The organism is Rhodococcus sp. 06-235-1A (assembly GCF_002258785.1).
Lineage (GTDB): Bacteria > Actinomycetota > Actinomycetes > Mycobacteriales > Mycobacteriaceae > Rhodococcoides.
In genome coordinates this window covers 1-57,671 of sequence record NZ_NOYI01000025.1, presented here as the reverse complement: position 1 = coordinate 57,671, position 57,671 = coordinate 1, and the positions used below count along the sequence as shown (strand labels likewise).

The window sequence follows — 57,671 nt, the reverse complement described above, 5'->3', positions numbered from 1 at the left end:
CAGCGTCGGGGTGATCATCACCGGGTTGCCGACGATCTTCCACTGCGTCGGCGACGACACGATGCCGTCGGTGAGCCACTGCATCTGCTCGGCACCGGTGATGGTCCGGTTCGGCGAATCGACCTCGGGACCGTTGAACGGCAACACCTGCTGCGAACGGTAGGTCCGCAGGTCCAGCATCGAGAGTTCGAGCAAGTTGCCGAACCGGAGCCTGCGGTACAGGTGACGGTTGGTCACGGTGCCTGCCGCGCGCACCGGCATCCACTCGTAGTAGGCCTGCTCCGAATTGGCCTTGCGCGTGTACCAATCGCCCTCGGTGGCCGGCGTGTGGTTCTCGGCGCCGCCGTCGTACGCGTCGTTGGCCGACTCGTGGTCGTCCCACGTGCAGATCCACGGGACGTCGACGTGCGCGGCCTGCAGATCGGGATCGGACTTGTACTGGCCGTGTCGCTGACGGTAATCGGCGAGCGTGACGATCTCGTGGGTGGGCGAATGCTGCCGAACGACACCGTCGCGCCCCGGGAAGCCGCCCGTCTCGTACTCGTAGATGTAGTCGCCGAGGTGCACGATGGCGTCCAAGTCCGTCCTGGCGGCCAGATGCCGGTAGGCACCGAAGTAGCCCGACTCCCAGTTGGAGCACGAGACGACGCCGAAGCGCATTGCATCTATGTCGGCGTCGTTGGCCGGAGCGGTGTGCGTGGTCCCGACGGCCGATGCCGCGTCGCTCGTCCGGAAGTCGTAGAAGTACGTGGTGTCTGCACTGAGCCCGTCGACGTCGACCTTGACGGTGTGGTCGGTCTCGGGGCCGGTCGAGACGGTTCCAGATGAGACGACGTCGCTCATGTCCGCACTACGGGAAATCCGCCACGTCACCGATACCTGCGAGCCGACGCCGGAGCCCGGGGTGGCGTCGGGCACGGGGGTGATGCGGGTCCAGAGAACGATCGCGTCGGGTAACGGATCTCCCGACGCCACCCCGTGCAGAAAGCCTCGATCGCTGCCCTGCGCGTGTGCGGTCGCAGGCAGTGTCGAGGCGACTCCGGCCACCGCGACGGCCACCGACGACGAGCGAAGAAACGTCCTTCTGGAAAGCGCAGACTCAGCGTGCATCGGGTCAGTCCATGCGATGGATCGTCGGTGGTCAAGTAAGGCGCGCCTGGGTCGGCCACAGTGTTCACCGGACGGTCATGCGCCGGATGCTGGTTTGCCTTCGGCGGTGCGGGAGAACACTCCGGGAATGGACGCTCTGTGGTTGTTCGGTGATCAGCTCGGTCCGCACTTTCACTCGGTCGACGAGCATGCCGAGCGAGACGTGGTGATGATCGAGTCTCGGCGCGTGTTCCGACGTCGGCGATACCACCGGCAGAAGCTCCACCTGGTGCTCTCCGGGATGCGGCACCTGGCCGACGAGCTGGGCGATCGGATCACCTACCTGCAGACCGAGACATATCGGGAAGGGTTGGCCGAGTACGGCAAGCCCGTGGTGGTGTTCGAGCCGACGTCACACGCGGCGGAGAAGTTCGTCGCCGCATTGCACGAGGAGGGCCTGGTCTCGGAGATTCTGCCGACGCCGATGTTCGCACTTCCCCGCGCCGATTTCGCCGACTGGGCAGCCGAGCGCGGCACCTTTCGGATGGAGACGTTCTACCGGGAGCAGCGCAAGAGATTCGATGTCCTGATGGACGGAGCCGACCCGGTGTCGGGTAAGTGGAACCTCGATGCCGAAAACCAGTCGCCACCGCCGAAGGGTCGTCTGACCCTGGGCGCGGAGGAACCGTGGTGGCCGACCGAGGATGCCATCGACGAGCAGGTACGCGCCGACCTCGACGACTGGGACCTCGACACAGTCGGAGTCGACGGGCCCCGCGTGTTCGCGGTGACCGCGGCCGAGGCGTCGGACGCGTTGGCGCACTTCGTGAACTATCGCCTGGACGACTTCGGCAAGTACGAGGACGCGGTGATGGCGGACGACTGGACGATGTCTCACTCATTGTTGTCGGTCCCGCTGAACCTCGGTCTGCTGCAACCGTTGGATGTGGCACACGCAGCCGAGGATGCCCACCGAGACGGCACCCCGTTGGCGAGCGTGGAGGGTTTCGTTCGGCAGATACTCGGCTGGCGCGAATACGTATGGCACCTGTACTGGCATCTGGGACCGGAGTACCTCGAGCGCAACAAGCTCGAAGCGCATGAGCCACTGCCGGATTGGCTGCTCGAGTTGGACGGCGACGCTGTGGTCGCGAAATGCCTGTCGTCGACGGTGGACGGCGTGCGCGACCGCGGCTGGGTACACCACATCCCCCGACTGATGATCCTGGGAAACTTCGCGCTGCAACATGCTTGGGATCCACGAGCGCTGACCGACTGGTTCGCAACGGCTTTCGTCGATGGGTTCGCCTGGGTGATGCCGGTGAACGTGATCGGCATGAGTCAGCACGCGGACGGCGGCGTGATCGCCACCAAGCCCTACGCCTCGGGCGGGGCATACCTGAACCGCATGACCGACTACTGCAAGCCGTGCGAATTCAACCCGAAGAAGCGACTGGGCGACGATGCGTGCCCCTTCACCGCCGGCTACTGGGCCTTCGTGCACCGGCACCGCGAGATGTTGGCACTCAATCACCGCACCGCGCGACAGGTGTCGTCGATGAACCGATTGAGCGACCTGGAGCAGGTATTGGAACAAGAACGACAGCGCGAGGTGTACTGACACGCTGGATCCTTGAACCGCAAATCTTCGATTCGCTCAGTGAGCTCGGCGAAACCGAGTGCAGTCGGATCCTGTCGAGTGTCTCGTTGGTATCAACCACGCAACGCCCACTGCGCCGGCGGCGACGCAGAGACGCCGAGATCGGAACCGGCCGCCTTCAAGGTTCCTGCCGCAGCCGCCCAGCCGACCCAGCCCATCGCACCCAATCGTCGCTGCAGAATGACACTGCCGCAGAACTCGGCGTCTCGCCCAAACCCGCATGCGGACGACCTTCAGGATCGGCGGTCCAGAGGAACGCACCAAAGTTCGGGTGTGCACTTTTCGCCCACAATGGCCGAGACATCCGATCTTCGGGTGCCGACGGTCCCTTACCACGACGCACCGACAGGTTCAGGATCGCGAATAGTTAAGCGGGGCAATAGTTTCCGATTGCACTATGGTTGTCAGTCGAACGCGCGTTCGATACACTTGGTCCATGACGACGGAGATCTGGCAACTGAGCGAGGCAGAACTCCTCGCCGACGCCGCCGCGGTCTCCCACCGGATTCAGTTGTTGGAGGCCCGGCGGATCGCTCTCGTCGCCGAGATCGACACCCGCGTGAGCCGGGAGAAGCTCGGTTTCCCCGGCCCCGCCGGCTGGCTGACATCCACCACCCTGCTCACCCCCAGCAAAGCCAACAAGATCGTCGCCCTCGCCCGCGGACTGAAGAACTTCCCCGACATCGCCGAGGCCATCGACACCGGCAGCATCACCGTCGACCACGCCGCCTTGATCCTTACCTTCGCCGAAACCCCACCCAAGAACCTCCCCCAAGCCGGGCAGGACATGGCCAGGAAGGCGATGATCACCGCTGCCACCGGACCCGAAAGCACGCACCGACCGGATCCGCGAAGCCATCACCAACCTCAACGACAGATTCGGCGGCAAAAAGCCACCTCCCGAGGACACCGACCGCAACGAACTCTTCGCCTCCAAGACCTTGAACGGGCGGCTGGTACTCAAAGGAGACTTCGATGCGATCACCGGCGAGAAGCTGCTCACCGCACTCTCACCGTTGACCGAACCACGACCCGCCGCCGACGGCACCCAAGACGATCGCAGCCCCGCGAGGCGCAGAGCCGACGCCTTCGGACACATCCTCGACCAATACCTCGCCTCGAGTGATCGACCCATCGAAGGCGGTGAACGCCCGCACCTGAACCTGCACATCAGCCTGCGCGATCTCACCGACCTCCGCGACAGTGCTGACGTCGATGACATCGCCGACGACGAGAACACCCGCGCTGCAGACGAATCCGATGACGACGGCCACCCTGCCACGGATCGCGGCGCATACAGGGACCTGTTCGGCGACGGCACCACCGTCGGGTGGCTGCCCTGGATGGGACCACTGTCCCGCAACACCTCCCGGCAACTCGCCTGCGACTGTGTCCTGACCGCCATCGTCATGGACGAGCACGGATCCCCGATCAACCTCGCTCGCACCGCCCGCACTGTCACCGCCAAACAGCGCAAAGCCCTCATTGCGAGAGATCACACCTGCGCTTTCCCCGGCTGCGGAAAACCCGCCGCCTGGACAGAGGCGCATCATATTTGGCATTGGGCCGATGGCGGCCCCACCGACATGAACAACCTCGTTCTACTCTGCGGATTCCACCACCGACTCCTCCACCACAGTGACTGGGAAGTGTTCATCGGCACCGACAACCACCCCTGGTTCGTGCCACCGGCCACCGTCGACCCGTACCGACAACCCCGACCATCCCACGCCCGAGCAGGCCCCCACATCGCCTGAGCCTGCCCATACGAACCGCAGAAACAATCCAGCCCCGCACCGAGAACACGGTGCGGGGCTGGAAGAGACTGCTCGACAGTCTGATTCGGGTGAAGTGCCAAGCCATCACCGCAGTGATGCGGCACCACCTCGGGCACAGCCCGAACCTCCAACGAAGGCCAGCGTGAAGGGAGGGCGATAGAGAGCAGCCCGCGGACGCCATCTTCCGGGCTACGGCCGCCCATCTCTCGAACACGAGCTGCCAGATCGACCGTGGACTTCGGCGTTGTGCACGAGTCGCGTGGTTGCTCCGCTCCGCTCGATCAAGCTATGACGTGCCGGCGTCGAGCTTCGCGACAGCCTCGTCGATCATCGGCACGTAGCGCTCGAGTGACCACGGCACAGTCAGTGGATTGATGATGGACGACCCGGTGACGAAGGACTGATCCGTCGGCGCAACGACCGACCCGCGGGACACGGCTGGAATCTGCTTGTACGCAGGCTGATTCTCGGTGTCGGTACGGTTCTGCGGATCCGAGTAGAACGTGAAGATCAGGTCGGAGTCGTTCAGCAGATTCGCATTCTCCAAGCCGATGACCGACGAGTCGGTGCCCTCGGTCTCGTCGAGCGTGTTCACCACCGGGTCCACCTGCAACCCGAGACCGCGCACCATCGCGACGCGCTGCTCGTCGGCGAGGAACACTCCGAGCGTCCCGGGGCCTGTGTTGTAGATGTACGAAAAGCTCACGCCCGAGTACTCGGGGTGCTGGGCGGCGGCGTCGGCGAAGCGCGCCTTGATCTTGTCGATCTCCTCGGCTGCCTTCTGTTCCTCACCCATGGCCTTGCCGATCACGGTGATCTGATCTTCCCAGGTGATCGTCCACGGCTGCTCCTCGTAGGCCACCACCGGAGCGAAGGCACTGAGCTTGTCGAACTGGTCCTGGGTGATGCCGGACCACGGAGCCAGAACGAGATCCGGCTCCAGGGCGGCAATGGCCTCGATGTTCAGTTCGGTTCCGCCGGTGAATTGTTCGGGAAGCTCGGCCCCCAATTCGGTGACCGCGTCGTGTACCCACGGCAGGTAACCGGTGTCGTCGGCACCCCACGAATACTCCTCGACGCCGACCGGGACCGTACCCAGCGCGATCGCCGTCTCCGCCGAGCCCTGACCGAGCGTCACGATGCGCTCGGGCTTCTCGGTGATGACAGCCTCGCCCAGAGCCGAATCGATCGTGACGGCCGCGAAATCGCCGCCTCCTGACTGCTCGGGGTCCGCAGTGTCGGAGGACGAGCACGCACCGACCACCAGGGCCGACACAGCAAACGCGGACAGCAGGGACGCACGGCGGACAGTCTGTCGACCGGCCGATGAAGCAGACAACATGGTTACCTCTCGACAAGCAAAGGGACGTTAAAGTAAGACTAGGCTAACCTCTCAACGAGACTCAAATGCGCTGCACACGACACATTCGCTACGGTGGGGCACATGAGCCTTCCTCGTCCCGCACTCGATCGGACTGCCGTCGTGACCGGAGCGTCCTCGGGCATCGGAGCTGCTATCGCCCGCCAGCTCGCCTCCCGTGGCCACGGTGTCACCCTCGTCGCCCGACGCGCCGACAAGCTCGAAGAGTTGGCTCAGGAGATCCGAGCACGGGGAGTCCGAGCCGAAGTGCTCGCCGCAGACCTCTCCGACCGCACTGCTCGCGCCGAACTGCTCGGCCGCATCACCGATCTCGGCCTGATCCCGGACATCCTGATCAACAACGCCGGACTCTCCACTCTCGGACCTGTCGCAGAATCCGACCCCGACGCCGAAATGCACATGATCGAGGTCGACGTGGTCGCCGTCGCAGACCTCTGCACCCGGTTCCTCCCCGGCATGATCGAACGCCGACGCGGCGCACTGCTCAACGTCGCCTCGACCGCCGCGTTCCAACCGTTGCCCGGGCAAGCCGGATACGGTGCCTGCAAAGCGTTTGTGCTCTCCTACACCCAGTCTCTGACCGGTGAACTTCGCGGAACCGGCGTGACCGCCACCGCACTGTGCCCCGGACCGGTGCAGACCGGATTCGGGGAGGCCGCGGGCTTCGCGAAAGACGATGCAGAGAAGGCACTTCCATCGATCATGTGGGTGTCGGCAGAAACGGTGGCCAAGACTGCCGTCGACGACATGACCAAGGGACGCATGGTATCGATTCCCGGGCCCGCCAACCGCATCGGATCGATCTTCGCCCAGATCACTCCACGAACACTGTTGGTTCCCATGCTCACTCGTATTCACCCCGGCCTGAAGAACGGAACAACGTCGTGAAACGCGAACTCGTGGTCTCCGACAGCATCGTCGTGAACGCCGACGCAGACACCCTCTACGCTGCGATCAGCGACCCAACAAAAATGGGTCAGTGGAGCCCCGAGAACACCGGTGCAACAGTCCACGAACCCCGCGAGAGCGCCTACGTGGGAATGGTATTCGACGGTACCAACAAGCGCGGCCGGGCGAAGTGGATCACTCGCTGCACCGTCACGGCGGCCGACCCGGGCAAGACCTTCGAGTTCCGCGTCCACGCTATCGGCAAGAGCGCTCCGAAGATCAAGGGCGCGAACGCAACCTGGCGATACGACTTCGAGCAGGTCGCGGGCGGTACGAAAATCACCGAGACCTGGACCGACGACCGGACGAAGTGGCCCGACGCCCTGGCCCTCGTGTTCGACAAGATCGTCACCAGTGGCAAGACGTTCCCGCAGTTCCAGCGTCGAAACATCCGCAAGACGCTGGAGAACCTGCAGAAGCGTTACGCCTGACGGCTAAGCCTGCCGGGTGTACAGGCCGAGAACGTACGAGGCCTGCCCGGCATGCTGAAGGTCGTCGGACACCACGGACACCAGCCGCGCACCCAATGTGACCGGCGGTTCCCAGTTCTCGTCGACGATCCGGTCCAGATCGTCGGTCGAGATACTGCTCAGGTACGCAACGGTTTTCGAGTGCACGGCGTCGTGGTACTCGCGCAGCAACTCGGCACCCGAGGTGACCTGAGCGACATCGGAGGACGACTGGCCGTACCCGATGTCGGACTTGTCGAACGGTAGTCCGAAGCGCTCGAACCACGAGTCCGACGTCCAGACCTGTTCGCTCCCGGCCACACCCGCGATGTGGTCGTCCTGCACCCTCGTCAGGTGCCACAGCAACCACGCGATGCTGTTGGCGTCGGCGTCGGGTCGATACGTCAACGCGGCAGTGGGAATATCGTCCAGTACCGCGTGGACGAGTTCCTTGATCCGGCCGAACGCGTCGGTGAGCAGGTCGTTGTGATTCATGAAAGATCCATCTCTTCTCTGACAGCACTGATGACCACTCATGCATACCCCGATGAGGCCTTAGGGAACATCGGGGCGGGCCGAGCGCGTTGGAACCGATATGACTGCTCCAGCAATTGTGTACACCCGCACCGGCGATTCGTCCGTCCTCGAACTGAAGGATCGCGAGGTGACCGACCCTGCCGCAGGCGAAGTTCGCGTGCGCATCGTGGTCTCCGGCGTCAATCCGACGGACTGGAAGAACCGAACCGGCTCCGGGCCGGGTGAGAAGTTGGCATTCGACGAGGTGGTACCGAACCAGGACGGTGCCGGAGTGGTCGACGCGGTCGGCCCCGACGTCGACGGCGTCTCCGTCGGAGATCGCGTCTGGGTATACCTGGCCCAGCATCAGCGCCCGACCGGAACAGCGCAGTCCTTTGCAATCCTGCCCGCCTCACGGGTGGTGCCTCTGCCCGACGGTGTCGGGTTCGATGTGGGCGCAAGCCTCGGAGTGCCTGCGATGACGGCGCACCGCGCGTTGACCGTCTCCGAGGACGGACCCACGCGGCTGCACCCGGGCGCACTGGACGGCAAGTCGGTACTCGTCGCCGGTGGCGCAGGTGCCGTCGGACATGCCGCGATCCAATTGGCCCGCTGGGCAGGCGCGACCGTGGTGACGACGGTCAGCGGTCCGGAGAAGGGCGCACTGGCGACCGCTGCCGGCGCGCACCACGTCGTGAACTACAAGACCGGCGACGCCGCCGCCGAGATCCGCGAATTGGTGCCTGCCGGAATCGATCTCGTCGTCGAGGTCGCTCCCGCACAGAACGCCGCACTCAACGCTGCAGTAGGAGCGAACCGCGCATCGATCGCTGTGTACGCCAACAACGGCGGCGACACTGTGACATTGGACGTCCGGCCGAACATGGTGCTCAACACTCGCTACCAGTTCGTACTCCTCTACACCGTGGGAGACGAGGCTCTGCGTAACGCCGAGGCGGACGTCAGCGCCGCGGCGGCCGCAGGTGTGTTGGAGGTGGGTGAGGCCACCGGTCTACCACTGCACCGCTTCCCGCTGAGCGAGACCGCTGCCGCGCATGACGCCGTCGAGAACGGAACCGTCGGCAAGGTGCTGATCGACGTCTCCAGCGAATAATTCAGGTGATGACCGGCAACGTGGACCATGGGAAATTGATCCACTTGTCGGTCTCACGTCTCGAATGACTCTGCAGCGCGACAAATTCGGTGCCGCATCAGGTTCGATCGAGCGCACAGCGAACCGCGCCCGAAGTGATGCCCCAATCCGAAGTTCGGAGTCTAGGGCATCACTTCTTCGAAAAATGCGCAGAGACCTCAGGGACGACGGCGCAGTGCCGACCTGTTCTATGGAGCTGTGGACTGGGTCGAGAAGGAACTGAGGGTGGCCGGCTGGCACCGGTGCATGCAGCGGTGTGGGTGTGATGAGCCCTTGGGCGCTCGAGGGACCCATGTCCTCTTGGGCGCTCCTGTTGTTTCCTGCGTTCTGCGGTGCCGTGGTCGGGCTGCTGGTCGGTGTGGTCGCGGTCGGTGGGGGCCGCTACGCACTGTGGTCGAATCGCGTGTGGCCCGCGCGATCACACCAGACGTGGCGACACCGATTCGCAGTGTGCACTGCAGCAGCAGTCACGCTGGTGACCGCTCTTGCCTTGTGCTGGCTGTTCGTCGCTGCCGGCGATATCTCGACCGACGAGGACGGCTTCTCGCCCTGGTGGATCGCACTGGCAGCAATAACGGCGTCGAGTTACCTTTTCTCGTACCATCTCGCTCCTGCGCCAGACCGCACCGTCCGAACACAGGACCGTCTCGGGGAGGTCTAGTTTCCGTCCCCGCCCGAGCTCACCCTTTGGGGTGTCAGCGCGCGGGTTCTGCGATGTCGGCACGGAAGACGACGTCTACTGACCCTGTGGGCACGCTGTTGAACACATCGACCAAGATCGCGGCGGCCTGATTGGCCAACTCGACTGCCTCGGCGTCATCACCGGCCTTAGCGGTGACGGCCAAATGCGCGTTGCCGTCGTCGATGGGAGTGATCGACACCGTGTCCGAGTAATCCGCTGCGGATCCCCCGCGTTGTTCCGCGAGTTTGTCACTTACTTGCGGGAGAGGGTCGTAACCGCTTAGGTCGAGGCCAACCCCCCTGAGTGCTGGGGTATCTGCATTGGGGTCGTCGGCTTCGTCGGTGGGGTACGTCGCCGTGATGACAACGGTCGCGGTACGTGTGTACGTCACAGCGAAGGCCCACCACGCTGCAGCGACGATGCCGATACAGACGACCGCGATGGTCACCAGGCGGCGTTTCCGGGTTCCGTCCACCGGCCCACTCTAAGTGCTCGCACCCGCGGAAGCGCTGGGACAGAAGCCCCTACCGCAAGCGGCGTGAGATCGGAAAGCCCTCACACAGACCTGCGGGCACTGGCGGATCGCGAAACTCCCTGTAGAGCAGACGAACACAGATGGCCTCCGCCCTGGGAATTACGACTTCCAGGTCCACGCTCCGCCGATGAACTTGGGTCGATCATCATCGAGAGCAGAAGGAGGCTCTTTCGCAGCCCCGGCTCGGCGTACGGAGAGTGCGGCGGACCGGAACAGCTCTTCTTCAACTCCCGCGGGCAGCGGTTCCCACTCGAAGTCGACTTCGTCACCAGCGTCGAGGGTTCCGGAAGGCGTCTGGATTATGGAGGGCCTGAATGAGGCATCCGCCGGGTGTGTCGTCCGAGTCGATGATTCCCCAGCCTTCTTCGACCGCGTATCGACGCACTCGTCCCCTACTGGTGGTCATAGCTCGAACACCTTCCGTGATGAAAAAATTGGACGTGGCCGGCAACAAAGCCAGAACCGTCAGGACCGGCAGCTCAGGTGATGACCGGCAACGTGGACCATGGGAAATTGATCCACTTGTCGGTTTCTCTCCACGAATAATCCGGCTGCACAATGGTTCTCGGCTTGGTATAGATCACGGCCGACCGCACCTCGGGCGTATGCGCCTTCAGCAGGTCGATCACCAGCGCCAGGGTGCGGCCGGAATCAGCGACGTCGTCGACGACGAGCAACTTCTTGCCGACTATCGCATCGGTGTCGAGAAGCGGTTCGAGGACAACGGGATCGGGCAAGGTCTCCTCGATGTCGGAGTAGAACTCGACATTGAGGGTGCCGGCAGCCTTGACGCCCATCGCGTACGCGATCGCACCCGCGGGAATGAGTCCGCCACGGGCGATCGCGATGACGATGTCCGGAACGAACCCGTCGTCGACGATCCTTTTGGTCAGGTCGCGCGAGGCGTCTCCGAACGTCGCCCACGTCAGTACTTCACGTTCCTGTTCGGTCATGACGGACCACTCTACTCAGAATGAAATTTGCCGATCGAGCAAATTTGTTTGCGCCCGTGGACGTGAGCGGGCAGTCTCGAACCATGGCCGACCACACGCACGCTCACACTCATGCCGCCGACCGGACCCCCGCAGAACCGGACTTCGAGAACGGAGCCTTCGACGAAGCATTCTGGGACGACCTCTACAACCAACGCACCACCATCTGGAGCGGAAATCCCAACGCCGTGCTGGTTCAGGAAGCGTCCGAGCTGACTCCGGGCCGCGCCCTGGACATCGGCTGCGGGGAAGGTGCCGACTCCCTGTGGTTGGCAGGTGAAGGCTGGCGCGTGACGGGCGTCGACATCTCCGATGTTGCCCTCGGCCGCGCTCGCGCAGCACAGCAGGCCCTCGAGCCGCGGACACTCGCGGTGAACTGGCAACAGGAAGACGTTCTGGACTGGACTCCCCCGGCTGCCGCGTTCGAGCTGGTGTCGGTGCACTTCCTGCAGGTGCCACCGGACGAACTCGAACTGACCACCCGTAGGTTCGCCGCAGCCGTCGCACCGAAGGGGCGTCTGCTGATCGTCGGCCACAGTCCTAGTGACAGCCACGCCTCGCAGCATCCGGCCAAGCACCGGCTGTTCGCGCCGGAACCGGTCGTCGCGGCCGCGGGCGACGGGTTCGAGACGATCCACGCCGAACACCGCACCCGTACGACGCCGGAAGGCGATGAGCGAATCGACACGGTCGTCGTGCTGCAGCGCCGGTAGGCTCGGGCGGTGTTCTCGCCGTCGACGTATCGAATTCCCCTGGCAGCCACCTTCGTCGTCGCGCTGATCGTGCTCTTCACCCCCGCGTCCGGGGTGCCGTCGGGATTTCAGCACAGCGACAAGATCATCCACTTCGTACTGTTCGCGGCCCTCGCATACACCTCCCGTCTGGCCGGAATCGACTGGATCAGGACCGCACTGTGGGTGCTGGCGTTCGCGGTGATCTCGGAGGTCCTGCAGGCGATCCTGCCTCTGGGACGCTCCGGATCGATCGCCGACGCTCTCGCCGACACAGCCGGAGCGGCAGTGGGCCTGGTCGCGGCGAGCCGAGTTCTACCGCAGCGCGTCGGACAAGGCCCGGACCTGCACTAGACTGACGGAGTACCGGGGTCCCTCGGCCCGCGCACACTCCGGAAGGAACGCCATCACCTCGTCTTCTGCCCCGCACGATATCTACCTCGTTCCACCGGAGCACGAGACCAACGATGCCGTCACCCGAGAATCTGCCGCATCCGCAGCGCGACTGAGCGAACGCTCCGACGTCGTCAGCCACGACGGCCGCTACGCACTGACCATCACCTCCACCACCCCGCACCAGGCGATGGTCGAGGATTTGCTGTTCGTGCGCGCCGTGCTCGACGCCGCACGCATCAAGTACCTGCTCGTTCGCGGCAACGACGAACGACCCGTCATCGCCATCGAACTGGCGGCCCGCGACGCACTCACCACCGCGCTCGCGGACGCCTGCCGCGCCGAGCCGTTCTACTCCAAGACCGTCGACGCCCGCGGAAAAGCGGTGCTGGTCGCCGACGGTTCGCTCTCGCCGTCCGCGAACGCGCGAATCGTGCGCCTGTACCGTCCGCGAATCGAACCCTTCAGCGGTCTGTACTACGGCGCATCGACGGCCGTGCAGATCGAACTGTGGTCGTTCTCCCCGTCCGAGATCGTCCTACCGATCGAGAACTCGCTGACCCGACGCAACATCCGGCCCGACGAGGCCGTCCGCGGCACCGTCGAACGCTTCGGTAGAACGTGGCCGACCATCGAGAACATGTTCGCCGACCACGCGTCGGACATCAATTTCGAGATCGACATCGTCTTCTCCTGGGTCGACGGCTCCTCGGCGGAATTCCAGGCGCAGCGTGCGCGGCGGATGGCGAACTACGTCGTCGGCGAGGGCGACGATTCGGCGGCGCGCTACCGGCAGATCGACGAACTGAAGTACGCCCTGCGGTCGGTCCACATGTACGCGCCGTGGATCAGGCGCATCTTCGTGGCCACGGACTCCCCGAGGCCGGCGTGGCTCGCCGACCATCCCAAAGTGACGTTCGTGCCGAGCGAGGCGTTCTTCGTCGACACCTCCGTTCTGCCGACGCACAATTCGCAGGCCGTCGAAAGCCAGCTGCACCATATCCCCGGCTTGTCCGAGCACTTCCTGTACTCGAACGACGACATGTTCTTCGGCCGGCCGGTCAGTCCGTCGATGTTCTTCTCCCCCGGCGGAATCAGCATGTTCATCGAGGCGACGACGCGAATCGGGTTGGGCTACAGCGACGCCGATCGCAGCGGCTTCGAGAACGCAGCGCGGGTGAACCGTCGAATCCTGCAGGACAGATTCGGCATGACCACGACCCGACATCTCGAACATGCGGCAACCCCGTTGCGCCGCAGCGTGATGCAGGAAATGGAGAACGAGTTCCCGGACGAGTTCGCCTCCACCGCTGCAAGCGCGTTCCGCGCCAGTACCAACATCTCGGTGACCAACTCGCTGTACCACTACTACGCACTGATGAGCGGACGCGCGGTGGTCCAGAAAGACGCGAAGGTTCGGTACATCGACACCACGTCCGTTGCGGGCCTCGAACTGATGGAGAAGCTGCTCCCCAAGCGATCTGTCGACTTCTTCTGCCTCAACGACGGCAGCTTTCCGGAGGTCGACCTGGATCTGCGCACCCGGACCGTGACGCAGTTCCTGGACAAGTATTTCCCCATTGTCGCGCCGTGGGAACGCGAACAGCGCTAAGCGTCGCTGAACGTCTTTCGCCTCGCACTGTCAGCGATGGTGACACCGGCTGCGCTCAGCCTGCGCGCGGTCTCCTGAGCCGAGACCGGTTCTCCCACAGTGTCGTACGAGCCCGTCGGCACCACCGAGTGCACGACGGTGTCCTCGTAGACGTGGACCAGGTTGTAGCCCTGGGCACCGTCGCGACCGCGCAATCCACCGGCGGGCACGTTCAGATCCTGGGTGTAGCACGTGGCCGACGCCACCGAGACCGGGATACCCGCGAAGGTCGCGGTTGTCGAATAGTGCAGGTGCCCAGCCAGAATGGAGCGCACATCGGTCCCGCGCAACACGTCGGCCAGCCGCGGTTGATCGATCAGCTCGACCAGCACTGCGAGATCCAGCACGGTCGGCACCGGCGGATGATGCATCGCCAGGATCGTGCCGAATTCGGCAGGCGTGGCGAGAGTGTCGGCCAGCCAGGCCAATTGGTCGTCGCCGAGCTCGCCGTGATGGCGGCCGGGAACCGTCGTGTCGAGGGTGACGACGCGCAAGCCGTCGACGTCGTGCACCCGATCGATGGACTGCACGGTCGGTTCGGCGTCGAGAAGCTTCTGACGGAACGTCGCGCGGTCGTCGTGATTGCCCATCGCCCAGACGATCTGTGCGCCGAGTTCCTCGGCCACCGGTTCGACCAACGCCCGCAGCTTCTCGTACGCACCGGGCTCGCCCTTGTCGGTGAGGTCTCCGGTGAACACCAACGCGTCGGGCCGCACACCGGAGTTTCGTACGTCGGTCATCACCTGCTCGAGCCGCAACTCACTGTCCACCCCGCCGTACAACCGACCGCCACCGTCGACGAGATGCGTGTCGCTGACGTGCAACAAGCAGTGATGGGGACGTGGGTACTCGGCCATCCGAGACTTCATCGAACTCTCGCTCACGATCGGACCTACCGTTTTGCGAACGCCCGGGTCGGACGAACGCCACTGCTGCAAGCCAAGCATACGAGCGTTCACTGAGAAAAAGCTGGTCGAATCTCCGCGGTGAACACCGCACGAACTTCTGGCGTGTGACAGGTTGAGACCATGAGGAAATCGACGTGGACCGCGCTTGTCGCGACAACCGGACTGACAGTGGGCACGATGCTCGGCATCGGCGTCGCACCTGCGGCAGCGCAAGGGATGCCGACCGTGGTGCTGGTGCACGGCGCCTTCGCGGACAGCACCAGCTGGGACGGCGTTGCCGAGAACCTACGCGGCCGCGGCTACCCGGTGGTGACCGCAGAGAACTCGCTGCGAGGACCGGCCGTGGACGCGGCCTCGGTCACCGATGTGGTCGAGAGCATCGACGGGCCCGTCATCCTGGTGGGCCACTCGTACGGCGGCACGGTGATCAGTAACGTGCACGCCGACAACGTGGAGGCTCTGGTCTACGTCGCCGCGTTCATGCCCGTCGAGGGCGAACCCGTTGCCCTCGAACTCGACCCCATCCGATTCCCGGTGACCGCGCTGGTACCGCCGGTGATCGGGCTGTCGATCGTCGACGACGCGTCGAACATCATCGGTAAGAACGTCGACTCGTACATCACCCCCGCCCTGTTCCGGCCGTTCTTCGCCCCGGATGTCAGCGAGGCGCAGGCCGCTCGCATGGCCGCGCACCAGAAGACGATCGCCGCAGGCGCCCTGCTCGAGCCCAGCGGCCCACCGTCCTGGGCGCACACGCCGTCGTGGGCTCTGATCCCCCAGCAGGATCAGATCATCCCCACCTCCGCCGAACGGTTCATGGCGCAGCGGGCCGGCGCTCAGGTGACCGAAGTGCCGGGCTCGCACGCGATCCTGGTCTCCAACCCCGGTGCCGTGGCCGACCTTGTCGCCGCGGCGGATGCAGGCAGCTGACGCCCTCCCCCACGACGACCTCGGGCCCGGTCACCTTTCGAAGGTGGCCGGGCCCGAGGCGTCTTCCGACGAGAGTCAGATCCCGATCAGGTCGTGATCGGCGACCTTCGACGCCAAGATGCGCAGGTGCTCGTCGGCACCACCGAGAGTGTGCTCGATGGCCACGAGCCGACTGGTGTAGTGCCCGACCGGATATTCGGCCGTGACGCCGATTCCGCCGTGCAACTGAATCGCCTCCTGGCCGATCTTGCGACCGGAACGGGAGATCTGCAGCTTGGCGCGCGAGGCGATGGTCGGGTCGACGTTGCCGTCCGCCAACGACATCGTCGCGTACAGACTCATGCTGCGGGCGAGCTCGAGCAGCACGTACATGTCGGCGGCACGGAACGTGAGCGCCTGGAACTTGGCCAGCGGAACCCCGAACTGCTTGCGCGCCTTGAGATAATCGGTGGTCAGCCGCAGCGCCTCCTCCATCGCACCGATCGCCTCGGCACACAACGCGGCCTGAGCCCGCACCTCGGCACCGGTGATCGCCGCTGCCGCGTTCTCGGCGGTGCCGAGCGGTTCGGCTGCGACATCGACGAATTCGATCTGTGCCGCGCGCTGGCCGTCGTGGGTGGCGTAGGACTTACGCGTGAGACCGGTCGCGTCGGCGTCGACGACGAACAGCCCGGTTCCTCCGGCAGGAAGCGTGGCACTGACGACGATCACGTCCGCGCTTCCGCCGTGCGGAACCGGATTCTTGACGCCGTTGATCGACCACGATCCACCGTCCTCGGTGGCGGTGGTGGCGACCTCGATGTTGGGCCAGCGACTGCCGGATTCGTTGTGCGCGAACGCCAACATCGATGATCCCTCCGCCACCGGCGGCAGGAGCCGCGCGCGCTGCTCGGTGCTGCCGAGCTCGGAGATCAACCCGCCCGGGACGAGCACGGCGTCGAGAATCGGCTCGGGCGCGAGGCGTCGTCCGACCTCGGTCATCACGGCCATGATCTCCACGGGACCGGCGTCCATCCCTCCGTCTTCCTCACTGAACGTCAGACCCAGCAGGCCGACCTCGGCCAACTGCTTCCAGACGTCGGTGCTCCAGCCCAGTTCACCGGCAACGATCTTGTTGCGCTTCTCGGTGTCGTAGGCCCGCGTGAGCACCTCACGAGTGGTGTCGCGCAGCAGCTTCTGCTCTTCGTTGAGTTCGAAATCCATGTCTTCAGATGCTCCCTTACAGTCCGAGAATCGCCGAGGCGATGATGGTGCGCTGAACCTCGTTCGAGCCGCCGTAGATGGACACCTTGCGGTAGTTGAGGTACCCCGGTACCGAGCGCTGCGCCCAACCCTCGCTCTCGATGTCCTCGCCCGCCTCGTAGGGCAGTGAGTCCGGGCCGGCGACGTCCATCAGCAATTCGGTTGTGGCCTGCTGCAATTCCGATCCCCGCAGCTTGAGAATGGACGACGCCGGATTCGGCTTGCCGTCGTCCGAGCTGGACACCAAGCGCAGCTGCGTCAGCTCGAGGGCGAGAAGTTCGTTCTCGACCTCGGCCATCTTGGCCGCGAACAACGGGTCCTCCAGCAGCGTGCCGCTGCCGACCTTCGTCTGCGCTGCGTGCTTCTTCGCCTGTCCCAGATGCACTTTGGTGTGTCCGGCACGGGCGACGCCGGTGCGCTCGTTGCCGAGCAGGAACTTGGCGTAGCTCCAACCCTGGTTCTCCTCGCCGACGAGGTTCTCGGCCGGCACCCGAACGTTGTCGAAGAAGACCTCGTTGACCTCGACGCTGCCGTCGATCAGCTTGATGGGGCGCATCTCGATGCCGGGGGTGTTCAGATCGATGAGCAGGAAGGAGATTCCGGCCTGCTTCTTCGGCGCGTCCGGGTTGGTCCGTACGAGCGCGAAGATCCAGTCGGCGTACTGGCCGAGCGTGGTCCACGTCTTCTGTCCGTTGACGATGTAGTCGTCACCGTCGCGGATGGCGGTGGTGCGCAACGACGCCAGGTCCGATCCGGCCTCGGGCTCGGAGAAGCCCTGGCACCACCAGATGTCGAGGTTCGCCGTCTTGGGCAGGAATTTCTCCTTGAGCTCCTGGGAGCCGAACGTCGCGATGACCGGGCCGACCATCGAGGCGTTGAACGCCAGCGGCTCGGGCACCGACGCCAGCTGCATCTCGTCGAGCCAGATGTGACGCTGCACAGCGGTCCAGTCGCGGCCACCGAACTCGGCGGGCCAATGCGGCACCGCCAAGCCGTTCTCGTTGAGGATTCGCATGGTCGTGACCACCTCGTCCTTGCTCAACTCCTGACCCGTCGCACTCTTCTCGCGAATCTCGGCGGGGACCTTCGTGGTGAAGAACGTCCGCATCTCGTCACGGAACGCGGCCTCTTCTTCTGTGAGGGCAAGATTCATCGACAATCCTCCAAGCTCGTTCGCGTATCTTCGTATCGACCGTACTCCCTGGTAACTCTGGGATATTCTCCGCTCACTATGACTTTTCTGGCACTGGTTCGGCACGGTGAAACGAACTGGAATCTGCACGGGCGTCTGCAGGGCTCTTCGGACATTCCTCTCAACGACACCGGCCGTGCTCAGGCCCGCGAGGCCGGCTACGAACTCGAGTACCGCCCGTGGGACCACCTGGTCAGTTCACCGTTGATCCGAGCAGCCGAAACCGCCGACATCATCGGAGCACATCTCGGCCTGACCCGCACCGCCGAGTTCCCTGATCTGGCCGAACGGCACTTCGGCGAGGCCGAGGGATTCACCGACTGGGACGCCTATTCGCACTGGCCGAACGGCATGTACCCGGGCTTGGAGCCCCGCTCCGACCTGATCGTGCGAGGCGTGCGCGCCGTCGACGACATCGCCTCGCGCTACCCGGACTCGGCGGTGATCGCGGTGGCGCACGGTGGCGTCATCCGAGCGATCTTCGACGCGATCCGGCGCCGCCACTCCCCGCGCATCCTCAACGCGGGCGTCTCCACACTCGAACACGACGGTTCTCGCTGGACCGTTCGCACCATCAACGGTGTGGCGGTCTGACAGGATTTTCGTTCATGGAGATCGAACGCCGCATCACCGAGCTCGGCTTCACGCTGCCCGGGGAACCGACCGCGCCGCCCGGCTTCGAGTTCTCGTTCGAGTGGGTGCGGGTGCGCGGCAACCGGGTGTTCGCCTCCGGTCATTCACCACTGGCACCCGACGGAACACTGGCAGGACCGTTCGGTGCGGTTCCGTCCCAGGTGAGTCTGGACGCCGCCACCGACGCCGCGCGTGACACCGCATTGGCCCTGCTCGGTAGCGTCGCCCGCGCCGTCGGCGATCTCGACCGAATCAGCGCCTGGCTTACCGTCACCGGGTCGGTCAATGCCGATCACGGCTTCACCCAGACCACGACGGTCGTCAACGGCTTCTCCGATTTGGTGCTGGCGATTTTCGGTCCCGAGATCGGTGCGCACGCGCGCACCGCACTCGGGGTGGCAGCACTGCCGATGAACAACACCGTGGTGGTGTCAGCGGAACTGGAGATCGACGGGTAGGTTTTGCTGCACTCGTAGTTACGGCGAAAGCAGGCGCGGATGGTGCGCAGATCGACTCTTGCTCTGGTCGCGATCCTGATCGCCATACTGGGGCTGTCCGGGTGCAGTTCGTCCTCACAGTCACTGCTGGACCGTGTGAAGGACGAGGGCGTACTGGTCGTCGGTACCGAGGGCACCTACAGCCCGTTCAGCTATCAGGGCGCGGACGGCCAGCTCACCGGATACGACATCGACGTCATCAACGCGGTCGGTGCCGAACTGGGGGTGCGGGTCGACTTCGTGCAGACCCCGTTCGACTCGATCTTCGCCGGCCTGCAATCCCAACGCTTCGACCTCATCGCCAATCAGGTCTCGATCACCCCGGCCCGGCAATCGACCTACGACCTCTCGACGCCCTACACGGTGTCGGAGGGCCAGATCCTCACGGCCGCAGACGACTCCACCATCACGTCTCTGGCCGACCTGGCCGGCAAGACCACCGCCCAATCCTCGACGAGCAACTGGGCCGAGGTCGCGGCGAACGCAGGCGCGAACGTCGAAGCCGTGGAGGGATTCGTCCAGGCGGTCACGCTCGTCAAGGACGGCCGCGTCGACGCCACCGTCAACGACTCCCTCGCCATCGCCGAATACCTGCAGCAGACCGGCGACACCGGCGTGAAGATCGCAGGCGAGACCGGCGACACCACTCTGCAATCGTTCGTGGCTCGCAAGAACAGCGGGCTGATGGACGAGGTGGACACAGCCATCGACACGCTGCGCGAGAACGGCACCATCGCCGAGATCTCGAAGAAGTACTTCGGTAGCGACGTCGCTGCACCGACAGCGGACACCGTGGTTCCGGTGAGCGAGGACGCATCGTCGACGGCCCCGTCGAAGATGCAGTTGGTGCTCGACAACCTGTGGCCGATGCTCAAAGCCACTGTCACCATGACCATTCCGCTGACCGCCATCAGCTTCGTGGTGGGACTCGTCATCGCCCTCGCGGTCGCGTTGGCTCGAATCTCGTCGATCACGCCGCTCGCCGCGGTAGCCCGGTTCTACGTCTCGATCATTCGCGGCACCCCTCTGCTGCTGCAGCTGTTCATCATCTTCTACGGCCTACCGCAGTTCGGCATCGTGATCTCGCCCTTCCCGGCGGCGGTCGTCGCGTTCTCGCTCAACGTCGGTGGCTATGCCGCCGAAGTCATCCGCGCAGCAATCCTGAGTGTCCCCAAGGGCCAATGGGAGGCCGCGCAGACCATCGGCATGGGGTACCGAACCACGTTGCAGCGCATCGTGCTTCCGCAGGCACTGCGCACCGCGGTACCGCCGTTGTCGAACACGCTGATCTCGCTGGTCAAGGACACCTCGCTGGCGTCGACCATCCTGGTGACCGAGCTGTTGCGCGTCGCACAGCTCGCGGCAGCACCGACCTTCGACTTCTTCACCCTCTACACCGTTGCAGCGCTGTACTACTGGGTGATCTGCATCGTTCTCTCCTTCTTCCAAGGCAAGCTCGAAGTCCGACTCGACAGGTACGTGGCGAAATGACAGACCTGCTGGAAGTATCCGCACTGAAGAAATCGTTCGGGCCGCTCGAGGTGTTGAAGGACATCTCGTTCACCGTGCCGTCCGGCACAGTCACCGTCATCATCGGCCCGTCCGGATCCGGCAAGACCACGGTGCTCCGCACGTTGAACGCACTCGACCGAGCCGACGCAGGCATCATCCGAATCGGCGAGGTGTCGGTGGATTTCGCTCAGCCCGTCGGCGCGCCGCAACTGCGTCACTTCCGCGCCCAGAGTGGCATGGTGTTCCAGAGCCACAACCTGTTTCCGCACAAGACGGTGCTGCAGAACATCATCGAGGGACCGGTGATCGTGCAGAAGCGCGCCAAGGACGACGCCGTTCGCGACGCGCACGCAATCCTCGACCAGATCGGTCTCGACGCCAAGTCCGACCAGTACCCGTTCCAGCTCTCCGGTGGCCAGCAACAACGCGTCGGAATTGCCCGAGCTCTGGCGCTACGCCCCAAGCTGATGCTGTTCGACGAGCCCACCTCGGCACTCGATCCCGAACTGGTCGGCGAAGTACTGGGCGTCATCAAAAACCTTGCCGCCGAGGGCTGGACGATGGTGATCGTCACCCACGAAATCCGCTTCGCCCAACAAGTCGCCGATCAGGTGCTGTTCATCGAGAACGGCGTCGTCCTCGAACGCGGCACGCCGGAGCAGGTGCTCGTGAACCCGACCGAGCCCCGCACCCGACAGTTCCTGCAGCGAATTCTGGCGTAGAGCGCTGCGCGCATGTGAGTGGAACTTCGTAGCAGGGGTCGAGTTTCCACTCACATGCGGCGGAGCCGCTCTAGAGGTGTGGCAGCACCTTGTCCAGGGTGATCGGCAGGTCGCGGACTCGGACGCCGGTGGCGTTGTAGACCGCGTTACCGATGGCCGCCGAGGAACCGACCGCGCCGATCTCACCGATTCCCTTGCCGCCCATCGGCGCGAGTTCGGTATCGACCTCCTCGATCCACACGGCCTCGAGATCGGTGACGTCCGCACATGCCGGAATGTGGTATTCGGCGAGATCATGATTGGCGAACCCGCCGAACTCGTGATCGACGACGCCACTTTCCATCAGCGCCATCCCGAGCCCGAACGTCATACCGCCGATGAGCTGAGACCTGGCCAACCGCGGATTCATCACCGCGCCGATGCCGAACACACCCAGCATCCTGCGTACCCGCACTTCACCGGTGTCGATGTCGACGGCCACCTCGGCGAACTGGGCACCGAAGGCCATGCGAGCCAATTCTTTCTGACCCTCGACGTCGTCGGTGGTGTCGGCCTCGGCCGAGTTTCCCGGTTCGTACGAACCCTGTGATTTCAGCGCATGGCAGACCTTGGTGACGGCCCAGCCCCACGACGAGGTGCCCGAGGAGCCGCCGGCTCCGGGAGCTTTGGGCAGAGCACTGTCGCCGAGCTCGACGGTGACGGTGTCCGCATCGACGTCGAGGGCATCGGCTGCGATCTGGCGCAGCACGGTCCGCGCGCCGGTACCGATGTCCGACGCGGCGACGGACACCGTGATCGTGCCGTCCTGCTCCACTCGCGCCGACGCGGTACTCGGCGAGATCAACACCGGGTAGCTGGCCGTCGCGACTCCCATGCCGACCAGGGCGTTGCCTTCTCTGCGCTGACCGGGCGTGGAATCGCGGCGGTCCCAGCCGAACTTCTCGGCTCCTTCACGGAGGCACTGCACCACACTGCGTGAACTGAACGGGTTCCCGCTTGCGGGGTCGACGTCCGGCTCGTTGCGAATGCGCAACTCGATCGGGTCGATGCCGGTGGCCGCGGCCAGTTCGTCGATGGCCGTTTCGACGGCGAACATGCCCGGTGCTTCGCCGGGTGCCCGCATCCACCGCGGCGTTCCGACGTCCAGCTTCGCGAGTCGGTGGGTGGTGCGGCGATTGGGGGCCGCGTAGATGTGCCGAGTCGATTCGGAGGTCTGCTCGCAGAACTCGAAGATCGTACTGGTCTGCTGAAACGAATCGTGCGCGATCGCCGTCAGTGCGCCGCTCGAATCAGCACCCAGGCGAACATGATTGAGCGTCGGCGTGCGATAGCCGACCACGTCGAACAGCGCCTGCCGCGGCAAGACCAGCTTGACGGTGCGGCCGGTCGCCCGCGCCGCCATCGCCGCGAGGATCACGTTGGGCCGCGTACTGCCCTTGGCTCCGAAACCGCCGCCGACGTTCTCCGCGATCACTCGAACGTTCTCGGGCTCGAGGTCGAAGGCCGTGGCGAGGTCGCCCTGAACACCCGACGGTGCCTGCGTCGAATCCCAGACCGTCAGCACGCCGTCGGACCACGTCGCTGTGGTGGCATGCGGCTCCATAGGACTGTTGTGCATCGGCGCGGTCGAGTACCAGTTGTCGACGACGTGCTCGGCCGCTGCCAGCGCCGCGTCGGGATCGCCGATCGTGACATCGGTGGGAAACCCTGCGTTGACGGACTCGGGTGCGTACAGCGAGCTGTGCTCGGCCGTCAGCGTGTTGTCGGGAGCGCGCACGTGGCCGTACCGCACCTGCACGCGGGCTGCAGCGGCGCGGGCATCCTGGAGGGTGTCGGCCACAACGACGGCCACGATCTGACCGCGATAGGCAACGGTGTTCGACTGCAGCACATGCAGTTCGGCGTCCTCGACCTCGCCGAGCTTCTCGGCGTTGCCGTGCCAAAGAACGGCGTGCACCGAAGAGTCGGTGCCGAGTTCGACGTGTTCGACCGTCCCGGCCGGAACCGTCGCGGGCACGTACCAGGCGTACAACTGGCCGGTGATCGGCGGCTGCTCGGCGGCGTACCGAGCACGACCGGTGACCTTCGCAATCGATTCGGTGCGCTGAATCGATTGTCCGATCGATGCTGTCATGCCCGAGCTCCCGATTCTGTGAGTGCGACCAAGGTTCGAGCGACCAGATTGGTCACCAGCGGCACCTTGAATGCGTTGTCACGCAACGGCTCTGCCGCATCCATCTCCTGGGTCATCGCCCGGCGGAACGACGCCTCGTCGGCGGCTCCACCCAGCAGGACCTGCTCAGCGGTACGAGCGCGCCACGGCTTGTGCGCGACGCCGCCCAACGCGATCGACACCCCGCGCACGATTCCGTCCTCCACGTCGAGTACAGCAGCAACGGACGCAACCGCGAAGGCGTAGGACTGCCGATCCCGCACCTTCCGATAGGTGGACACGGCGGTGTCGTCCGGCTTCGGAATCTCGATGGCCGTGACGATCTCGTCTCGTGTGACCGTGTTGTCGCGCTCGGGCTCGTCACCGGGCAATCGGTAGAAGTCGTCGATCGAAAGGACGCGCTCACCGTCGACTCCGCGAACGACCACGCGCGCATCGAGGGCCGACAGTGCGACCGCCATGTCCGAGGGATGCGTCGCCACGCATTCCTGCGAGGCCCCGAGGATGGCAAGGTTTCGGTGCTCGCCCGTCCGCGCCGGGCAGCCCGAGCCCGGTTCGCGCTTGTTGCACGGCTTGGATGCGTCCATGAAGTACACACACCGAGTGCGCTGGAACAGGTTTCCGCCTGTGGTCGCCATGTTGCGCAGTTGACCCGAGGCACCGGAGAGTACGGCGCGTGAGAGCACCGGGTAGCGCTGACGCACCACCGGATGCACGGCAAGATCACTGTTGGTCACCCCGGCACCGATACGAAGCGAACCGTCCTCCGCCACGTCGATGTCGTGCAACGGCAAACGCGTCACATCGATCAGCGTCGTCGGGCCCACGACACCGAGCTTCATCAGATCGACGAGGTTGGTACCTCCACCGAGCAGCATCGCGTTCTCGTCGTCGGCGAGACGGGCCACGGCGTCGTCGATTGCGGTGGCCGCGCCGTACTCGAAGGTCCTCACGATGCGTCCTGAACGGCCGGAACGATGTTGGCGTAGGCACCGCACCGACAAAGGTTGCCGCTCATACGTTCTCGCACTTCACCGGAGTCGAGATCGACATCCGTGGCCTCGAGGTCCTCGGTGACCGCGCTCGGCCAGCCCTGCTTGGCCTCGTCGATCACAGCGACCGCCGAGCAGATCTGCCCGGACGTGCAGTAGCCGCACTGGAACGCGTCACGATCGACGAATGCCTGCTGCACCGGGTGCAGCGTGTCGCCGTCGGACAGTCCCTCGACCGTGGTGATCTCGCGATCCTGCTGCGCGACAGCGAACGTCAGGCAACTGTTGATCCGGCGACCGTCGACCAGAACGGTGCAGGCACCGCACTGCCCGTGATCGCACCCCTTCTTGGCCCCGATGAGGTCGAGGTTCTCTCGTAAAGCGTCGAGCAGGGTGGTTCGGGTGTCGCAGTCGATCTCACGATCGGTGCCGTTGACACGCAGAGTGACATTGGTCATGCACCAGCGGATACCCGAGGCCGGATCCGCCAAACGCTCGCGCTGGGGTCGTGAGCGGAACTTCGTAGCCCACTACGAGTTGCCGTGCACGTGCGGCGAAGCCGCTCTAACGCCTGCCCTTGAACTTTCCGCCACCGCGCGGCCCACCGCTGCGTCCGGGAGGGCCGGAATCGGGCTGCAGCTGAATGAGCACGCCGCTGATCCGGGTGCGGCGCAACGCCTCGACCGTCTCGTCGGCGAGATCTGCCGGCAGTTCCACCAGCGAGTGGTCGGGACGAATACTGATGTGCCCGAAGTCGCTTCGACGCAGCCCGCCCTCGTTGGCAATGGCACCGACGATGGCACCGGGCGCGACGTGATGACGCTTCCCGACGCTGATGCGGTACGTCGCCATCTCCTGACCCGTCTTGCGGTGATGCGAGCTGGCCGCATCCTCGTCGAACGTACGAGGCGGCCGCGGCTCGCGCGGCTCACGGGGTGCGCGCGGCGGGGCAGGCGGCTCCGGCTTCAACAGGAACGCTTCGCCGTCGCGGGACTGGATGGCCAGCGCTGCTGCGATGTCGACCAACGGCACATCGTGCTCGCGCTCGTAGTCCTCGATGAGCCGGCGGAACAGTGCCAGATTCTCGTTGCCGAGGCTCTCGGTGATCGAGTCCTTGAACTTCGTCACGCGCTGCGCGTTGACGTCGTCGACGCTCGGGAGCTGCATCTCGGTGATCGGCTGACGCGTCGCACGTTCGATGGCCTTGAGCAGATGACGCTCGCGGGGGGCGACGAACAGCAATGCCTGACCGGCCCGGCCTGCGCGTCCGGTACGACCGATGCGGTGCACGTAGGACTCGGTGTCGTGCGGGATGTCGTAGTTGATGACGTGCGAGATGCGGTCGACGTCGAGACCGCGGGCCGCGACGTCGGTGGCCACCAGAATGTCGATCTGACCGTTCTTGAGATGGCCGATGGTGCGCTCACGCTGAGCCTGCACGATGTCGCCGTTGATCGCCGCGGCCGAGAAACCCCGTGCACGCAGCTTCTCGGCGAGCTCCTCGGTGGCCTGCTTGGTGCGGACGAACATGATCATGGCCTCGAACTCTTCGACCTCGAAGATTCGAGTCAGTGCCTCGAGCTTGCGCTGATGGGCCACCTGGACGTAACGCTGGGTGATGTTCGGTGCCGTGGACGTCTTGGCCTTGACGGTGATCTCCACCGGGTCGTGCAGATACTGCTTGGAGATCTTGCGGATCGCGGCCGGCATCGTGGCCGAGAACAACGCGACCTGCTTGTACTCCGGGGTGTCGGAGAGGATGCGCTCGACGTCCTCCTGGAAACCCATCTTGAGCATCTCGTCGGCCTCGTCGAGCACCAGATACTCGAGGCCGGACAGGTCGAGCGTGCCCTTCTCGAGGTGGTCGATGACACGGCCCGGCGTGCCGACGATGATCTGGGCACCCTTGCGCAGGCCCGACAACTGGATGCCGTACGCCTGACCGCCGTAGATCGGCAGGATGTGCAGACCCGGAATGTGGGTGGCGTACTTGCCGAACGCCTCGGCGACCTGGAGCGCCAGCTCGCGCGTCGGTGCGAGCACCAGAGCCTGCGGCACCCGACGCGAGACGTCGAGACGGGACAGGATCGGCACCGCGAACGCAGCCGTCTTGCCGGTTCCGGTCTGCGCGAGGCCGACGACGTCGTTACCTGCCATCAACGGCGGAATGGTAGCCGCCTGGATGGGCGACGGGCTTTCGTATCCGACGTCGAGGAGGGCCTTCAGGACCCGCTCGTCGATTCCGAGACCGGCAAAGGTGATGTCGTCGCCAGCGGAAGCGGACTCCGGTGGGGGCGAACTCGTCTCGTCAGACGTCACGGCGGCATCCTGATCAGTTTCTGAAGTGCTCATATGTGGCACGAGTTTAGTACCTGCTCGGCCCCCGCGACCCCTTCTGCGCTGATCAGGTGACGAAGACGGCCTCGCGGGCACCTCGTGCGAGCCGCCTCACAGTCCCGACCCGACGGCGTGGCTTCGCAAATGCCGGTTATGTTGTACTCCAAGTCACACTCAATTCCCCTCGAAACGACCTGAAAATTCGCAAACCGGACAACCTCGGTGGTGCGTTACGGACACGGGTGTGATGAAATGCACAACTACCACGCTATCTTTCCGTAAGGGGTCCAGCAGTGCGCGAATATTCTGTGCCGGCGTCGTTCACCATTCCCGACGACGCATCCATGGCCGACACCGTTTTCCGGTACGAGAAGGAATCGCCGAACCTCGTACCGTTCCAACGACTCGTGAACGGCAACTGGACCGACGTCACCGCGGCTCAGTTCGCCAAAGAGGTCGCCGCAGTAGCCAAGGGACTGATCGCCTCGGGCGTCGAGCTCGGTGACCGCGTCGCCATTCTCAGCGCGACGCGGTACGAGTGGGTCGTTCTCGACTACGCCATCTGGACCGCGGGCGGATGCACCGTCGCGATCTACGAGACCTCCTCTGCCGACCAGGCTCAGTGGATCCTCGAGGACTCCGCCACCAAGCTGCTCATCGTCGAGACGGCGGCGCACTCGTCGAACCTGAAAGAGGTCACCGAAGGTGCCAAGGATCTGCGTGAGGTGCTGCAGATCGACGCCGGAGCCATCGACGAACTGACCACACGCGGTGCCGGAGTCAGCGACGAGGACCTACACACGCGACGTCACCAGGTCACCGCCACATCGCCGGCAACACTCATCTACACCTCGGGTACCACCGGCCGGCCCAAGGGCGTCCAGCTGACGCACTCGAACTTCTACGCCGAGGTTCAGGCCACCCAGATCGCCCTGCACGACTCGATGAAGGAGGGCAACCGAACATTGATGTTCCTCCCGATGGCGCACGTGTTCGCCCGGGCCATCTCCTTCGGTGCCTTCGAGTCCAAGGCGACCGTCGGGCACACCTCGGACGTGTCGACGCTGGTGGACCAGTTCGCCGTCTTCAAGCCGGACTTCATCCTCTCGGTGCCGCGCGTGTTCGAGAAGGTCTACAACTCGGCGAAGCAGAAGGCACACGACGGCGGTAAGGGCAGCATCTTCGACAAGGCTGCCGCGACGGCCATCGAATGGAGCGAGGCGCAGGAAAAGGGTGGAGCAGGCCTGGTTCTGAACCTCAAGCACACGGTGTTCGACAAGCTCGTCTACTCCAAGCTTCGGGCAGCGCTCGGCGGCAACTGCGAGCGCGCGGTGTCGGGCGGCGGACCTCTCGGTGCTCGCCTCGGCCACTTCTTCCGCGGTGCGGGCGTCCCGGTCTACGAGGGCTACGGACTGACCGAGACCAGCGCGGCCGTCACCGTCAACACCACCAAGGAACAGCGTGTCGGCACCGTCGGCAAGCCGATCAACGGCCACGCGGTCAAGGTCGCCGAGGACGGCGAACTTCTCCTCAAGGGACCGGTGGTGTTCAGCGGTTACTGGCACAACGACAAGGCCACCTCCGAGGCGATCGTCGACGGCTGGTTCCACACCGGTGACCTCGGCGCGATCGACCAGGAAGGCTACGTCTCGATCACGGGCCGCAAGAAGGAGATCATCGTCACCGCCGGCGGCAAGAACGTTGCCCCCGCAGTACTCGAGGACGCCCTTCGCGCGAACGCGATCATCAGCCAGTGCCTCGTCGTCGGCGATGCGAAGCCGTTCATCGGCGCGCTCATCACACTCGACCCCGAAGCGCTGCCGGGCTGGCTCGAACGACACAGCCTCTCTGCCGACATCCCGTTCTCGGAGCTGTCGAAGAACGCCGACCTCGTCGCCGAGATCGACAAGGCCGTCGCCGAGGCCAACAAGAAGGTGTCGAGCCCCGAGCAGATCAAGAAGTACACGATCCTCGAGAACGACTTCACCGTCGAAACCGGTGAGCTCACCCCCACGATGAAGCTCAAGCGCAACATCATCCACGCCGAGCGCGGCAGCGACATCGAGGCCATCTACTCGTAGTTCGACCACACGGCACAAGGGCCCGGTGCGATATTCGCACCGGGCCCTTCTGTCGCGTCAGGACATGTGGTCGTCGAGAAACTCCGCCACCACCGACGTCACCTGCAGGTGAATCTTCTCGTGCAGCAGGTCGTGGCCGCCGTCGTCGAACTCGCGCAGGGAGGCGTCGGGGACACCGCCGATCCACTCCCGTACCGCATCGATCGGAGCCAGACGATCGTCGACGCCGTGCACGGCGAGGATCGGAATCACGTTGTCGGCGAGGTCGGTGGCCGAGCCGGTCACGGACTTCGGGGTGCCGCACAGCACGGCGCACCGGACTGCCTCCGGATGCGCTCCGAGAGCCGCGATGGCCGTCGCCGCACCGAGCGAATGACCCATCAGCGCGAACGACAACTCGGGATGCTCGGCTTCGGCGATGTCGAGCAGCTGCAGCGCGTTCTGCGCGAGGCCGGGAATCTGAGCGGCGTCGGTCAACTCACCTTCGGTGAGGCCGTGCCCCACGTGATCGACCGCCCACACGTCCACTCCGCGACCGTTCAGCACCCGGGCGAAGCGGTGATAGTGGCCGCTGTTCTGGCCGAGGCCGTGCAGAAAAACGAGACCGAAACGAGCATCGGGAACAGTCCAGTTTCGGTAGTGGACCGCGCCGGTGGCTCCGTCGAAAAATGGCATTCGATCATTTTGCCCTCTCGCGTCTGCTTCCGCGCGCAACGTGACCGGCGCCGCTGTCGTCGATGGCTAGGGTGGGCACTTGTGTTCCTCCTCGGCGATCGGGTCGTCTACAGCGCCAGCGACCTCGCAGCGGCGGCGTCCTGCGAATTCGCCTTGCTTCGTCGACTGGACGGGCTGACCGGATTGATCCCGCGCGCTGCCACCGAACCGGACCCCATGCTCGACCGCACGTCCGCACTCGGATTCGAGCACGAACGGCGTCAACTCGACGCGTTCGAGCAGCGCTACCCCGGCGGTGTCCTGACGATGGACAGACCGGGGCGAACCGATCAGGAACTGGCCGACGCCGCCTGGGCAACCTTCACTGCGCTGACCGCGCGCACGCCGGTGGTGTACCAGGCGACCTTCTTCGACGGCCGGTTCCTCGGATTCTGCGACTTCCTGGTTGCAGAGGGCTCGGGCTACGGCGTGTACGACACCAAGCTGTCGCGGCACGCGAAAGTGCCGGCGCTGCTGCAGTTGGCGGCCTACGCCGACGCACTGAAGACCGGCGGAGTGACGCCGAGCGAGAACGTGCACCTGATGCTCGGTGACGGCAGCGACTCCGCACACTCTCTCGCCGAGATACTTCCGGTGTACCGACAATCCCGGGACCATCTGCAAGGCATCCTCGACGAGCACCACGCCGAGGGCACCGTCGTCGACTGGTTCGACTCGCGCTACTCCGGTTGCGGGCAGTGCGAGGCCTGCACGGTCGAAGTGGAGCAGCATCGCGATCTGGTTCTCGTCGCCGGCATGCGCGCGAGTACCCGGGAGAAGCTACTCGATGCGGGAATCGCGACAGTGGACGCGCTGGCCTCGTCGACCGGAATCGTCGACGGGATGTCCACTCGCACGGTGACGAACCTGCGCGCGCAAGCGGCCTTGCAGGTTCGCCAGGAGCACAGCGGCACAGCCGAATTCGAAATCTTCGACGCCGAGGCCCTGGGCGTGATCCCCGAGCCCGACCCGGGCGACATCTTCTTCGACTTCGAGGGCGACCCACTGTGGGCCGAGGCGGGCAGCACGGAATGGGGCCTCGAGTACCTGTTCGGCGTCTACACAGCCGACGGTGAGTTCTTGCCGTTCTGGGCGCACGATCGCGCGCAGGAGCGGAGCGCGCTGATCGATTTCCTCGACTACGTCTCCACTCGTCGCGCCGCGTATCCGAACATGCACGTCTACCACTACGCGCCGTACGAGAAGACCGCACTGCTGCGTCTGGCCGGGCGGTACGGAGTAGGTGAGGACGCGGTCGACAACCTGCTGCGGGACAACGTATTGGTCGACCTGTACCCCGTCGTGCGGTCTGCGGTCCGCATCGGAGCTCGGTCCTACAGCATCAAGAAACTCGAACCGCTGTACATGCCCGCCGCCCGCGACGGAGACGTCACCGATGCCGCCGCGTCGATCGTCGAATACGCGAACTGGTGTGATCTCCGAGACCAAGGCAAGGACGCCGAGGCGGCTGCCCTACTCGCAGACATTGCCGAGTACAACCGGACCGACTGCGAATCGACTCTGCGACTGCGTGATTGGTTGCTCGAGCGCGCATCGGATGCCGGTGTTCCGCCGCGGGTGAACCACGAGCTCGACCTCGACAAGAGCGCCTCCGACACCGCGAGCCCGCTGGAGCTCGAACTTGCCGAGTACGCGGGACTGCCCTGGGACCGCACCCCGACGCAGCAGGCCGTGGCCCTGTTCGCCGGTGCCATCGGCTACCACCGCCGCGAGCGAAAGCCGTTCTGGTGGGCTCACTTCGATCGCCTGACCCACCCACTGGACGAGTGGGCCGACGCGGCAGACGTACTGAAGGTCGAACGAGCCGAGTTGGTGCACGACTGGATGAAAACCGCGCCCACACAGCGCGTTCTGCGACGACGAATCAAGCTGCTGGGGCACCTGAGCAACGGGGTGCTCTCGGGCGCGAAAGTCAAGCTGCTCTACGCCGACCCGGCCCCGGAAGGGCTGCCGAAGCAGCAACCGCATCACCGGGCGACCACGACGGTCGAGATCGTGCAGACCGGCTACGAGGGCACCCTCGACATGGTCGTGGTGGAGGAGAACCTACGCAAGGGCGTGACCGGATACACCGACTTTCCCATCGCGACGGCTCCGGACTCGCCGCCGGCGACGAAGCACCTCGAGGAGGCGATCACCGGAGTTGCCACCGAGGTCGGGGCCGCCCTGCCACACCTTCCGCGCACGGCCGTCGCCGATCTGCTCACGCTGTCTGCGCCCCGAACCCGTTCCGGTGCCGGCCTTCCCGAGGCACAGGGAAGCGACTACGCAGCAGCGGTCACCGCAGCGTTGCTCGATCTGGACGACTCCTACGTTGCCGTACAGGGCCCGCCCGGAACCGGAAAGACGTATACCGCCGCTCGGGTGATCGCCGAATTGGTCGATGTCCATCACTGGCGCATCGGCGTGGTCGGCCAGTCTCATCACGTGGTGAACAATCTGCTGGACACCATCGTCGATGCCGGAGTGGACCCGGCCAAGGTCGGCAAGAAAGCTCCGACCGCTCACACCGTCCTGGACCCGACGGACTACTCCCGATTCATCACCGACGCAGCCGAGGGGTGCGTCGTCGGCGGCACCGCCTGGGACTTCTCCAACTCCGGCCGGGTGCCGCCCGGATCCCTGGATCTGCTCGTCGTCGACGAGGCCGGGCAGTTCTCGCTGGCCAACACCATCGCCGTCTCGGTGTCGGCGCGCAATCTCTTGCTGCTCGGCGACCCGGCACAGTTGCCGCAGGTCAGCCAGGGCACCCACCCCGAACCCGTCGACGAGTCGGCGCTGGGCTGGATCACCAGCGGACACCCGACGATGCCCGCCGACCGCGGGTACTTCCTGGCGACGACATGGCGGATGCATCCGGATCTGTGTGCGCCCGTCTCGGCGCTGTCGTACGAGGGCAAGCTGCAATCCAAGAGTGCTGTGACACAGGCTCGTTCACTGGAATCCCTCGATCCCGGCCTGCACACCGTCTACCTCGACCATCACGGCAACTCCACGGACTCGGTGGAAGAAGCCGACGAGGTCGTCACACGAGTCCAAGGTCTACTCGGTCGGCTCTGGAGCGACCCCCAATCCTTCGACGGAACGCGGCCGATGGAGCAGTCCGACTTCCTCGTCGTCGCGGCCTACAACGCTCAGGTGGCCGTCATCCTCGAACGACTCGAGGCCGCCGGGCTCGATGACGTCTCGGTGGGAACCGTCGACAAGTTCCAGGGTCGTCAAGCACCGGTGGTGTTGATCTCCATGGCGGCATCGGCCATCGAGGACGTTCCGCGTGGCATGTCGTTTCTGCTCTCGCGCAACCGGCTCAACGTCGCCGTCTCTCGCGGTCAGTGGGCAGCGATCCTGATTCGATCACGAGCACTGACACAGTACCTGCCGTCGACCCCGGCCGGACTGGTCACCCTGGGCACCTTCATGGCCTTGTGCGAGAACGGAATTCAGCCGAAGGCCATGCCCTCGCCGCGGTAGGTGGGAACTGCCTCGACCGATCCGTCGGCGTGCACCAGATGCAGGGTGTCGAATCGCTCGCACAGCTCGCCCGCCTTGGCGTGCCGGAACCAGACGCGATCACCTATCCGAATCTCTTCTGCTCCGCTCACCGGAGTCTGCACCTCGCCTGCTCCTTCGTTGCGCAGCAACTTCAACCCGGACGTGACGACCCCCCTGGCCTTCCTCGACCATGCCACCGGCCGGGGTGACCGCGACGACGATGCCGGACCCGACGCGATGTAGCCACCGCCGAACAACGTCGCGATCTGCGGGGTAGGCTTGCGCACCGCGGGCAGCGCGAAGAACAGCGACGGCTCGGCCGAGAATGCGCGATACCGATCGAACAGCGTCGGCGCGAACAGACCCGATCCGGCGGTGACCTCGGTGACGACCGGATCGGCCGCCGAGAAATCGATCGACCCAGTGCCGCCACTGTTGACGATCTCGATACGCCCCACCGCCGCAGTCACTGCCTCGACGACGGCCGTTCTGCGCGTGGAGATCTCGCGAGCAGAGAACGACTTCATCAATTCCACCGCGACGTTGGAATCGGGCACACCGGCGATCTGCGCCTCGTAGAACATCAGGCCGACGACCCGAAACCCACGCTCTTGCGCCACGCGCGCGAAGGCCGCGACCTGTTCCGGTTCACGCAGCGGAGAACGCCTGACTCCGATGTGCAGCGGCCCGATCCGCAGCGAGGCATCGACGTCGATACAGATACGGGGCTTGAGAAGATCACTGCCGGTGGCGTCGCGCACGATGTCCAATTGAGCGACGTCGTCGACCATCAGCGTGATGCGACCCGACAGAACACGGTCGTTGACGACCTCGGCGAGAGCAGTGCGGTCGACGCTCGGGTAGCCCATCAGAATGTCGTCGACGCCGTGGCGCGCCAACCATGCCGCCTCCCGCAGCGAATACGCCATGACCCCGCTCACGCCGTCGGCTGCGAGGACCCGCTCCAGCACGGCGCGGCAGCGCACCGACTTGCTGGCGATCCTGATCGGCACCCCGTCCGCCCGTGCTCGCAATGCCGCCGCATTGGCGTCCAGGGCCGCGGAATCGACTGCAGCCAAGGGTGATTCGAGCCCCTCGGTAGCAGCGGAGATGCGGGACAGTGGTGTCGTGTCGGTAGTGACGACACCGGCGATCGAACTCATACGTCAACATTCCTTCGTCGTCGTTGCCGGGCCTGCACAGTCAAACACTCCGCAGCCGAGAAGTCCCGGCGAGCCTTCGGCCACGCCGATGTTCAGCAGTCCAGGGCCTTGGCCGCGATCAGCCCCGACAGGTCGTCGATCTGCGCCAACACCTCCAGGTCGTCACCGTCGACCAACCACCGCAGCACCAGACCGTCGAGGGTCGCCATCCCGAACCGCGCGATCGACGCCACCGGCTCGAGCCATCGCGTGCCGGTGTGGGCGGAGCACTTCTCGAAAAACAACCGCGCCTCGGAGTCTCGAATTCGATACTGCCCACTGGCGATCTCGGCGGCCGTCGCCGACCCCAGGGCGCGATGGCGCAGCAGATAGGTCTTGATCTCGTAGGCGAGCAACTGCCGATCCGGCGACTTCTCGATCAGCAACCACACCGCGCTCAGACCGCCGTGCACCAGCTCTCGCAGCCCACGAACACCCGGGAGTTCGCGCGTGCCCACGGCACTGTCCAGCGCGGCGTGCAGAATCTCCGTGACGTCGACGATGAGGTGCTCCCCCATCGCGATCACCAGATCCTGCTTGGTCTCGAAGTGGTACTGCACGATGCCCTTGGTGACGTCCGCGTACTCCGACAGTGCCCGCACCGTCAGAGACTCGATACCCACCCGCTCGGCGACGTCGATCGCCGACTGCACCAGTTGTGCGCGTCGCACATCCGCGGGCAGCCTCGATTGCATGACCCGATACTAGGGCGCGGCCGAGTTCTGTGCCTCGGATTGCCCCACGGGAGTGGAGCCTGCGGAATGACCCTGCGGTTGCATCGGGAGCTCGGTGTGGTTTCGGGAGTGGGATAGTGATCGGATGATCGGGCGGCCGTGGCAGAACTGGGCAGGTAATCAACACGCGTTCCCGTCGGACCGCGCCGAACCCACATCGATAGACGACTTGCGCGCCGTTCTGCAGCGGGCCGTCGAGGAGTCTCGGTCGGTGCGATGCGTCGGGGCCGGTCACTCCTTCACCCCGATCGCCGTCACCGACGGCGTTCAGATCAGCCTCGATTCTTTTTGCGGGATCGAATCGGTCGTCCGCGACGGCGACGGTTCCGCCCGGGTGACGGTGCTGGCCGGCACCCGGCTGCGCGAGCTGACTGCGACGTTGTGGGACCTCGGCCTGGCCATGACCAATCTCGGGGACATCGACGAACAATCCGTAGCCGGAGCCATCTCCACGGGCACCCACGGAACCGGTGCTCGCTTCGGCGGTATCGCCACGCAAGTGCATGCGCTGGAGCTGATGACGGCGGACGGGCAGCTGATGAAGTGCTCTCGTCAGGAGAACCCCGACCTGTTCTACGCAGCCCGCATCGGTCTCGGTGCACTCGGCATCATCACCAGGGTCACGCTCGACTGTGTGCCGGCGTTCGCCCTGCGAGCTGTCGAGGAGCCGTCGACGCTGACGGCAACGCTCGCCGAGCTCGATACCACCGTCGCTGCCGTCGACCACTTCGAGTTCTACTGGTTTCCACACACCGACCGTGTACTGACCAAACGCAACACCCGCCTGCCCGGCAACGCTGTGCTGCGCCCGCTGGGAAAGGTGCGCTCGTATCTCGACGACGAACTGCTGTCCAACACGGTCTTCGAGGGGCTCAACCGCGTGGTGACGCGGGTGCCGGCCCTGATACCTCGACTGAACGAGGTCTCGGCCAGGGCACTGTCGGCCCGCGAGTACACCGATCGTTCGTACCGAGTGTTCGCATCCTCGCGGACGGTCAGATTCGTCGAGATGGAATATGCCGTGCCTGCAGCCGAGATCGGCTGGGTGCTGCGCGAGGTGGATCGCTGGCTCGAGCAGTCTTCGATGTCCATCGCATTCCCTGTCGAAGTGCGATTCGCCGCCGCCGACGACATCTGGCTTTCCACCGCGTACGGACGTGCGACGGCCTACATCGCGGTGCACCAATACCACCGCCGCGATCACCGCGAGTACTTCGACGCCGTCGAAGCCATCTGCCGCAGCGTCGGTGGTAGGCCGCACTGGGGCAAACTGCACTCCCTCGGCGGCGACGAACTGCGCGATACCTACGAGCATTTCGACGATTTCCGACGCATCCGCGAAGAGATGGACCCGAGAAAGTTGTTCGGCAGCGACTACCTCGAACATCTGCTGTCCTGAGCGGTTGACCAGTGCAGCGTGTGGCGCAATTTCTGCTCCACTTGTGCGACCGTCGAGTGGGTTTCCCCAGGCCAACTCTTCGAGTGGAGCGTCCCGTGCACGCAGCCACTCCCCGCACGCTTACATTGGAGCAAGTGAGCACAGGTACACGCGCGCTGTCCGGCATCATCGCCGCCGGAGTCGTCCTCGGTGTCGGTGAATTGGTCGCCGTCCCCATCGGACCGAACTCGTCGCCACTGACCGCCGTCGGGTCCTCGGCCGTCGACAACAGCCCGGCCCCGGTCCGCGAATGGGCCATCGACACGTTCGGCACCTCCGACAAACTCGCCCTGTTCATCGGAATGGCCGTCGTGATCGGAGCGATCGCCGCCGCGGCAGGCATCGCCCGCAAGCCGATCGGTGCCGTGGTGTTCGCTGCACTGGGCGTTGTGGGCGTACTCGCCGCAGTGACCCGCCCCGACGCAACGGCCTTCTACGCAGTCCCGACCATCGGCGGTGTCATCGTCGGCATCGTCGTATTGCACGCCCTCACCGGTGCAGCCGCGCCTGCCACCGAGGGGATGAACCGTCGCAGCTTCCTGACCCTCGCCGCCGGTGCCGCCGTACTCGGTGTGGTCGCCGGAACCGCCGGACGGATGCTCACCTCGGCGCGCGCCGTCACAGCCGATCGACTCGGCTTCATGCTTCCCACCCCGACACCGCAACCGCCGATACCGACGGGTGCAGACCTGAAGATCGACGGCCTCGCGTCGTACATCACCCCGAACGACGACTTCTACCGCATCGATACCGCGTTGGTCGTGCCGCGGGTGGCGTCGGATACGTGGTCGTTGCGCATCCACGGCATGGTGGACCGCGAGATCGAGCTGACGTTCGCCGACCTCGCCCAGCGGCAGGCCGTGGAGAAGACCGTCACCCTGACCTGCGTGTCCAACATCGTCGGCGGCGACCTCGTGGGCAACGCCACGTGGATCGGCTACCCGCTCAAGGACATTCTCGAAGAAGCGGGGATTTCGCCGGACGCCGACATGGCGCTGTCCTCGAGCAGCGATGCCTTCACCGCGGGCACTCCCCTGGAGGTACTGCTCGACGGCCGCGACGCTCTACTGGCCGTCGGAATGAACGGTGCACCGCTGCCCGTCGAGCACGGCTACCCTGCGCGACTCGTGGTACCGGGCCTGTACGGCTACGTCTCGGCGACCAAGTGGGTCACCGACATCGAGATCACCCGATTCGACAAGGTGACGGCGTATTGGACCGATCGCGGTTGGGGCGCACTCGGACCGATCAAGACGGCCTCGCGGATCGACACTCCGCGATCGGGCAGCTCCGTGCCGGCCGGGAAATCGGTGATCGCGGGCGTCGCCTGGGATCAGCACACCGGTATCGACGGCGTCGAAGTACAAGTCGACGAGGGCAATTGGGTGCCGGCCACGCTGTCCGAGGAGTACTCCAAGGACAGCTGGCGGCAGTGGACAGTCGAGCTGGACCTGCCTGCCGGGCAGCATGCGATCCGAGCCAGGGCCACCAACTCGGCCGGAGAACTGCAGACCAACAAGACTGCCGACACAGTTCCCGACGGAGCGACCGGCTACCCGAAGATCTCGGTGACTGCGAACTGATCTACCGCTTCACAAAGCTCGCGCGAATCGAGTTCTCGGACAACTGCTTTCGCTCCGCCTCGGTGAGGCCCATACCCTCTTCCAGAGCAGAGAAGTTGTCATCGACGTAGCCACCGAAGTAGGCCGGATCGTCCGAATTGATCGACACCGACAGGCCGCGCTCGAGCATCTGCCGCAACGGCAGCTGCTCGACGTTGTCGATCACCTTGAGCCGCACATTGGACAGCGGGCAGACGGTGAGCGGAATCTGTTCCTCGACAAGTCGATTCACCAGCGCCTCGTCTTCAAGGCACCGCACCCCGTGATCGATGCGCTCGACCTTCAGCAGATCCAGTGCCTGCCAGATGTAGTCGGGCGGGCCTTCCTCGCCGGCATGCGCGACGACGTGCAGGCCCTCGGCGCGCGCCTTGGCGAACACGTCCACGAACAGCGACGGCGGGTAGCCCACCTCGGCGGAGTCGAGGCCGAGGCCGATGATCGGAGCCTGCATCGCCAACAGATCGTCGAGCAATTGATTCGCGTGCAGCACCGGCTTGTCCCGCAGGATCGACGCGATCAGCCCACTGGTGACGCCGAATTCGCGCTCACTGGTCGCACAAGCATCGGCCAATCCCTCGACAACGGCCTGAAGCGGTACACCACGCTCGGAGTGCGCCTGCGGATCGAAGAAGATCTCCGCATGCGTCACCCCGGCCTGCGCGGTGCGGCGGAAGTACGCGCGGGCCAGATCGGCGAAATCCTCGGCGGTCTGCAACACGGTCATGTTGGCGTAGTACAGATCGAGGAAGGACTGCAGGTCGGTGAACTCGTACTTCGCGCGCAGTTCGTCTATGTCGTTGTACGGCAGAGTGATTGCGTTGCGCTCGGCAAGATCGAAGATCAGCGGAGGTTCGAGCGACCCTTCGATGTGCAGGTGCAGTTCGGCCAGCTGATCGTTACTCACTCGTACGATTCTACTTGCCCGTGTACGTCGCCTTACCCGGGCCGACCTCCAGGAAACTCTGCACCGCCCCGCGTAGATCCTCGGTCTCGAACAGTGCGCCGGAGACCTCGGAGGTGATCTCGTCCGCGTGGGCCACTCCACCGGAACGCCACGCTGCCACAATCTGTTTCGTTGCCGCATGCGCGACGGTAGGGCCGTCGGCCAATCGATGGGTCAGCGCGAGGGCCGCGGCGTCGACGTCGTCGTGGATCTGATTGACCACGCCCCACTCCTTCAGCGTCTGAGCGTCGTACAGATCACCGGTCATGACGAGCTCGCGAGCCCGACCCGAACCGGCTCGCTCGGCCAGACGCTGCGGTCCACCCATCGACGGCGTCAGACCGACGACGGTCTCCACGAGACCGAACTTCGCCTTCGGTCCGGCCAGGATGATGTCGCAGGCCAACGAGATCTCGAACGCCGCGGTGAGCGTCAACCCGTGCGCGGCGTAGATCACCGGGCAGGGCAGCGCCTCGAGCGGATGCGCAATGCTTGCGAACAAACCACGCCACAGATCGGCACCCTGCGCGGCGGACAGGCCATCGAAGACATGCACGTCGACGCCTGCCGAGTTCACCTTGCCCTCGGCGCGCAACAGCACTGCGCGGGGCGGACGCGCGACGAGATCGGCAATATCGGCGGCCACCGAGTCGAACATCGCCTGATCGAAAAGATTGAGTGGTCCGTGATCGAACGTGAGCACAGCGACCTCGGCGCCGGCCGCGGTGGTGGATCGAACGAGCGAAGTGGGTGCGTCAGCCATGGTTCGCATAGTGCCACACCCGTTCCTGGCGATTGTTACCAGCGAGTATTGTGCGCAGGTAACTCACCGTTACCGAGAGGAACAGATATATGAAGCGCAGCCTGTTCGAGGCCGATCACGACGACTTCCGCGCGTCGGTGCGGGAGTTCGTCACCCGCACCATCACGCCGGTCGAGGAGAAGCTCGTCGAACAGCGGTACATCGACCGCGAGATCTGGCTCGAAGCCGGTCGGAACGGCTTCCTGGGACTGGAAGTACCGGAGGAATACGGCGGCAGCGGAGCCGAGGACTACCGATTCAACGCCGTCCTCGCCGAGGAACTCGCCCGCTCGAGTGCCGCGGTGGCGTCGTGCTTCGGTATTCACGTGGACATCGTCGCGCCCTATCTGGTCAAGCTCACCACCGAGGAGCAGAAGAAGCGGTGGCTGCCCGGCTTCTGCAGTGGCGAGATTCTCACCGCGATCGCCATGACCGAGCCGTCCGGCGGCTCGGACCTGGCCGCGCTGAAGACCACCGCCGTCAAGGACGGCGACGACTTCATCATCAACGGATCCAAGACGTTCATCACCAACGGCAACTCCGCCGATCTCGTCATCGTCGCCACCCGCACCACGCCGGAGAAGAAGGCCAGGGGCATCACGCTCTTCGCCGTCGAGAACGGCACCGAAGGGTTCTCTCGCGGACGCAAGCTCGACAAGGTCGGCCAGCCCGAATCCGATACGGCCGAGCTGTTCTTCGAGAACGTGCGAGTCCCGAGCTCGAACATGATCGGCGAATTCGACGGCGGCTTCATCCACATGATGCAGCTGCTCCCCCAGGAACGCATCAGCTGCTCGGTGGCCAACCTCGGGCACGTGCGCCCCATTCTCGAGGAGACGCTCCAGTACGCCAAGGACCGCAAGGCATTCGGCCAGCAGATCGGCTCACTGCAATGGAACAAGTTCCTGCTCGCCGAGCTCGTCACCAAACTCGATGTGGCACAGGCTTACATCGACAACTGCATCGCCGCCCACGGGATCGGTGAACTGACCGCCATCGACGCAGCCAAGGCCAAGTGGTGGAGCTCGCAGGTGCAGAACGAGATTCTCGACCACTGCGTCCAGCTGCACGGCGGCTACGGATTCATGAACGAATACCGCGCCGCCCGCGCCTGGAAAGACGCACGTGTGACGAAGATCTGGGCCGGATCGAACGAAATCATGAAAGAACTGATCGGCCGGGATCTGGGTCTGTAGAGCGGCTTGGCCGCATGTGAGCGCGGAGCCTGCGGTCGCTCCGCAGGCTCCACTCCGGCTTCGTAGTGGGCTACGAAGTTCCGCTCACATGAGCTACTTGAACGCCGGCCGCGCGTAGCAGCAGACTGCAATCATGCCGACGATCAACACCGCGGCGGGCAGAATCAGCGACTGCGCCATGGCGGTGGTGAAGCCGTCGCGCAGCATCTCCGGTACTCGGCCGGCGAATTCGTTTGCCCCCGTTGCCGGTCCACCGGTGGGCAGTTCGGCTGCCAGTCGAGACTGGATGAGCGCGCCGATGCCCGCACTACCGAGCACGGAACCGATCATCCTGGTGGTGTTGTAGATCCCGGATCCTGCGCCGGCCTGACTCATCGGCAGGTTGCGAGTTGCCGTGGCCGCCAACGGAGACCAGATCAACGCGTTCGCCACACCCATTGCTGCGATGGGGAGCAGCAGCTTCCAGATCGCGGTGGTGGGCGTCATCTCGTACGCGAACCACAGCAGCGACGCTGCAAGGATGAACAGTCCCGATCCGGCGATGTAGCGGGGGTGCGTCTTGTCGACGAGCTTGCCGACGTTGGGCGCCAGAATTCCGGTCAGCAATGCCATCGGCACGAACAGCAGTGCCGAACGGGTCGGGGTGAGACCCGTGACGCTCTGCGCGTAGAACATGATCGGCAGCATCATGCCGGACATCGCGAAACCCATTGCGGCGATACCGATATTGGACAGCGAGAAGTTGCGATCGCGGAACAGCGCCAGGGGCACGAGAGGCTCGCTCTTGTTCACGGACTGCCAGTAGACGAACCCGGCGAAGACGAGCAGTCCGACGCCGATGAGGATCCAAATTCCCGTCCCCCAGTCGTACTTCTGCCCCTCCTGGATACCGAACACGATGCAGAACAGTCCGATGGCGCTCAGCGCGACGCCGAGCAGATCGAACCTGTGATCGTTCGTGGGCAACACCGGAACGAACTTGAGCGCCAACGCAATTGCGACAACGCCGACCGGCAGGTTGATGAAAAAGATCCATTCCCACCCGAGCGAGTCGACGAGGACACCGCCGAGGATCGGGCCGACGAGCGTCGCGACACCGGCGACGGCTCCCCACGCACCCATGGCGGTTCCGCGCTTCTCGGCAGGAAACACTCGGGTGATCACGGCCATCGTCTGCGGGGTGATCATCGCAGCACCGAGACCCTGCACGGCACGCGCAGCGATGAGCATCTCGATGGATCCCGACAGCCCGCACCACGCCGAGGCGAGCGTGAACAGGACGAGGCCGGCGATGTAGAGATTCCTGGGACCGAACTTGTCACCGAGTCGTCCGGTGACGAGCAACGGAACGGCGTAGGCCAGCAGATATGCACTGGTGACCCAGATGACGTTGTTGATGTCGGTGTTCAGACCCGCCAGGATCGCCGGTTGAGCGACGGCCACGATGGTCGTGTCGACCAGAATCATGAAGAATCCCAGGCACAGTGCCCAGAGCGCGGGCCAGGGTCTGATCTCTTGTTGCGGCGGAGCGGTCTCGACGGCGTTCATACTGTTCTCCTAATCCCGATCCGTCAGGGTCGTGTGGTGTGCGGAAATCTCGTGCGGCCACGGCAACTGGCCGCTGTCGACGCGATCGATGTAGCTCGTCAACCAATTCACTTCGGCAGACAACATGTGGTACGTGTAATCGATTCCGGCCCAGTAGATTTCGGACACCTTGCGCTCTGCAGCCAGTCGCTGATAGCCGGACAGTTCCTCGATTTCCAGTGACAGGTCTTCGATGCGTGCACGCAGCAACGCGATCGCCTCGGACGCCGGCAGGTTGTGCATCTCGGACAGGCCGAGGGCGAACTGCGGATACTCACGCACCGGGGTACGAAGGATGTCGGCGAGCCGTTCGACGAGAACGCGTCGACCGGCCGGCGTGATCTCGTAGGTGGTGCGTTCGGGTCGGTTGCCGCCACGGTCCGTTCCGACCTCGGCCACCAGTTCTTGCCCGTGGAGTCGGGCAACGGCATGGTAGAGCGATCCGGGCCGAACCTTGACGATTCGATCTTCCTTGCGCTCCAACAGCAGTTGGTACATCTCGTAGGGATGCATAGCGCCTTCCGAGAGCAGTGCCAGAACCGACACTCCCAGCGGATTCACTGCCTCCCCTCGCATCGCACCTCCATCCGGATATCCCAAGCGAATTATTCCAAGTGGAATATAGGTCCATGACTGGGCGGACTGCAACCCGGACATTGCTCCGACCTGGGGATCAATCGGACATACGGAACACTCGCCCGCGAACGAACTGAGGACACCGACCGAGGTCGATGTCCCGTTCCAACAGACGAAGGCCGGATACTCGGAATTTCTTCCGTGTATCCGGCCTTGTCACCGAGTTTCTGGTGGAGATTACTTCGAGAAGCTCACTCCGCCAGGAGAAATCGGGTTACGAAGTTTGAATCAGATGGCGCGGACGCCGGTAGCCTGGGGGCCCTTCTGACCCTGGCCCACCTCGAACTCCACGCGCTGGCCCTCGTCGAGCGACTTGAAGCCGCTACCCTGAATCTCCGAGTAATGAACGAAAACGTCCGGTCCGCCACCATCCTGCTCGATGAAGCCGAAGCCCTTTTCGCCGTTGAACCACTTCACACTGCCCTGCGTCATTCTGTAAACCTTCTGTAAGCGAGCTAGATCTTCACGTCGAAGCTCTAATCTCAAATGCGAGTCTGCCATCTATCGGCGCTGAGCGAAACACCGGGGGCGAAAAAGTTCGAAAGATTGCTTTCGGACGGTAAAACCAGAACGTTGCTCTCGGGCGCGATGGCTAGTCTCGACACGTGGATTTCCCCCTTCTCGACGCAGGCCGGTTCGACGCCCACAAACTCGACATCGTTCGTCTGGCCTGGTGCAGGCAGCTGCAGCTCGACGATCGAGCCCTCGACACCGCGGCCGACCGCGTCGAACATGTCGCCGACACGAAGAAGGTCACGGTGCTGCAGCTGGCAGGAACCACCCTGATCTCGGGTCCGTCGTGGGTGGTGGACGCCTCACGCGCGATCACCGGCCTGCCGGGAACGGACCGAACCTGGGTCACGTCGCTCCTGAGTGATCGGGCGGAGCAGTACGACATCGACACCCACACACTGGCGTACGGGTCGGAGATCGGCCACTCCATCGACGTGCACGATCCATTGATCTCCCACGATGCGGTGCATGCTCGCAATCTTGCGGCGCACTGCAGTGATGCCGACGTTGCCGAGGCATTCGGAGAGCCGGTCTCGCGGAACTGGTTCACGCTGTTGGGCGACGACAGGCCCGCGGACTCGGCGCACTCGCTCTCCTCCGCCGGTTACTCGGAGGAGCAGCTGATCCTGGCCGACATGCGCGTGCTGACCGACCCTGATCATCGCCGACGCGGCCACGCCCAGGTGGTCGGGCGGCTGGCGACCAACGACGCCATCGACGACGGGTTGATTCCGCAATGGCGATCGCGACCCGAGAACGCCAGTGCTCGACGCCTCGCCGCGCGGCTGGGATACGTCGAAATCGGCGTGTGTCACACCGCTGCGCCTCGACCCTGATCCGGTTGGGCCGGCTCCGAACTGGGTAGCGTCGGAAGAACCAGTCGAGCTGAGGAGCAACAAGCATGGCCGATGACGCCGCGTACGTGGAACCGGGCAAGGAATTCAAGAGAGACACGAACTACATTCCGACGCGAATCACCGAAGACGGCCGCGACGGCTATCCGGTGGAGCCGGGGCGGTATCGATTGATCGCAGCGCGTGCCTGCCCGTGGGCACATCGGTCCATCATCGTTCGGCGGCTACTCGGACTCGAAGACGTTCTCTCCCTGGGCATTCCGGGGCCGACCCACGACCCGCGCAGCTGGAACTTCCAGGAGGAGCCCGGCGGCGTCGACTCGGTACTCCAGATTCCGAGGTTGCAGGACGCCTACTTCGCCCGGTTCCCCGACTACGAACGCGGCATCACAGTCCCCGCCATCGTCGACGTGCCCACCGGCGAAGTCGTGACCAACGACTACACACAGATCACGCTGGATCTGTCGACCGAGTGGACGCAGTACCACCGCGACGGAGCCCCCGATCTGTATCCGGAGGCATTGCGCGGCGAGATCGACGAGGTCGCCGACCTCGTGTTCCGAGACGTCAACAACGGCGTCTACCGCTGCGGATTCGCCGGATCACAAGAGGCGTACGACCAGGCCTACGACCGTCTGTTCGCCCGTCTCGACTGGCTCGTCGAGCGCCTGTCCACTCGGCGATACCTCGTCGGAGACCACATCACCGAAGCCGACGTGCGACTGTTCACCACCCTGGTGCGGTTCGATCCCGTCTATCACGGGCACTTCAAGTGCAACCGCAGCAAGCTCAGCGAGATGCCGGTGCTGTGGAACTACGCTCGCGATCTGTTCCAGACCCCCGGATTCGGCGACACCGTCGACTTCGACCACATCAAACGGCACTACTACGAGGTGCACACCGACATCAATCCGTCGGGCATCGTGCCCAAGGGCCCTGATCTACACGGCTGGCTCGAACCCCACGGACGAGAGTCACTGGGAGGATCACCCTTCGGCGACGGCACCGCTCCCCCGCCGCCGAAGCCCGACGAACTCGTTCCGTCCGATCACTGGGTTCCCGCGTAGGTGTAGAACCACCCCTGATCGACCGACTCCATGCTCGCGACCGAAAGAGGCACCGATGGCAGGCAAGAAGGACGACGCACAGATCGAGGTCGCGAACGGAGGCAAGCTCGAACGTGCCCTGGTCAACATCCTCGACAACGCCAGCCGCCTGCAGGGGCCTGCCGTCGACAAGTACGTCGCGCATGTGCGTCGAGCACACCCGTACGACACCCCCGCGCAGATCATCGAACGGCTGGAGAAGCGATTTCTGCTCGCGGTCACCGGCAGCGGCTCGGCGGTCGGCGGTGCCGCGGCGATTCCCGGCGTCGGAACCGTTGCCTCGCTCGCCGCGGTGGGTGCCGAGACGGCCTTCTTCATCGAGTCCTCGGCACTGCTGACGCTGTCGGTGGCGGCCGTGCACGGCATCCCCGTCGAGAACCACCAGCAACGACGCGCCCTGGTGCTCTCGGTCGCGCTGGGCGAATCGGGTATGCAGATCGTGCAGCGGACAGTGGGAAAGACCGCGAAGAACTGGGGGCCACTGATCACCTCCCGGATCCCCGGCGGCTCGATGACCAGCATGAACAGGTCTCTGGTGAAGAAGTTCATCACCAAGTACCTCGCCAAGCGCAGCGCACTGTTGGTGGGTAAGTTGCTCCCCGCCGGAATCGGCGCAGCGATCGGCGGCGCCGGAAACCGTGCTGTCGGCAAGGGCGTCATCAAGAACGCTCGCGAGGCGTTCGGTCCGCCGCCCGCTCGGTTCCCGGAGAACCGCGTCATCGAGCCGGACGAGTGAGAGCTCGCGGAATCTTCGTGCGCCTGCAGCGTTGACACCGAACATGACTTCCACACCTGAACTCGGCAAGTACGGCGTCTGGCGACTTCATTCGGCATTCACTCCCGAACTGTCGCGCGCGATCGAATCCTTCGGCTACGGCACGATCTGGCTCGGCGGCTCACCGCCAGCGGACCTGACCACCACCGAGGACATCCTCGATGCCACCGAGAGCGTCGTCGTCGCGACCGGCATCGTCAACATCTGGTCGGACGCGGCCGCCGACGTCGCCGCGTCGTATCACCGGTTGGAGAAGAAGCATCCGGGACGATTCGTCCTCGGAATCGGTGCCGGCCACCCGGAGGCGACGCAGGAGTACACCAAGCCGTACGACGCGCTGGTGTCGTATCTAGACGATCTGGACGAGGCCGGTGTGCCGGTGGAGCGGCGCGTCCTCGCCGCACTCGGGCCGAAGGTGCTCGCGCTGGCCGCCGACCGCACCGCCGGTGCGCATCCGTACCTGACCACCCCCGAGCACACCCGTGAGGCGCGAGAAGCGCTGGGTCCGGACAAGATTCTGGCCCCCGAACACAAGGTGGTCCTCGAATCGGATCCCGAGAAGGCACGCTCGATCGGTAGGCCGCCGGTGAACAATCCCTACCTGCACCTGCGCAACTACACCAACAATCTGAACCGACTCGGGTACTCCGACGAGGAAATAGCCGACGGCGGTAGCGACCGACTGATCGACGCACTGGTAGCGCACGGCACGGCCGACGCGATCGCCGCCCGATTGAACGAGCACCTCGACGCCGGTGCATCGCACGTGACGCTGCACGCGCTCCCCGACGACGCCGATCCGCTCGTGACCTACCGAGAGGTCGCCGCCGCGCTGAAGGGCTGACAGAAAAGGCTCTCTCGCGACGTCGTCGGTCGCACCCCGTAGCCTCGGGTACCGGTTGCCGCGTGCAGCCGGTACACGAGGTGACCGACGGCCAGGGGGATTGCGCACAGATGACCAGCTATCCGGGAGCTGCGCTCGAAGCGCAGGCACTGACCAAGCAGTTCGGCACCGTTCGCGCAGTGTCGGACCTGAGCTTCGCCGTTCCGCGCGGCACCGTCACCGGATTCCTCGGCCCCAACGGATCGGGTAAGACCACCACGCTGCGCATGCTGCTCGGGCTCGTCGCACCCACCTCGGGGGTCGGCCTCGTCAACAGCCTACCGTTTCGCACGGCGGCGCACCCGGCCCACGCGGTGGGAGCCGTTCTCGACTCGCTGAGCCTGCACCCCAAGCGCAGCGCCGCACACCACCTGAAGATCTACACCGCGGCGATCGGCGTGCCCGACAGCCGCGCCCTCGACGTGCTCCAACTCGTGGGCCTCGGCGACGCCGCCAACCGCGCCGCGGGCGGCTTCTCCCTCGGGATGCGTCAACGCCTGACGCTGGCGACCGCTCTGCTGGGTGATCCGGAAATACTCGTGCTCGACGAACCCGCCAACGGACTCGACCCCGAGGGAATCGCCTGGCTCCGCGACTTCCTGAAGGCGTTCGCCGCGTCAGGCCGAACCGTCCTGATCTCGAGCCACATCCTGCGCGAGATCGAGCAGACCGTCGACCATCTGGTGATCGTGAGCGCGGGCACGCTGAAGTACCAGGGTTCGATCGCACAACTACGGTCCACCCATCCCAGCCGCGTACTCGTCGCCGCGTCGGATCCGGCGAAACTGGCGATCGCATTGGCGTCGAACGGCCTCACCGATTCCCAGCTCATGCCCGACGGCCGCATCGGCGTCGCCGGCAGCGACGCGGCCACCATCGCGCGTATCGCCGCCGACGCCGAGGTCACGGTCTTCGGCACCACCAGCGAACACGTCGACCTCGAGCAAGTGTTCCTGTCGATGACGGCGGGTCAGTACGCCGCAGCACCGGTGTCGCAGAATCCGTACGGCCCGCCGCCCGGGTACCAACAGGGCTATCAGCAGGGTTACGGCCCGCCGCCTGGGTACGGCCCGCCGCCGCAGAACTACGCCCCGCCACAGAACTACGGCCCACCACAGAACTGGAACGGGGGTCCGCGATGAACGCGTTGCTGACATCGGAGATCCGCAAGGTCACGACACTGAAGTTCTGGTGGGCGTTGGCGATCGCGCCGATCGTCGTCGGAGTCTTCGCGTCCGTCATCACCTCGGTCATCGCGAACCAATTGGGCGAGTTCGAAGAGGACCTGAACATCTCGGGTGGCGTCGCCTCGATCGGCCTGTACGTCGCCGCCGGAGCCGCGATTCTGTTTGCCGGCATCTTCGGTGCCATCAACGCCGGAACCGAATTTCGCCACAAGACCATCACCACCAGCTTCCTGACGGCCCGCGGCCGCGACGGAGTGATCGCGGCCAAGCTCATCGTCACTGCGCTGTTCGGGCTCGGATACGGACTGGTGGTACTGCTGGCCAGCCTCATCTGTCTGCTGATCTTCAACGAGCGCACTGTGCTGCTCGATGGCGCGTTCATCGGTGTGGTGGCGTCGTGCCTCCTCGCGGTGGTGCTGTGGTCGATGATCGGTGCGGGCCTGGGCCTGCTGCTCAAATCACCGACGTGGGCCGCGATCGTGCTCGTTGCCTGGCTGCCCTTCGGCGAAGGTCTGCTCTCTCTGATCCTGTTCGGACTCGGATTGGGGCCGGTCGCGGTAGCGCTACCGTCGAACCTCACTCTGCCGACCATGGCGGCGACGCAACTCGACGACGCGGGCGACCTGGCGTCGTGGCCGTGGGCACCGCTCGGGCTCGCGCTGTGGGCCGCGATCCTCACCGGCGGTGGCTGGTTTCTGGCCCGCACCCGCGACATCGACTGAGTTCGGAACCGGTCCAAGCGTTCGCTCGAAGCCCTGTCGGTACTCGGGTCTACCGTGGTGAATCGATGGCACACAGTAATGCGGTGAAGGACCGTGCTGCAGCACCCGGACGCAGCTCGGCAAGGCTCGACAACGCAGAATCCGCGTCGAGCACCCAGCGGGGGTGGATCCGGCGACTGATTGCACAGTGCATGCTGCATCGACGTACGGCACTCGGTGCACTGGGCGTGACGATGATCGCCGCGGTCATCGACATCTCGTTCCCGCTGCTCACCAGGGTGGCCATCGACGACGCGACTGCAGGCAAGGGCGATGTGATCCTGACGGTCGCGGTGGCCATCGCCCTGTTGGGTCTGGTGCGGTTCGCCTGCCAATTCGGTCGACGCATGCTGGCCGGCCGGCTCTCGATCGACGTCCAGCACGATCTTCGCCTCGACCTGCTTGCCTCGTTGCAGCGGCTCGACGGGCGCAAGCAGGACGAGATTCGCACCGGCCAGGTCGTGTCGAGATCGATCACCGACCTCCAACTCGTGCAGGGACTGCTGGCCATGGTTCCGCTGTCGGCCGGGGCGGTGTTGCAGTTCGTTCTCGCCCTGGTGGTGATGGCGTATCTGTCTCCTCTGCTCACCGTCGTCGCGGTACTCATCGTTCCTGCGGTGAGCATCGTGGTCTACCGAATGCGGCCCACTCTGTTCGCGGCCACCTGGTCGGCCCAGCAACGCGCCGCCGATCTGGCTCAGCACGTCGAGGAAACCGTCACCGGCGTGCGAGTGGTCAAGGGCTTCGGACAGGAAGCCCGCGCGGTGGACCGCATCGAAACCCTCGGCCGCACATTGTTCGCCGAGCGCATGCGGTCGGCGCGGATCAACTCTCGGTTCGCACCGTCGATGGCCACCATTCCCCAGCTCGGACTCGTCGGAGTCATCGCCCTCGGCGGGTACCTCGCACTGCAGGGTCACATCACCATCGGCACGTTCCTGGCCTTCGCGACCTACGTCGCGACGCTGTCCGCCGTCACCCGCACCGTCTCGTCCGTGGTCATCATGGCCCAGCTGTCGCGCGCGGCCGTCGAACGCGTCTACGAGGTGGTCGACACAGAACCGTCCGACCCGGAACCCGAACGTCCTGTCCCTCTTCCCGACGGCCCACTCGGAGTCCGTATCTCCGAGGTGACCTTCGGGTTCGAACCCGAGCGGGACGTGCTCAACGATCTGAGCCTGACCATCTCGCCCGGCGAAACGGTTGCCGTCGTCGGACACGCGGGTTCCGGAAAGACCGCCCTCGCCCTGCTGCTGCCCCGCTTCTACCGTCCCGCCGAGGGACACATCGAGCTGACGTCCGACGGTACGTCCATCGATATCGACGACCTCGACTCCACGTCCCTGCGCGAGGCGGTGTCGCTGGTGTTCGACGAGCCGTTTCTGTTCTCCGACACCATCGCCGCGAACATCGCTCTCGGCCGGCCCGACGCCACCGCGGACGAGATCGAGCATGCGGCTGACCTGGCGCAGGCCTCTTCGTTCATCGAGGCGTTGCCCGAGGGATACGACAGCCTGGTCGGCGAACGCGGACTGACCCTGTCCGGGGGCCAGCGCCAGCGCATCGCCCTGGCACGCGCCCTTCTCGTCGAACCGCGAATTCTCATTCTCGACGACGCCACCTCCGCCGTGGACGCGGAGACCGAAGCCGCGATCTTCGACGCCCTGCGCGGGATCCGCACCCGCGCGACTCTCGTACTCGCGCATCGCCGGTCCACTCTCACGCTGGCCGACCGTGTCGCCGTGCTCGACAACGGTCGCATCATCGACGCCGGTACCGTCGACGAACTCGACCAGCGGTGTCCGCTGTTCCGCGCGCTGTTGGCCGGCGGCGACGATGAACCAGGTGCCGAATCGGACCCCGATCCGATCGCAGAGCCTTCCTCGGAGACGCTGTGGCCCGACACCGCGCCGGAATCGTCGGCCGAGCCCGGCAGCGTTGCAGCGCCCACGCCCGGAGGCGGCGGTGGGCACGGAACTGCGATGGCGGGGGCGTTCGGCTCATTGGCACCCACGCCCGCCATCGCCGCAGCTGTCGCAGCCCTGCCGCCCGCGACCGAGGATGCGGGAACATCGGGATCCGAACTCCGAAAGCCCGACCCGGGATTCCGGTTGTCGAGGTTGCTCGGACCGGTCCGGCTGTTGCTCGCCGCCGTGGTGGTGCTCCTCGCGCTGGACTCGCTGGCCTCGATCGCCTTTCCCTCACTCGTTCGCTACGCAGTGGACAGCGGGGTGGCGCGGGGAGATTCGAGCACCCTGTGGATCGCCACGTCGATCGGCGTCGCACTGGCAGCGGCGAGTTGGTTCGTCGTTTGTTGGACGACGGTCATCACCGCGCGGGCAGGCGAGCGGGTGCTGTTCGGTCTTCGCGTACGTAGCTACGCGCACATTCAGCGGCTCGGCCTCGACTACTACGAGCGTGAGCTCTCCGGCCGCATCATGACCCGGATGACCACCGACGTCGATGCACTCTCGTCGTTCATCCAGACCGGTGCCTCGACGGCCGTGGTGAGCGTGTTGACCGTCGTCGGTATCGCGGCCGCCCTGCTCGTCACCGATCCCACACTCGGGCTGGTGGCGCTGGCGGTCGTGCCACCGCTCGCCGTGGCCACCGTGATCTTCCGGCGAATCTCCTCGGCGGCATATTCGACCTCTCGTGAGCGCATCTCGATCGTCAACGCCGATTTCCAGGAGAACGTGACAGGACTGCGCGCTGCACAGGCGTACCGGCGCGAGGAGTACGCCGCGTCCCGATTCGCCGAACGCTCCGATCGATACCGGGTCAGTCGAATGCGGTCGCAGACCGCGATCTCGGTGTTCTTTCCGCTCATCACCCTGCTCTCCGACGTCGCGCTCGCCGTCGTCGTGTTCGTCGGTGCTCACCAGATCGCCAGCGGCACCACGACCGCGGGCACCCTCGTCGCATTCGTGCTGTACCTCGGGCTGCTCTTCGGCCCGATCCAGCAACTCTCGCAGGTGTTCGACGGTTACCAGCAGGCACGCGTCGGAGTCGGACGCATCGGCGATCTGTTGCGCACCACGAGCTCCATCGAAACTGCCACTGCCGCGCACTCGACCGCGCTCCCGGGCGGACGCCTCCGCTCCGACATCGATCTCGTCGACGTCGGTTTCAGGTATGCCGGAGCCCACTCCGACGCCCTGAGTGAGGTAAATCTCACCATCCCCGCCGGCACCACCGTCGCCTTGGTCGGACGCACCGGAGCGGGCAAATCCACCGTGGTGAAACTGCTGGCCCGCTTCTACGATCCGACCTCCGGATCGGTGCGCGTCGGCGGAAACGATCTGCGCGACTACCGCCTCTCCGACTACCGCCACCGACTCGGCGTCGTACCGCAGGAGGCGCACCTCTTCAGCGGAACGGTGGCGTCGAACATTGCGTACGGCAGACCTGATGCCACGCGCGCCGACATCGAGAACGCGGCACGCTCGGTAGGTGCTCTGAGCACCATCGCCGCACTTCGCGGCGGTATGCACCAACCCGTCGGCGAACGCGGCCAGGGGCTGTCTGCAGGCCAACGACAGCTGATCGCTCTGGCCCGGGCCGAGCTGGTCGACCCGGACCTGCTCCTTCTCGACGAGGCCACGGCGACACTCGATCCGGCCACCGAACGCACGGTGTTGGCGGCCAGCAGTGCCGTCGCACGTACCCGTACCGCGGTGGTTGTCGCACACCGACTGGCGACGGCCGCACGAGCAGATCTGATCGTCGTCGTGGACGGCGGCCGTATCGTCGAAACCGGACGACATTCGGAACTTCGCACCCAGGGCGGCTTCTACGCGCAACTGTGGACTGCAGCCGAAACGAACCGAGGGAATAATTCGATAGTCCAAGGAGTCATCGACAACGAGGCCGATGGTTACCGGTGAGTACATATCACAGCTACGTCCCGGACGCACGTGAGCTGAACCAGAGGTCTAGCCTGGACACGTACGCGCGCTGAACGGGAACGAAGACAGAAACGAGGCGAACTACTGCCGTGAGCAGCAGCTCTACTACCCAATTCGGACAAAATCAATGGCTGGTCGACGAGATGTACCAGCGATTCAAGCAAGACCCTTCCTCCGTCGACGCGAGCTGGCACGAGTTCCTCACCGGTTACGACCCCGAGGCCGTGACCGACGAGACCGCCGGCAGCTCGAACGGTGCGTCCGGTAACGGCAACGGCGCAGCCTCGAACGGTAGCTCGACCAAGTCCGCCCCTCCCGCCGCACCCGCGCCTCCCGCCAAGCCTGCCGCCTCGGCTCCGCAGAAGGACAGCGCTCCCGAGGCCGACGCTCCGAAGGCCGCAGCGCCCAAGGCTGCCCCGAAAGCCGCCGCCCCCAAGGCCGAGCCCGCAAAGCCTGCGACCGCTGCAAAGCCTGCCGAGAAGAAGGCCGCTCCGGCGAAGTCGGCCCCCGCTGCAGCCGAATTCGGCGAGGAATCGAGCAAGGTTCTGCGCGGCGCCGCAGCAGCAGTCGCCAAGAACATGTCCGCCTCGTTGCAGATTCCGACCGCGACCAGCGTGCGTGCGATCCCGGCAAAGCTGATGGTGGACAACCGTCTGGTCATCAACAACCACCTCGCTCGTACCCGCGGCGGCAAGATCTCGTTCACGCACCTGCTCGGCTACGCCATCGTGCAGGCCGTCAAGGCGTTCCCGAACATGAACCGCCACTTCGCCGAGGTCGACGGCAAGCCGAACGCAGTGACTCCGGCAGCGATCAACCTCGGTCTTGCGATCGACCTGCCCGGCAAGGACGGCAACCGTTCCCTCGTCGTCGCTGCCATCAAGAACACGCAGGACTTCACGTTCACGCAGTTCTACAACGCCTACGAGGACATCGTCCGGCGCGCTCGTGACGGCAAGCTCACCGGCGAGGACTTCCAGGGCGTCACCATCTCGCTCACCAACCCCGGCGGAATCGGAACCGTGCACTCGGTACCGCGTCTGATGAACGGCCAGGGTGCCATCATCGGTGCCGGAGCAATGGAGTACCCGGCAGAGTTCCAGGGTGCCAGCGACGAGCGTCTCGCCGAGTTCGGCGTCGGCAAGCTCATGACGCTGACTTCGACCTACGACCACCGCATCATTCAGGGTGCGGAGTCGGGCGACTTCCTCAAGACGATCCACAACCTGCTGATCAGCGACGAGTTCTACGACGAGCTGTTCCATTCGCTCAAGATCCCGTACGAGCCCATCCGCTGGCGCAAGGATCTGCCCGAGGGCACGGTCGACAAGAACACCCGCGTGCTCGAGCTCATCGCGGCGTACCGCAACCGCGGTCACCTGATGGCCGACACCGACCCGTTGCAGTTCACCAAGGACAAGTTCCGGATGCATCCGGACCTCGACGTGATCAGCCACGACCTGACGCTGTGGGACCTCGACCGCGAATTCAAGGTCGGCGGATTCCACGGCAAGGACAAGATGAAGCTGCGGGACGTGCTCAGCGTGCTGCGCGACTCGTACTGCCGCCACGTGGGCGTCGAGTACACCCACATCCTCGAGACCGAGCAGGTCTCGTGGCTGCAGGAGCGCGTCGAAGCCAAGCACGTCAAACCGACTGTGGCGCAACAGAAGTACATCCTGAGCAAGCTGAACGCCGCCGAGGCTTTCGAGACCTTCCTGCAGACCAAGTACGTCGGCCAGAAGCGCTTCTCGCTCGAAGGTGCCGAGTCCGTCATTCCGATGATGGACTCCGTCATCGACCAGAGCGCGGAGTACGCCCTCGACGAGGTCGTCATCGGCATGCCGCACCGCGGCCGGCTCAACGTGCTCGCCAACATCGTCGGTAAGCCGTACTCGAAGATCTTCACCGAGTTCGAGGGCAACATGAACCCGGCTGCCGCACACGGCTCCGGCGACGTGAAGTACCACCTCGGTGCCGAGGGCACGTACATCCAGATGTTCGGGGACAACGACATCAAGGTCTCGCTCACGGCGAACCCGTCGCACCTCGAGGCCGTCGACCCTGTTCTCGAGGGACTCGTCCGAGCCAAGCAGGACCTGCTGGACAAGGGCACCGGCCAGGGCGGCTACTCCGTCCTGCCGCTGATGCTGCACGGAGACGCTGCATTCGCCGGCCAGGGCGTTGTTGCCGAGACACTGAACCTGTCCGATCTGCGGGGTTACCGCACCGGTGGAACAGTGCACATCGTCGTCAACAACCAGGTCGGCTTCACCACCTCGCCGGAGTTCTCGCGTTCGTCCGAGTACTGCACCGATGTGGCCAAGATGATCGCTGCGCCGATCTTCCACGTCAACGGCGACGACCCCGAGGCCTGCGCCTGGGTCGCTCAGCTGGCGGTGGACTTCCGTCAGAAGTTCCACAAGGACGTCGTCATCGACATGATCTGCTACCGCCGTCGTGGCCACAACGAGGGCGACGACCCCTCGATGACCCAGCCGGCGATGTACGACGTGATCGACACCAAGCGCAGCGTTCGCAAGAGCTACACCGAGTCGCTGATCGGCCGTGGAGACATCTCGCTCAAGGAAGCCGAGGATGCTCTTCGCGACTACCAGGGTCAGCTCGAACGCGTCTTCAACGAGGTCCGCGAACTCGAGAAGTACACCCCGGAGCCCAGCGAATCGGTCGAACTCGACCAGCAGTTGCCGGCCAAGCTCACCACGGCCGTCGACAAGGCGGTACTGCACCGCATCGGCGATGCACATCTCGATGTTCCGGACGGCTTCAACGTGCACCCGCGCGTCAAGCCTGTACTCGAGAAGCGTCGCGAGATGGCTCACGAGGGCAAGGTCGACTGGGCCTTCGGTGAACTGTTGGCACTCGGATCGTTGGTGGACGAGGGACGCAATATTCGCTTCTCCGGCCAGGACACCCGCCGTGGCACGTTCACTCAGCGGCACTCGGTGATCATCGACCGCAAGACCGGTGCCGAGTACACCCCGCTGCAGAACATCGGCAGCGACAACCCCGGCAAGTTCATGGTCTACGACTCCGCGTTGAGCGAGTTCGCGGCCGTCGGCTTCGAGTACGGCTACTCCGTGGGCAATCCGGACGCGCTGGTGATGTGGGAAGCGCAGTTCGGCGACTTCGTCAACGGCGCTCAGTCCATCATCGACGAGTTCATCTCCTCCGGTGAAGCCAAGTGGGGTCAGCTCTCCGACGTCGTGCTGCTGCTGCCGCACGGCCACGAGGGTCAGGGTCCCGACCACACGTCCGGACGCATCGAGCGGTTCCTGACGCTGTGCGCCGAGGGCTCGATGACCGTCGCACTCCCCTCTACCCCCGCGAACTACTTCCACCTGCTGCGCAGGCACGCGCGTGACGGCATTCGTCGCCCGCTGATCGTCTTCACCCCGAAGTCGATGCTGCGCAACAAGGCAGCAGTGAGCAACATCGAGGACTTCACCGACGGCAAGTTCCACTCGGTGTTCGACGAGCCCACCTACGACACCGGTACCGGCGACCGCAGCGCGGTCAAGCGAGTGCTGATGGTCAGCGGAAAGCTCTACTACGAGCTCCTCGCTCGCAAGCAGAAGGACAACCGCGAAGACGTCGCGATCGTCCGCGTCGAGCAGCTGTACCCCGTGCCGGTCCGTCGGATCCGGGAAGCACTCGAGAGCTACCCGAACGCAACGGAATTCCGTTGGGTTCAGGAAGAGCCTGCGAACCAGGGTGCATGGCCGTTCTTCGGTCTCGCGCTGCCCGAGCTCATGCCCGAGAAGCTGGTCGGCATCAAGCGCATCTCCCGTCGCGCCATGTCCGCCCCGTCGTCGGGATCGAGCAAGGTGCACGCCGTCGAGCAACTCGAAATCATCGACGAGGCCTTCAAGGCTGTCGGCGAAGACTAGACACGTTCGGCAACTACAGCGGCCCACTCCTCCGGGGGTGGGCCGCTGTTGTCGTTGCAGGGCCCCCGTTCCTCGTCAATGGACCCTTGCATACGTCTGAAAAGTGCAATGGTTCATTCACGCACACCCCGGACACGAGTGGATGGACCCTTGCATACGTCTGAGCGGTGCAAGGGTCCATTGACGCGGACGGGGGTGGCGTGCGGCAG

The 57,671-nt window shown here is 64.9% G+C and carries 47 protein-coding genes and 1 pseudogene (1 of these 48 running past the window's edge); 27 read left to right on the top strand and 21 right to left on the bottom strand.

Translation table 11 applies throughout. The annotated features are described in order from the left end of the window. On the bottom strand, window positions 1-1,110 hold the 5' portion of the coding sequence (locus tag CH275_RS23480) for an alkaline phosphatase D family protein (protein WP_094680630.1). Its footprint begins 540 nt before the window's first position; 1,110 of the gene's 1,650 nt are visible here — the first part of the coding sequence; the start codon lies at window positions 1,108-1,110; its stop codon lies beyond the left edge, outside the window. Between the two features lie 127 nt (window positions 1,111-1,237). On the opposite strand from CH275_RS23480, the gene CH275_RS23475 reads away from it, so the two are divergent. Both CH275_RS23475 and CH275_RS23470 read left to right on the top strand, forming a co-directional pair. Then, window positions 1,238-2,710, top strand: a complete 1,473-nt coding sequence (locus CH275_RS23475) for a cryptochrome/photolyase family protein (protein WP_094680629.1) — start codon at window positions 1,238-1,240, stop codon at window positions 2,708-2,710. Window positions 2,711-3,185: 475 nt separating this feature from the next. Further along, a pseudogene (locus CH275_RS23470) lies at window positions 3,186-4,506 on the top strand (DUF222 domain-containing protein). Between the two features lie 307 nt (window positions 4,507-4,813). Here the strand turns inward: CH275_RS23470 and CH275_RS23465 are convergent. After that, window positions 4,814-5,869 carry an iron-siderophore ABC transporter substrate-binding protein gene (locus CH275_RS23465; RefSeq protein WP_094680628.1) on the bottom strand — a complete coding sequence of 352 codons (1,056 nt, stop codon included), beginning with the start codon at window positions 5,867-5,869 and terminating at the stop codon, window positions 4,814-4,816. Between the two features lie 102 nt (window positions 5,870-5,971). Here CH275_RS23465 and CH275_RS23460 point away from each other — a divergent pair, with 102 nt between their 5' ends. Next, window positions 5,972-6,796, top strand: a complete 825-nt coding sequence (locus CH275_RS23460) for an SDR family NAD(P)-dependent oxidoreductase (RefSeq protein ID WP_094680627.1) — start codon at window positions 5,972-5,974, stop codon at window positions 6,794-6,796. Next, on the top strand, window positions 6,793-7,287 hold the full coding sequence (locus CH275_RS23455; RefSeq protein ID WP_094680626.1) for an SRPBCC family protein: 495 nt from the start codon (window positions 6,793-6,795) through the stop codon (window positions 7,285-7,287). The genes CH275_RS23460 and CH275_RS23455 overlap by 4 nt, the downstream gene beginning before the upstream one ends. A gap of 3 nt (window positions 7,288-7,290) precedes the next feature. On the opposite strand, the gene CH275_RS23450 is transcribed toward CH275_RS23455, so the two are convergent. Further along, window positions 7,291-7,800, bottom strand: a complete 510-nt coding sequence (locus tag CH275_RS23450; protein ID WP_094680625.1) for a mycothiol transferase — start codon at window positions 7,798-7,800, stop codon at window positions 7,291-7,293. A gap of 100 nt (window positions 7,801-7,900) precedes the next feature. Between CH275_RS23450 and CH275_RS23445 the strand changes: the two genes are divergently transcribed. After that, on the top strand, window positions 7,901-8,935 hold the full coding sequence (locus CH275_RS23445) for an NADPH:quinone reductase (RefSeq protein WP_094680624.1): 1,035 nt from the start codon (window positions 7,901-7,903) through the stop codon (window positions 8,933-8,935). Between the two features lie 331 nt (window positions 8,936-9,266). Then, on the top strand, window positions 9,267-9,635 hold the full coding sequence (locus CH275_RS23440) for a hypothetical protein (protein ID WP_094680623.1): 369 nt from the start codon (window positions 9,267-9,269) through the stop codon (window positions 9,633-9,635). Between the two features lie 34 nt (window positions 9,636-9,669). On the opposite strand, the gene CH275_RS23435 is transcribed toward CH275_RS23440, so the two are convergent. The 3 genes from CH275_RS23435 to CH275_RS23430 all read right to left on the bottom strand — a co-directional run bounded on the left by CH275_RS23435 (window position 9,670) and on the right by CH275_RS23430 (window position 11,144). Next, window positions 9,670-10,131 carry a hypothetical protein gene (locus CH275_RS23435; protein ID WP_094680622.1) on the bottom strand — a complete coding sequence of 154 codons (462 nt, stop codon included), beginning with the start codon at window positions 10,129-10,131 and terminating at the stop codon, window positions 9,670-9,672. 325 nt (window positions 10,132-10,456) lie between these two features. Beyond that, entirely contained in the window at window positions 10,457-10,597 is a 141-nt protein-coding gene (locus tag CH275_RS29640) for a hypothetical protein (protein WP_179276306.1), read from the bottom strand. 73 nt (window positions 10,598-10,670) lie between these two features. Beyond that, window positions 10,671-11,144, bottom strand: a complete 474-nt coding sequence (locus CH275_RS23430) for a phosphoribosyltransferase (RefSeq protein WP_094680621.1) — start codon at window positions 11,142-11,144, stop codon at window positions 10,671-10,673. 83 nt (window positions 11,145-11,227) lie between these two features. On the opposite strand from CH275_RS23430, the gene CH275_RS23425 reads away from it, so the two are divergent. The 3 genes from CH275_RS23425 to CH275_RS23415 all read left to right on the top strand — a co-directional run bounded on the left by CH275_RS23425 (window position 11,228) and on the right by CH275_RS23415 (window position 13,919). Continuing rightward, a complete protein-coding gene (locus CH275_RS23425) occupies window positions 11,228-11,896 on the top strand; it encodes a class I SAM-dependent methyltransferase (protein ID WP_094680641.1) in 669 nt (222 codons plus the stop codon). A gap of 9 nt (window positions 11,897-11,905) precedes the next feature. Further along, complete coding sequence (locus CH275_RS23420) at window positions 11,906-12,268, top strand: VanZ family protein (protein ID WP_094680620.1); 363 nt, start codon at window positions 11,906-11,908, stop codon at window positions 12,266-12,268. 229 nt (window positions 12,269-12,497) lie between these two features. Continuing rightward, a complete protein-coding gene (locus CH275_RS23415) occupies window positions 12,498-13,919 on the top strand; it encodes a stealth family protein (protein WP_094680619.1) in 1,422 nt (473 codons plus the stop codon). On the opposite strand, the gene CH275_RS23410 is transcribed toward CH275_RS23415, so the two are convergent. Further along, complete coding sequence (locus CH275_RS23410; protein ID WP_094680640.1) at window positions 13,916-14,827, bottom strand: phosphodiesterase; 912 nt, start codon at window positions 14,825-14,827, stop codon at window positions 13,916-13,918. The genes CH275_RS23415 and CH275_RS23410 overlap by 4 nt on opposite strands. A 159-nt stretch (window positions 14,828-14,986) precedes the next feature. On the opposite strand from CH275_RS23410, the gene CH275_RS23405 reads away from it, so the two are divergent. After that, a complete protein-coding gene (locus tag CH275_RS23405) occupies window positions 14,987-15,796 on the top strand; it encodes an alpha/beta hydrolase (protein ID WP_094680618.1) in 810 nt (269 codons plus the stop codon). Window positions 15,797-15,871: 75 nt separating this feature from the next. On the opposite strand, the gene CH275_RS23400 is transcribed toward CH275_RS23405, so the two are convergent. Both CH275_RS23400 and CH275_RS23395 read right to left on the bottom strand, forming a co-directional pair. Continuing rightward, window positions 15,872-16,999, bottom strand: coding sequence for an acyl-CoA dehydrogenase family protein (locus CH275_RS23400; RefSeq protein WP_094680617.1), 1,128 nt, complete (start codon window positions 16,997-16,999; stop codon window positions 15,872-15,874). A gap of 16 nt (window positions 17,000-17,015) precedes the next feature. Next, window positions 17,016-18,191, bottom strand: coding sequence for an acyl-CoA dehydrogenase family protein (locus CH275_RS23395; RefSeq protein WP_094609740.1), 1,176 nt, complete (start codon window positions 18,189-18,191; stop codon window positions 17,016-17,018). Window positions 18,192-18,269: 78 nt separating this feature from the next. Between CH275_RS23395 and CH275_RS23390 the strand changes: the two genes are divergently transcribed. The 4 genes from CH275_RS23390 to CH275_RS23375 are packed head-to-tail and all read left to right on the top strand — an operon-like array spanning window position 18,270 to window position 21,594. Then, window positions 18,270-18,824, top strand: coding sequence for a histidine phosphatase family protein (locus tag CH275_RS23390; RefSeq protein WP_094680616.1), 555 nt, complete (start codon window positions 18,270-18,272; stop codon window positions 18,822-18,824). A gap of 14 nt (window positions 18,825-18,838) precedes the next feature. After that, window positions 18,839-19,321 (top strand): RidA family protein, encoded by a 483-nt coding sequence (locus tag CH275_RS23385; RefSeq protein WP_037172278.1) that lies wholly within the window; start codon window positions 18,839-18,841, stop codon window positions 19,319-19,321. A 39-nt stretch (window positions 19,322-19,360) separates the two neighbouring features. Then, window positions 19,361-20,851: an ABC transporter permease subunit gene (locus tag CH275_RS23380; RefSeq protein WP_094680615.1), complete on the top strand. Its 1,491-nt coding sequence runs from the start codon at window positions 19,361-19,363 to the stop codon at window positions 20,849-20,851. Continuing rightward, on the top strand, window positions 20,848-21,594 hold the full coding sequence (locus tag CH275_RS23375) for an amino acid ABC transporter ATP-binding protein (protein ID WP_094680614.1): 747 nt from the start codon (window positions 20,848-20,850) through the stop codon (window positions 21,592-21,594). The genes CH275_RS23380 and CH275_RS23375 overlap by 4 nt, the downstream gene beginning before the upstream one ends. 70 nt (window positions 21,595-21,664) lie before the next feature. Here the strand turns inward: CH275_RS23375 and CH275_RS23370 are convergent, their stop codons facing one another. The 4 genes from CH275_RS23370 to CH275_RS23355 form a co-directional block, all read right to left on the bottom strand. Continuing rightward, on the bottom strand, window positions 21,665-23,728 hold the full coding sequence (locus CH275_RS23370; RefSeq protein ID WP_094680613.1) for a xanthine dehydrogenase family protein molybdopterin-binding subunit: 2,064 nt from the start codon (window positions 23,726-23,728) through the stop codon (window positions 21,665-21,667). After that, window positions 23,725-24,720, bottom strand: a complete 996-nt coding sequence (locus tag CH275_RS23365; protein ID WP_094680612.1) for an FAD binding domain-containing protein — start codon at window positions 24,718-24,720, stop codon at window positions 23,725-23,727. Before CH275_RS23365 ends, CH275_RS23370 begins: the two co-directional genes overlap by 4 nt. Further along, on the bottom strand, window positions 24,717-25,217 hold the full coding sequence (locus tag CH275_RS23360) for a 2Fe-2S iron-sulfur cluster-binding protein (protein ID WP_094680639.1): 501 nt from the start codon (window positions 25,215-25,217) through the stop codon (window positions 24,717-24,719). Before CH275_RS23360 ends, CH275_RS23365 begins: the two co-directional genes overlap by 4 nt. A 106-nt stretch (window positions 25,218-25,323) precedes the next feature. Next, window positions 25,324-27,111, bottom strand: coding sequence for a DEAD/DEAH box helicase (locus CH275_RS23355; protein WP_094680611.1), 1,788 nt, complete (start codon window positions 27,109-27,111; stop codon window positions 25,324-25,326). Window positions 27,112-27,389: 278 nt separating this feature from the next. Here CH275_RS23355 and CH275_RS23350 point away from each other — a divergent pair, with 278 nt between their 5' ends. Then, window positions 27,390-29,177: an AMP-dependent synthetase/ligase gene (locus CH275_RS23350; protein WP_179276304.1), complete on the top strand. Its 1,788-nt coding sequence runs from the start codon at window positions 27,390-27,392 to the stop codon at window positions 29,175-29,177. A gap of 57 nt (window positions 29,178-29,234) precedes the next feature. Here CH275_RS23350 and CH275_RS23345 read toward each other — a convergent pair whose 3' ends face one another. Continuing rightward, on the bottom strand, window positions 29,235-29,852 hold the full coding sequence (locus CH275_RS23345; RefSeq protein WP_094680609.1) for an alpha/beta hydrolase: 618 nt from the start codon (window positions 29,850-29,852) through the stop codon (window positions 29,235-29,237). Window positions 29,853-29,933: 81 nt separating this feature from the next. Between CH275_RS23345 and CH275_RS23340 the strand changes: the two genes are divergently transcribed. Beyond that, on the top strand, window positions 29,934-33,383 hold the full coding sequence (locus CH275_RS23340; protein ID WP_094680608.1) for a TM0106 family RecB-like putative nuclease: 3,450 nt from the start codon (window positions 29,934-29,936) through the stop codon (window positions 33,381-33,383). On the opposite strand, the gene CH275_RS23335 is transcribed toward CH275_RS23340, so the two are convergent. Both CH275_RS23335 and CH275_RS23330 read right to left on the bottom strand, forming a co-directional pair. Continuing rightward, window positions 33,353-34,567 (bottom strand): alanine racemase, encoded by a 1,215-nt coding sequence (locus CH275_RS23335; RefSeq protein WP_094680607.1) that lies wholly within the window; start codon window positions 34,565-34,567, stop codon window positions 33,353-33,355. The genes CH275_RS23340 and CH275_RS23335 overlap by 31 nt on opposite strands. A 92-nt stretch (window positions 34,568-34,659) precedes the next feature. Further along, the gene (locus CH275_RS23330; RefSeq protein WP_094680606.1) at window positions 34,660-35,301 is read right to left on the bottom strand and encodes a TetR/AcrR family transcriptional regulator; all 642 of its coding nucleotides are present in this window, start codon (window positions 35,299-35,301) and stop codon (window positions 34,660-34,662) included. A 124-nt stretch (window positions 35,302-35,425) separates the two neighbouring features. Between CH275_RS23330 and CH275_RS23325 the strand changes: the two genes are divergently transcribed. Together CH275_RS23325 and CH275_RS23320 are read left to right on the top strand one after the other, a co-directional pair. Then, window positions 35,426-36,739 (top strand): D-arabinono-1,4-lactone oxidase, encoded by a 1,314-nt coding sequence (locus CH275_RS23325; RefSeq protein ID WP_094680605.1) that lies wholly within the window; start codon window positions 35,426-35,428, stop codon window positions 36,737-36,739. 134 nt (window positions 36,740-36,873) lie between these two features. Beyond that, window positions 36,874-38,361, top strand: a complete 1,488-nt coding sequence (locus CH275_RS23320) for a molybdopterin-dependent oxidoreductase (RefSeq protein WP_094680638.1) — start codon at window positions 36,874-36,876, stop codon at window positions 38,359-38,361. 1 nt (window position 38,362) lies between these two features. Here the strand turns inward: CH275_RS23320 and CH275_RS23315 are convergent, their stop codons facing one another. Next, a complete protein-coding gene (locus tag CH275_RS23315; protein WP_094680604.1) occupies window positions 38,363-39,304 on the bottom strand; it encodes an adenosine deaminase in 942 nt (313 codons plus the stop codon). A gap of 10 nt (window positions 39,305-39,314) precedes the next feature. Continuing rightward, the gene (locus CH275_RS23310) at window positions 39,315-40,106 is read right to left on the bottom strand and encodes an enoyl-CoA hydratase/isomerase family protein (protein ID WP_094680637.1); all 792 of its coding nucleotides are present in this window, start codon (window positions 40,104-40,106) and stop codon (window positions 39,315-39,317) included. An 89-nt stretch (window positions 40,107-40,195) separates the two neighbouring features. On the opposite strand from CH275_RS23310, the gene CH275_RS23305 reads away from it, so the two are divergent. After that, window positions 40,196-41,341 carry an acyl-CoA dehydrogenase family protein gene (locus CH275_RS23305; RefSeq protein ID WP_094680603.1) on the top strand — a complete coding sequence of 382 codons (1,146 nt, stop codon included), beginning with the start codon at window positions 40,196-40,198 and terminating at the stop codon, window positions 41,339-41,341. 93 nt (window positions 41,342-41,434) lie between these two features. Here CH275_RS23305 and CH275_RS23300 read toward each other — a convergent pair whose 3' ends face one another. From CH275_RS23300 to CH275_RS23290, 3 genes are all read right to left on the bottom strand, one after another. Beyond that, window positions 41,435-42,889 (bottom strand): DHA2 family efflux MFS transporter permease subunit, encoded by a 1,455-nt coding sequence (locus CH275_RS23300; protein ID WP_094680602.1) that lies wholly within the window; start codon window positions 42,887-42,889, stop codon window positions 41,435-41,437. A gap of 9 nt (window positions 42,890-42,898) precedes the next feature. After that, a complete protein-coding gene (locus tag CH275_RS23295) occupies window positions 42,899-43,504 on the bottom strand; it encodes a PadR family transcriptional regulator (protein ID WP_094680601.1) in 606 nt (201 codons plus the stop codon). A gap of 288 nt (window positions 43,505-43,792) precedes the next feature. Continuing rightward, entirely contained in the window at window positions 43,793-43,996 is a 204-nt protein-coding gene (locus tag CH275_RS23290) for a cold-shock protein (RefSeq protein WP_008714360.1), read from the bottom strand. A 173-nt stretch (window positions 43,997-44,169) separates the two neighbouring features. Between CH275_RS23290 and CH275_RS23285 the strand changes: the two genes are divergently transcribed. The 8 genes from CH275_RS23285 to CH275_RS23250 all read left to right on the top strand — a co-directional run bounded on the left by CH275_RS23285 (window position 44,170) and on the right by CH275_RS23250 (window position 57,462). Then, window positions 44,170-44,913: a GNAT family N-acetyltransferase gene (locus CH275_RS23285; protein ID WP_094680600.1), complete on the top strand. Its 744-nt coding sequence runs from the start codon at window positions 44,170-44,172 to the stop codon at window positions 44,911-44,913. A 65-nt stretch (window positions 44,914-44,978) separates the two neighbouring features. Further along, window positions 44,979-45,998 (top strand): glutathione S-transferase family protein, encoded by a 1,020-nt coding sequence (locus tag CH275_RS23280; protein WP_094680599.1) that lies wholly within the window; start codon window positions 44,979-44,981, stop codon window positions 45,996-45,998. A 55-nt stretch (window positions 45,999-46,053) separates the two neighbouring features. Continuing rightward, window positions 46,054-46,773, top strand: a complete 720-nt coding sequence (locus tag CH275_RS23275; RefSeq protein ID WP_094680598.1) for a hypothetical protein — start codon at window positions 46,054-46,056, stop codon at window positions 46,771-46,773. A gap of 43 nt (window positions 46,774-46,816) precedes the next feature. After that, window positions 46,817-47,656, top strand: a complete 840-nt coding sequence (locus CH275_RS23270; RefSeq protein ID WP_094680597.1) for an LLM class F420-dependent oxidoreductase — start codon at window positions 46,817-46,819, stop codon at window positions 47,654-47,656. A 110-nt stretch (window positions 47,657-47,766) separates the two neighbouring features. After that, a complete protein-coding gene (locus CH275_RS23265) occupies window positions 47,767-48,837 on the top strand; it encodes an ABC transporter ATP-binding protein (RefSeq protein ID WP_094680636.1) in 1,071 nt (356 codons plus the stop codon). Beyond that, the gene (locus CH275_RS23260) at window positions 48,834-49,604 is read left to right on the top strand and encodes an ABC transporter permease (RefSeq protein ID WP_094680596.1); all 771 of its coding nucleotides are present in this window, start codon (window positions 48,834-48,836) and stop codon (window positions 49,602-49,604) included. The genes CH275_RS23265 and CH275_RS23260 overlap by 4 nt, the downstream gene beginning before the upstream one ends. A 191-nt stretch (window positions 49,605-49,795) precedes the next feature. After that, complete coding sequence (locus CH275_RS23255; protein ID WP_094680635.1) at window positions 49,796-53,530, top strand: ABC transporter ATP-binding protein; 3,735 nt, start codon at window positions 49,796-49,798, stop codon at window positions 53,528-53,530. Between the two features lie 110 nt (window positions 53,531-53,640). Further along, window positions 53,641-57,462, top strand: coding sequence for a multifunctional oxoglutarate decarboxylase/oxoglutarate dehydrogenase thiamine pyrophosphate-binding subunit/dihydrolipoyllysine-residue succinyltransferase subunit (locus CH275_RS23250; RefSeq protein ID WP_094680595.1), 3,822 nt, complete (start codon window positions 53,641-53,643; stop codon window positions 57,460-57,462). Window positions 57,463-57,671 lie beyond the last annotated feature (209 nt).

Excerpts from the sequence above, each read along its gene's own strand:
- CH275_RS23475 (WP_094680629.1), top strand. The coding sequence starts at position 1,238 with ATGGACGCTCTGTGGTTGTTCGGTGATCAGCTCGGTCCGCACTTTCAC.
- CH275_RS23465 (WP_094680628.1), bottom strand. The coding sequence starts at position 5,869 with ATGTTGTCTGCTTCATCGGCCGGTCGACAGACTGTCCGCCGTGCGTCC.
- CH275_RS23460 (WP_094680627.1), top strand. The coding sequence starts at position 5,972 with ATGAGCCTTCCTCGTCCCGCACTCGATCGGACTGCCGTCGTGACCGGA.
- CH275_RS23450 (WP_094680625.1), bottom strand. The coding sequence starts at position 7,800 with ATGAATCACAACGACCTGCTCACCGACGCGTTCGGCCGGATCAAGGAA.
- CH275_RS23445 (WP_094680624.1), top strand. The coding sequence starts at position 7,901 with ATGACTGCTCCAGCAATTGTGTACACCCGCACCGGCGATTCGTCCGTC.
- CH275_RS23440 (WP_094680623.1), top strand. The coding sequence starts at position 9,267 with ATGTCCTCTTGGGCGCTCCTGTTGTTTCCTGCGTTCTGCGGTGCCGTG.
- CH275_RS29640 (WP_179276306.1), bottom strand. The coding sequence starts at position 10,597 with ATGACCACCAGTAGGGGACGAGTGCGTCGATACGCGGTCGAAGAAGGC.
- CH275_RS23430 (WP_094680621.1), bottom strand. The coding sequence starts at position 11,144 with ATGACCGAACAGGAACGTGAAGTACTGACGTGGGCGACGTTCGGAGAC.
- CH275_RS23425 (WP_094680641.1), top strand. The coding sequence starts at position 11,228 with ATGGCCGACCACACGCACGCTCACACTCATGCCGCCGACCGGACCCCC.
- CH275_RS23415 (WP_094680619.1), top strand. The coding sequence starts at position 12,498 with ATGGTCGAGGATTTGCTGTTCGTGCGCGCCGTGCTCGACGCCGCACGC.
- CH275_RS23410 (WP_094680640.1), bottom strand. The coding sequence starts at position 14,827 with ATGAAGTCTCGGATGGCCGAGTACCCACGTCCCCATCACTGCTTGTTG.
- CH275_RS23405 (WP_094680618.1), top strand. The coding sequence starts at position 14,987 with ATGAGGAAATCGACGTGGACCGCGCTTGTCGCGACAACCGGACTGACA.
- CH275_RS23400 (WP_094680617.1), bottom strand. The coding sequence starts at position 16,999 with ATGGATTTCGAACTCAACGAAGAGCAGAAGCTGCTGCGCGACACCACT.
- CH275_RS23395 (WP_094609740.1), bottom strand. The coding sequence starts at position 18,191 with ATGAATCTTGCCCTCACAGAAGAAGAGGCCGCGTTCCGTGACGAGATG.
- CH275_RS23390 (WP_094680616.1), top strand. The coding sequence starts at position 18,270 with ATGACTTTTCTGGCACTGGTTCGGCACGGTGAAACGAACTGGAATCTG.
- CH275_RS23385 (WP_037172278.1), top strand. The coding sequence starts at position 18,839 with ATGGAGATCGAACGCCGCATCACCGAGCTCGGCTTCACGCTGCCCGGG.
- CH275_RS23380 (WP_094680615.1), top strand. The coding sequence starts at position 19,361 with ATGGTGCGCAGATCGACTCTTGCTCTGGTCGCGATCCTGATCGCCATA.
- CH275_RS23375 (WP_094680614.1), top strand. The coding sequence starts at position 20,848 with ATGACAGACCTGCTGGAAGTATCCGCACTGAAGAAATCGTTCGGGCCG.
- CH275_RS23370 (WP_094680613.1), bottom strand. The coding sequence starts at position 23,728 with ATGACAGCATCGATCGGACAATCGATTCAGCGCACCGAATCGATTGCG.
- CH275_RS23360 (WP_094680639.1), bottom strand. The coding sequence starts at position 25,217 with ATGACCAATGTCACTCTGCGTGTCAACGGCACCGATCGTGAGATCGAC.
- CH275_RS23355 (WP_094680611.1), bottom strand. The coding sequence starts at position 27,111 with ATGAGCACTTCAGAAACTGATCAGGATGCCGCCGTGACGTCTGACGAG.
- CH275_RS23345 (WP_094680609.1), bottom strand. The coding sequence starts at position 29,852 with ATGCCATTTTTCGACGGAGCCACCGGCGCGGTCCACTACCGAAACTGG.
- CH275_RS23335 (WP_094680607.1), bottom strand. The coding sequence starts at position 34,567 with ATGAGTTCGATCGCCGGTGTCGTCACTACCGACACGACACCACTGTCC.
- CH275_RS23330 (WP_094680606.1), bottom strand. The coding sequence starts at position 35,301 with ATGCAATCGAGGCTGCCCGCGGATGTGCGACGCGCACAACTGGTGCAG.
- CH275_RS23325 (WP_094680605.1), top strand. The coding sequence starts at position 35,426 with ATGATCGGGCGGCCGTGGCAGAACTGGGCAGGTAATCAACACGCGTTC.
- CH275_RS23310 (WP_094680637.1), bottom strand. The coding sequence starts at position 40,106 with ATGGCTGACGCACCCACTTCGCTCGTTCGATCCACCACCGCGGCCGGC.
- CH275_RS23305 (WP_094680603.1), top strand. The coding sequence starts at position 40,196 with ATGAAGCGCAGCCTGTTCGAGGCCGATCACGACGACTTCCGCGCGTCG.
- CH275_RS23300 (WP_094680602.1), bottom strand. The coding sequence starts at position 42,889 with ATGAACGCCGTCGAGACCGCTCCGCCGCAACAAGAGATCAGACCCTGG.
- CH275_RS23295 (WP_094680601.1), bottom strand. The coding sequence starts at position 43,504 with ATGCGAGGGGAGGCAGTGAATCCGCTGGGAGTGTCGGTTCTGGCACTG.
- CH275_RS23290 (WP_008714360.1), bottom strand. The coding sequence starts at position 43,996 with ATGACGCAGGGCAGTGTGAAGTGGTTCAACGGCGAAAAGGGCTTCGGC.
- CH275_RS23280 (WP_094680599.1), top strand. The coding sequence starts at position 44,979 with ATGGCCGATGACGCCGCGTACGTGGAACCGGGCAAGGAATTCAAGAGA.
- CH275_RS23275 (WP_094680598.1), top strand. The coding sequence starts at position 46,054 with ATGGCAGGCAAGAAGGACGACGCACAGATCGAGGTCGCGAACGGAGGC.
- CH275_RS23270 (WP_094680597.1), top strand. The coding sequence starts at position 46,817 with ATGACTTCCACACCTGAACTCGGCAAGTACGGCGTCTGGCGACTTCAT.
- CH275_RS23265 (WP_094680636.1), top strand. The coding sequence starts at position 47,767 with ATGACCAGCTATCCGGGAGCTGCGCTCGAAGCGCAGGCACTGACCAAG.
- CH275_RS23260 (WP_094680596.1), top strand. The coding sequence starts at position 48,834 with ATGAACGCGTTGCTGACATCGGAGATCCGCAAGGTCACGACACTGAAG.
- CH275_RS23255 (WP_094680635.1), top strand. The coding sequence starts at position 49,796 with ATGCTGCATCGACGTACGGCACTCGGTGCACTGGGCGTGACGATGATC.